The organism is Desulfamplus magnetovallimortis, assembly GCF_900170035.1.
GTDB classification, from domain to species: Bacteria; Desulfobacterota; Desulfobacteria; order Desulfobacterales; family Desulfobacteraceae; genus Desulfamplus; species Desulfamplus magnetovallimortis.
The window spans coordinates 18,256-75,926 of the sequence record NZ_LT828556.1 but is presented as its reverse complement, the minus strand read 5'-3'; the positions used below and the strand labels follow the sequence as shown (position 1 = coordinate 75,926).

The 57,671-nt window shown below is 39.7% G+C and carries 38 protein-coding genes and 1 riboswitch (1 of these 39 running past the window's edge); of the genes, 14 read left to right on the top strand and 24 right to left on the bottom strand.

Going from position 1 to position 57,671, the window contains the following annotated elements; translation table 11 throughout:
- The 4 genes from MTBBW1_RS21780 to MTBBW1_RS21765 form a co-directional block, all read left to right on the top strand.
- A protein-coding gene (locus tag MTBBW1_RS21780) for a glycosyltransferase (protein ID WP_139786860.1) crosses the window boundary here: on the top strand, window positions 1-820 show its end. The gene continues 2,465 nt to the left of window position 1, outside the view; 820 of the gene's 3,285 nt are visible here — the last part of the coding sequence; the start codon falls outside the window, past its left edge; it ends in the stop codon at window positions 818-820.
- 60 nt (window positions 821-880) lie between these two features.
- Window positions 881-5,323: an SUMF1/EgtB/PvdO family nonheme iron enzyme gene (locus tag MTBBW1_RS21775; protein WP_080807132.1), complete on the top strand. Its 4,443-nt coding sequence runs from the start codon at window positions 881-883 to the stop codon at window positions 5,321-5,323.
- 379 nt (window positions 5,324-5,702) lie between these two features.
- The gene (locus MTBBW1_RS21770) at window positions 5,703-6,749 is read left to right on the top strand and encodes a class I SAM-dependent methyltransferase (protein WP_139786859.1); all 1,047 of its coding nucleotides are present in this window, start codon (window positions 5,703-5,705) and stop codon (window positions 6,747-6,749) included.
- Between the two features lie 176 nt (window positions 6,750-6,925).
- Window positions 6,926-9,223: a glycosyltransferase gene (locus tag MTBBW1_RS21765; RefSeq protein WP_080807128.1), complete on the top strand. Its 2,298-nt coding sequence runs from the start codon at window positions 6,926-6,928 to the stop codon at window positions 9,221-9,223.
- A 130-nt stretch (window positions 9,224-9,353) separates the two neighbouring features.
- Here MTBBW1_RS21765 and MTBBW1_RS21760 read toward each other — a convergent pair whose 3' ends face one another.
- The 9 genes from MTBBW1_RS21760 to MTBBW1_RS21720 all read right to left on the bottom strand — a co-directional run bounded on the left by MTBBW1_RS21760 (window position 9,354) and on the right by MTBBW1_RS21720 (window position 19,743).
- On the bottom strand, window positions 9,354-10,160 hold the full coding sequence (locus MTBBW1_RS21760; protein WP_186441630.1) for a class I SAM-dependent methyltransferase: 807 nt from the start codon (window positions 10,158-10,160) through the stop codon (window positions 9,354-9,356).
- 229 nt (window positions 10,161-10,389) lie between these two features.
- Window positions 10,390-12,135 (bottom strand): DUF2142 domain-containing protein, encoded by a 1,746-nt coding sequence (locus tag MTBBW1_RS21755; protein WP_222424141.1) that lies wholly within the window; start codon window positions 12,133-12,135, stop codon window positions 10,390-10,392.
- Between the two features lie 284 nt (window positions 12,136-12,419).
- Entirely contained in the window at window positions 12,420-14,312 is a 1,893-nt protein-coding gene (locus MTBBW1_RS21750) for a hypothetical protein (protein ID WP_080807121.1), read from the bottom strand.
- Window positions 14,284-15,198: a lysophospholipid acyltransferase family protein gene (locus MTBBW1_RS21745; RefSeq protein WP_080807119.1), complete on the bottom strand. Its 915-nt coding sequence runs from the start codon at window positions 15,196-15,198 to the stop codon at window positions 14,284-14,286. The genes MTBBW1_RS21750 and MTBBW1_RS21745 overlap by 29 nt, the downstream gene beginning before the upstream one ends.
- Window positions 15,199-15,327: 129 nt before the next feature.
- Window positions 15,328-16,317 carry a glycosyltransferase gene (locus tag MTBBW1_RS21740; RefSeq protein ID WP_080807117.1) on the bottom strand — a complete coding sequence of 330 codons (990 nt, stop codon included), beginning with the start codon at window positions 16,315-16,317 and terminating at the stop codon, window positions 15,328-15,330.
- Window positions 16,318-16,339: 22 nt separating this feature from the next.
- Window positions 16,340-16,636 (bottom strand): hypothetical protein, encoded by a 297-nt coding sequence (locus MTBBW1_RS21735; protein ID WP_080807115.1) that lies wholly within the window; start codon window positions 16,634-16,636, stop codon window positions 16,340-16,342.
- Window positions 16,637-16,877: 241 nt separating this feature from the next.
- A complete protein-coding gene (locus MTBBW1_RS21730; protein WP_080807112.1) occupies window positions 16,878-17,732 on the bottom strand; it encodes a hypothetical protein in 855 nt (284 codons plus the stop codon).
- 95 nt (window positions 17,733-17,827) lie between these two features.
- A complete protein-coding gene (locus tag MTBBW1_RS21725; protein ID WP_080807110.1) occupies window positions 17,828-18,676 on the bottom strand; it encodes a hypothetical protein in 849 nt (282 codons plus the stop codon).
- A gap of 134 nt (window positions 18,677-18,810) precedes the next feature.
- Window positions 18,811-19,743, bottom strand: coding sequence for an RpnC/YadD family protein (locus tag MTBBW1_RS21720; protein ID WP_080807108.1), 933 nt, complete (start codon window positions 19,741-19,743; stop codon window positions 18,811-18,813).
- Between the two features lie 488 nt (window positions 19,744-20,231).
- Between MTBBW1_RS21720 and MTBBW1_RS28655 the strand changes: the two genes are divergently transcribed.
- The 3 genes from MTBBW1_RS28655 to MTBBW1_RS21705 are packed head-to-tail and all read left to right on the top strand — an operon-like array spanning window position 20,232 to window position 22,341.
- On the top strand, window positions 20,232-20,990 hold the full coding sequence (locus tag MTBBW1_RS28655) for a coiled-coil domain-containing protein (RefSeq protein WP_186441627.1): 759 nt from the start codon (window positions 20,232-20,234) through the stop codon (window positions 20,988-20,990).
- Between the two features lie 29 nt (window positions 20,991-21,019).
- On the top strand, window positions 21,020-21,223 hold the full coding sequence (locus tag MTBBW1_RS21710; protein WP_080807104.1) for a hypothetical protein: 204 nt from the start codon (window positions 21,020-21,022) through the stop codon (window positions 21,221-21,223).
- On the top strand, window positions 21,220-22,341 hold the full coding sequence (locus tag MTBBW1_RS21705; protein ID WP_080807102.1) for a hypothetical protein: 1,122 nt from the start codon (window positions 21,220-21,222) through the stop codon (window positions 22,339-22,341). Before MTBBW1_RS21710 ends, MTBBW1_RS21705 begins: the two co-directional genes overlap by 4 nt.
- A 146-nt stretch (window positions 22,342-22,487) precedes the next feature.
- On the opposite strand, the gene MTBBW1_RS21700 is transcribed toward MTBBW1_RS21705, so the two are convergent.
- The 10 genes from MTBBW1_RS21700 to MTBBW1_RS21655 form a co-directional block, all read right to left on the bottom strand.
- On the bottom strand, window positions 22,488-23,354 hold the full coding sequence (locus MTBBW1_RS21700) for a MotA/TolQ/ExbB proton channel family protein (RefSeq protein ID WP_222424140.1): 867 nt from the start codon (window positions 23,352-23,354) through the stop codon (window positions 22,488-22,490).
- A 110-nt stretch (window positions 23,355-23,464) separates the two neighbouring features.
- Entirely contained in the window at window positions 23,465-26,413 is a 2,949-nt protein-coding gene (locus MTBBW1_RS21695; protein ID WP_080807100.1) for a hypothetical protein, read from the bottom strand.
- Between the two features lie 72 nt (window positions 26,414-26,485).
- A complete protein-coding gene (locus MTBBW1_RS21690) occupies window positions 26,486-29,440 on the bottom strand; it encodes a GAP1-N2 domain-containing protein (protein ID WP_080807098.1) in 2,955 nt (984 codons plus the stop codon).
- A gap of 251 nt (window positions 29,441-29,691) precedes the next feature.
- Complete coding sequence (locus MTBBW1_RS21685; protein ID WP_080807096.1) at window positions 29,692-31,596, bottom strand: GYF domain-containing protein; 1,905 nt, start codon at window positions 31,594-31,596, stop codon at window positions 29,692-29,694.
- A 48-nt stretch (window positions 31,597-31,644) separates the two neighbouring features.
- The gene (locus MTBBW1_RS21680; RefSeq protein ID WP_080807094.1) at window positions 31,645-33,030 is read right to left on the bottom strand and encodes a tetratricopeptide repeat protein; all 1,386 of its coding nucleotides are present in this window, start codon (window positions 33,028-33,030) and stop codon (window positions 31,645-31,647) included.
- A gap of 399 nt (window positions 33,031-33,429) precedes the next feature.
- A complete protein-coding gene (locus MTBBW1_RS21675; RefSeq protein WP_080807092.1) occupies window positions 33,430-34,944 on the bottom strand; it encodes a glycine betaine uptake BCCT transporter in 1,515 nt (504 codons plus the stop codon).
- Between the two features lie 799 nt (window positions 34,945-35,743).
- Window positions 35,744-36,088, bottom strand: coding sequence for a flagellar basal body rod C-terminal domain-containing protein (locus MTBBW1_RS21670; RefSeq protein WP_080807090.1), 345 nt, complete (start codon window positions 36,086-36,088; stop codon window positions 35,744-35,746).
- A 280-nt stretch (window positions 36,089-36,368) separates the two neighbouring features.
- Window positions 36,369-36,448, bottom strand: a riboswitch (cyclic di-GMP riboswitch).
- A gap of 311 nt (window positions 36,449-36,759) precedes the next feature.
- Entirely contained in the window at window positions 36,760-39,621 is a 2,862-nt protein-coding gene (locus tag MTBBW1_RS21665) for a FapA family protein (protein ID WP_139786856.1), read from the bottom strand.
- A gap of 258 nt (window positions 39,622-39,879) precedes the next feature.
- Complete coding sequence (locus MTBBW1_RS21660; RefSeq protein ID WP_080807084.1) at window positions 39,880-41,895, bottom strand: oxidoreductase; 2,016 nt, start codon at window positions 41,893-41,895, stop codon at window positions 39,880-39,882.
- A 193-nt stretch (window positions 41,896-42,088) separates the two neighbouring features.
- Window positions 42,089-43,102, bottom strand: a complete 1,014-nt coding sequence (locus MTBBW1_RS21655) for a tRNA dihydrouridine synthase (RefSeq protein ID WP_087881819.1) — start codon at window positions 43,100-43,102, stop codon at window positions 42,089-42,091.
- A 149-nt stretch (window positions 43,103-43,251) separates the two neighbouring features.
- On the opposite strand from MTBBW1_RS21655, the gene MTBBW1_RS21650 reads away from it, so the two are divergent.
- The 5 genes from MTBBW1_RS21650 (at window position 43,252) to MTBBW1_RS21630 (ending at window position 49,143) form a co-directional block, all read left to right on the top strand.
- A complete protein-coding gene (locus MTBBW1_RS21650; protein ID WP_245809510.1) occupies window positions 43,252-44,004 on the top strand; it encodes a TetR/AcrR family transcriptional regulator in 753 nt (250 codons plus the stop codon).
- An 80-nt stretch (window positions 44,005-44,084) separates the two neighbouring features.
- On the top strand, window positions 44,085-45,896 hold the full coding sequence (locus MTBBW1_RS21645) for an acyl-CoA dehydrogenase (RefSeq protein WP_080807075.1): 1,812 nt from the start codon (window positions 44,085-44,087) through the stop codon (window positions 45,894-45,896).
- Between the two features lie 550 nt (window positions 45,897-46,446).
- Entirely contained in the window at window positions 46,447-48,222 is a 1,776-nt protein-coding gene (locus tag MTBBW1_RS21640; protein WP_080807073.1) for an acetate--CoA ligase, read from the top strand.
- A gap of 262 nt (window positions 48,223-48,484) precedes the next feature.
- Window positions 48,485-48,835: a type II toxin-antitoxin system RelE/ParE family toxin gene (locus tag MTBBW1_RS21635; RefSeq protein WP_080807071.1), complete on the top strand. Its 351-nt coding sequence runs from the start codon at window positions 48,485-48,487 to the stop codon at window positions 48,833-48,835.
- A gap of 5 nt (window positions 48,836-48,840) precedes the next feature.
- Window positions 48,841-49,143, top strand: a complete 303-nt coding sequence (locus MTBBW1_RS21630; RefSeq protein ID WP_080807069.1) for a helix-turn-helix domain-containing protein — start codon at window positions 48,841-48,843, stop codon at window positions 49,141-49,143.
- Between the two features lie 354 nt (window positions 49,144-49,497).
- Here MTBBW1_RS21630 and MTBBW1_RS21625 read toward each other — a convergent pair whose 3' ends face one another.
- The 3 genes from MTBBW1_RS21625 to mtgA form a co-directional block, all read right to left on the bottom strand.
- Window positions 49,498-51,366, bottom strand: a complete 1,869-nt coding sequence (locus tag MTBBW1_RS21625; protein ID WP_080807067.1) for a GNAT family N-acetyltransferase — start codon at window positions 51,364-51,366, stop codon at window positions 49,498-49,500.
- A gap of 245 nt (window positions 51,367-51,611) precedes the next feature.
- Window positions 51,612-52,985, bottom strand: a complete 1,374-nt coding sequence (locus MTBBW1_RS21620) for an NAD(P)/FAD-dependent oxidoreductase (RefSeq protein ID WP_080807065.1) — start codon at window positions 52,983-52,985, stop codon at window positions 51,612-51,614.
- Between the two features lie 279 nt (window positions 52,986-53,264).
- Window positions 53,265-53,993 (bottom strand): monofunctional biosynthetic peptidoglycan transglycosylase, encoded by a 729-nt coding sequence (gene mtgA, locus MTBBW1_RS21615; RefSeq protein ID WP_080807063.1) that lies wholly within the window; start codon window positions 53,991-53,993, stop codon window positions 53,265-53,267.
- Window positions 53,994-54,139: 146 nt separating this feature from the next.
- Here mtgA and MTBBW1_RS21610 point away from each other — a divergent pair, with 146 nt between their 5' ends.
- Both MTBBW1_RS21610 and MTBBW1_RS21605 read left to right on the top strand, forming a co-directional pair.
- Entirely contained in the window at window positions 54,140-54,577 is a 438-nt protein-coding gene (locus tag MTBBW1_RS21610; RefSeq protein WP_080807061.1) for a DUF3842 family protein, read from the top strand.
- 72 nt (window positions 54,578-54,649) lie between these two features.
- Window positions 54,650-54,841 (top strand): CooT family nickel-binding protein, encoded by a 192-nt coding sequence (locus tag MTBBW1_RS21605; protein WP_080807290.1) that lies wholly within the window; start codon window positions 54,650-54,652, stop codon window positions 54,839-54,841.
- Window positions 54,842-55,256: 415 nt separating this feature from the next.
- Here MTBBW1_RS21605 and gltA read toward each other — a convergent pair whose 3' ends face one another.
- Window positions 55,257-56,669 carry an NADPH-dependent glutamate synthase gene (gltA, locus tag MTBBW1_RS21595; RefSeq protein WP_080807057.1) on the bottom strand — a complete coding sequence of 471 codons (1,413 nt, stop codon included), beginning with the start codon at window positions 56,667-56,669 and terminating at the stop codon, window positions 55,257-55,259.
- A 48-nt stretch (window positions 56,670-56,717) separates the two neighbouring features.
- A complete protein-coding gene (locus MTBBW1_RS21590) occupies window positions 56,718-57,545 on the bottom strand; it encodes a sulfide/dihydroorotate dehydrogenase-like FAD/NAD-binding protein (RefSeq protein WP_080807056.1) in 828 nt (275 codons plus the stop codon).
- Window positions 57,546-57,671: the final 126 nt, after the last annotated feature.

Below are 57,671 nucleotides of genomic sequence, written 5' to 3'. Positions count from 1 at the left end.
TTTTTTAGTATCCTCAAATGGAAATAGGGATACTTCACTAAATATTATAATACCAACAAAAGACAATCTTACCTGCCTTGAAAAATGCTTGAACGCCCTTGATGAAGATAGCTATTTGAATAAAACAATCACTTTAGTCAACAACGGTTCTCTACACGAAGACCTGCAAGAGTTATGTAAAAAGTATTGTTCAAATAATATTTCCATTATTAACGATAATCGCCCTTTCAACTGGTCTTCTCTGAACAACCTGGCTGCAGCAAGAAGCGATGCAGATGCTTATCTGTTCATGAACGATGATGTTGTTCTATCCGGCAATGACAGCATCGAAAAAATGACCTATTACCTTAATTTTAAGGAAATTGGTATCGTGGGTGCTTTTTTGATTTTTCCGGAAGGTGGCATACAGCATAACGGAATCTGTCTCAGCCCTGAATGGATTGCAGATGAAATTCGTCAAACAGGAGGCTTAAATGTAATGTCAGCCCCCAGAAATGTGTCAGCGGTGACTGGTGCCTGCATGCTAGTACGCAAAAAAACCTTTGATGACTTAAATGGCTTTAATGAAGATTTGCCGGAAAATTACAATGATGTAGATTTTTGCCTATCGGCACGGTCAAAAAACTGGAGGATTATGATGGCTTCCGATGTTACTGCACAGCATTACCACATGAGTACAAGGGGAAAGTCATCACGACCAAAAGCGTGGGAAACGGCCTACATGAAGAAGAAATGGTCACATGTCATTAAAGAAGAACGTCTTTTTATAAGGTGGGAGAATCTTGATTCGCCTTTGATTTATTTGAATGTGGATGATTGAGAAATAGAGAGATTGCCAAAATCCAGAAACGACTAAAGCCCAACAAGGAGTATTTGAGTTATGAATAAAAAAAAATATATACCTTTTCTATTCATTATTATTGTTTTTCAATTTTCGCATCTCAAAGCCGCAATGCAAAATATCACCTGCATCAACCACACATTTAATGACAAACCAATCTTTAGGATATTTGGTGGCACCGAAGATAATGGGACTGGTTTTTTTATATCTCCAAATGGCCACTTATTAACAAACCAACATGTAATTGACGCAATAGATATGCCGGGAACAGGGGATTTGTGGAAACCAGAGATTGGTGAAATAATCACTTTAAATTATACCCATAAAACAGTAAATTGCGATGATATATCGTATTGTGAAGAAGGCAACCATACTTATGTGGAAAACTATGGAGATGCCTATGTCCAATTTAAAGTCATAGCGTTAGGTGATCCTAATTATACCTATTTAGACAATTGCGAATGCGGTGAACCTAATGAGTTTGAAACTTTCGAAAAATTTACCGAATGCATTAATACACATTGCAATGAATCAACCCACTCGAGAGACTATGCACTATTGCAAATAATTAATCCAAAGGATCTATTGGAACTTGATTCTTTTGGTTATTTATCATTGAGTCGATCAGCAAATGTTGATATTGGGGATACTCTTCATTGGGCAGGTGTTCCAGCGATTTGCGAAATTGATAACAATGATAATGTAATGCAAACAGATCAAGGCTACGTAACTGATATCAGCGTATTTAATAACACAGCAGTTATTTTTTCAGCTCATTCACAAGGCGGAGCATCAGGTTCTCCAATTTTTAAGGCTGATAATGTTGTCGCCTTACTTCATGCTGCCTCAACGGATAATACATCAAGAGGAATACTAATCAGCTCATTGATTGATTCTATTGAAGGCTATTTAAAACCGACTATACCCATTATTACTATTGATGGAAAAAAGGTCACTGAGGAGGACTTTAGCAATGGAATTGTGCTGAATGATGGTGTTGAAATCGAAGCATTTTCAAAAGATGACCATGGTATTAAATCTTTCCAGTTCTATTATAATGATCTTAACCAGATGGTTGGTGGGGCTGCAATAGAATTTGACGATGACGACATACAAACAAGCGCTGAAGCAACTGTAATCTGGGATATCGAAATAAAGCCAGACGTTTGTAAAGAAAGTGGAAACCTTGTCATTGCTGCAACAGATGATGATGGAAATTCAACGGATGTTAAAATTCCTGTTATTATTGAAAATTCACCTATCATAACTATTAATTCCGAACCATCTACAATTAATATCAATTCACCATTTTCTATAACAGGAGATTTAAAAGACTCAAATGGAGTTGGAATCAGTAATGCTGCTATTTCAGGGCACTTAACAGGGTATGAACTAAGGGACACCACAGACTCAAATGGTAGTTATACCTTAGAATTTGATACGGTCTCTTACCCTGTCTCTGAACCGGGTACATACGACATAGTCGTTCTTTATCAATCAGAAGATGATTGTTTAACAACGGCAAGAAAAAAAATAACGGCTGTCAACCCTGAAGAAGGCTATAATCTATCAATAACATCTTTTACCACCGATGCTTCTTCTGGTATTGCCCCAGGTGACACCTTCTCCTTAAATGCAAATTTTGAAAACAAAGGGAATGAAGAACAAAATCTAAATGTGAACTGGTATGTTTACCCGCCTAATAGTGGAACACCTTATGACTCATCTATCAATAACAATTATGGCACAATCTCACCAAACTTCTTTGATACAGAATCAAAAAACTTTACTCTGAGTAGTAATGCTCAGGAAGGGCAATGGTCAGCTTCCGTATTTATCAATACAGACAAAGATGAAGATGGATCGGATAATTATGCATCATTAAGATTTTATGTTGGTGAAAATATCGGTTCTGCCACAACTTATAATTATTCCAATGGAGCTCAATCAAAAGATTCAATACCAGTAGTACAGGATTATCATGGGCATGATATAGAAGTTGTAACTGTGGCAGACTCCACTTCAAACTGTAGTGCACAGTTCATAATTGATGGTTCAAACTACTTGTTAAAACCCGGAGACATTGTAGAAAAAGATAGCGGTCGGTTCCTGTTTCTTTTTGATTCATGCATTCCGGAATTTGAACAGCAAGGGGCGGATGTCGCTTATTTCAATGTTTTATCATATTCAAACAATGTCCCTTTTTCGGTCAGCCCTCAAAAAACCAAAGTTAGACCAGGAGATGAAGTTATTTTCAACATAAACAAAAATCCAAAAAATGTAAAAGTGGTAGAACAATACAAAGATGGCGACACAGTAAAAAACTGGGACTGGGATGATCGTAAAATTAATGACGACAACTATGAAATATATGCAAAATTACCTACAAATACAACACCAAAAAACTATACATGTTTCTTGAAATTTAAAATATATGATAGTAATACTGAAACGTATGTTTATTATGCTCAAAAGATTCAATTCACTGTCGTTGCTGCTGAAGAGCCACATGACATTGCTGTTGATAAAATTACCCCCTCTACAGGTCAAATCTACATATCAGGAAAAAATATTTCAATATCATCTCAAATAACCGCTGCAAACAATTATATAGAATTTCCAGACGCGACATTAATTATCAATGGACCTGACAACTATTCATACAAAGATACCCTTTTCCCAACTATTTCTGGTACTCAAACAATTTTGTTCCAAGACTGGAACACTACCACTTTAAAAGAGGGTGATTACACATTAACAGTTAATATCTCAATCACTGAAGATTCAAACTCAAATAACAATTCAAAATCATCCACAATTACTCTATCTGCCCCCGAAAACTTACTTCCAATTGCAGACAATAGAGATACTTACTTCGGTATTATAAATGACCCAATTATCTTTGATGCAAGTAACTCATTTGATTTTGACGGGAATATTGTTTTGTACGAGTGGGATTGGAATAATGATGGCAGATTTGATGACTCTACTTCCAATGACACAATTTCCCATACATGGACAGCCCCATATTCAGGGGTCGTTATATTAAAAATTACAGATAACAATGGTGGGACTAATACAGACCAAGCGTTAGTTGAAATAGTTCCTTGCTCTGATTCTGACAATGATACTATATGTGATGAGGTGGACAACTGTCTTCTTACTCCAAACACAGATCAATCAGACTCTAACAATAATGGCATTGGAAATGCCTGTGAAAAGTGTATTGATATTGATGCTGACACTGTCTGTGACGATATTGATAACTGCCCTAACACACCAAATCAAGACCAATTAGACTCTGATGCCAATGGTATTGGTGATGCTTGTGAAATAAGCTCAGACATTGTTTTAACCAATACATCCCCAGATACTACCATCACACAAGGACAATCTATTAAAGTATACGGAACTTCCGGCAGCAACCATATTTCCCTTGAAAGTGGAGCAGAAGCTCAATTATTAAATTTCCCTGGCAACAATAGAATTACCTTCGGAGCTGACTCAACTGCTTTCACAGTATCCCGCTCGGGGGCTACTGTGATTTTTGAAGGAAATGACGGCACTTACCTTAAAATGCCAGCAACCCGCACTGAGCAAACCATTGAATTTAGTGACAGTACCCTGGTCTTACGCATTGCTTATGACCAGGTAATGCTCGGCTGGCAAGTGATTCGTACAACCCCATCAGCAATTGACCTGACTGCCGAACCACCTGAAGATACATTCACCAACAAACTTGGTATGAATTTCATTCTCATACAACCCGGAACGTTCCAGATGGGATCACCAACAAATGAGCCCGGAAGAGAAACAAATGAAACGCAACATTCCGTCACACTTACAGAATTTTTCTATATACAAACAACAGAAATAACAGTAGGTCAATGGCAATCTGTGATGGGTTACAATCCACCATTTATAAACAATTGTGGTTCCGATTGCCCTGTTGAACGTGTTTCTTGGGATCAGGCACAAGAGTTCATCACCACTTTGAATGCGCTTGGTGAAGGTGCCTATTCTTTACCGACAGAAGCACAATGGGAATATTCAGCGCGTGCTGGCTCAACAACTGCATTTACCAATGGTACTATAATCAACTCTCAAAACAATTGTTTAAACGACGCAAATCTGGATACCATTGGATGGTATTGCGGAAATACTGGAGGTCTGCCCTCAATGACACTTATGGAGCATTACAGCACATCACAGCCTGTTGCCCGGAAAGAATCCAATGCTTGGGGATTGTATGACATGCACGGAAACGTTTGGGAGTGGTGTCAAGACTGGTACGGCAACTATTCTATAACCTCGGCTATTGACCCGGAAGGCCCCTCTTCTGGTTCATTTCATGTAATCAGGGGTGGGGGCTGGGACAGTAGCCCAAAATACTGCCGCTCTGCATATCGATACGATAATGCCATTGGACTTAAATTTCTGAACACTGGATTCCGACTTGTTTTAAATCCAATTGACCAGTAGCCTAAAAAAAATGAGCCTGTTATAGCACACATGGCGCTATAACAGGCTCAGCAACAAAAACTAAGTCTTCATAAAAACAGAAAATTTCATAAAAAACTACCAGGCAGGTATCCTTGAAAAAAATGGATACCTGCCCATTAACACCTTTAAGGTAACTCATGTGACTGAATATTTTTACGCAATAACAAATTCTTCTTTTCAAGACATCAAATTACAAAACCTATCATTAATAATTCTATGGCCTCAAAAAACTGCTCCTGAAATTGAAGAAAGTCAATTTTCTTATCAATTTTGCCGTGAAACAAGTTATAAATTGTGTTTGCACTCATTCCCAGACACCAAATGGATAGAATACTCTGAAGAAAACTTTCCCCTGGAAATGTTCACCGGAATCTCCCCTGAAACCAAAATACTTTACATAGGCGATCCTGAAATCATACTTGCTCCCAAAGCAATTTCAAAAATGATCAACAGTATGGAAAACAGACAATCTGCTTGTGGTCCTGTATTCAACACATCTCTCAATCAATTCCAGAAAGCAGATCTTCCCTGGACATATTTCAATATAGAGTCCTATCTTGAAACAGCAGACATTATGGCTGAAAAAAAATCGGAATTAATGATAGCAACCCATTCACTGGATCCATCATGCATATTATATAATGGCCTTTTTTTTAAGAAAACTTTGTCAACCATAAAATCTAACAATAGAAAACTTAAACAGGAAATTTCACACACCATACCCTTCTTTATTGAAAAAAATGCACTGATTCACCGGTTTGGAGATTACTATCATTTTAATGACAGAAAAGAACTGATTCAATTAATTCCTCAAAAAACAAAAGAGGTTCTTGATGTAGGATGTGCCATGGGCATGTATGGAAAAAGGCTCAAAAAAGTACGTCCTGATATTTACCTTGCCGGAGTAGAAAAAAATCCCGAAATGGCTGCATACGCACGTAAATATTATGATGATATTCATGTCGGTAATATTGAAACCGTATCTTTCAAGACAAAATTTGACCTCATAAATTGCGGTGAACTTCTGGAACATCTTGTAAATCCATGGAAAGTATTAAAACATTTTAACACAATACTTAAACCAGATGGATATCTGGTATTAAGCATTCCCAATGCTGGTCATTGGTCTATAGTCATGGAACTTGCTCAAGGTAATCACCAGTATCTACCATCTGGACTAAACTGCATAAGCCACCTTAGATGGTTCACAGAACCATCCATCTGTGATACACTTGGAGCAAACGGTTTCAAAATTGATGTTTTGACAAGGAGAACACTTCCCCCAACTTTAAAAGCAGAAACCTTCATTCGAACTATGGCAGGAAGCGGTTTTGGCAATGAGCGATCCCTTAGAACAAGCGAATTTATCATACGCGCTATCAAAATAAAAAATATCATACAATAATTCTAATTTGTTAGCTTATCTTAGCTTCCTATTTTTAGTGTCTGAATCAGGATGCCCAGGATGTTCAGGATTAACAAGATTTTGCATAATTACCTTTTATCCTGTGAATCCTGACTATCCTGATTCAGACAATTTAAGAAGATAACAAAGTAGAAATAAACGCCCGGATTATTTAATTGATTCAACATTACACGTATCAAGAAAAAGTATATACTCTATTAAAAAAAAGTAGCCTATTCAGCGAGTCATACTACCTCAATACATATTCTGATGTCGCGGCTGCAAGAGTTGATCCTCTGAAACATTACATTAAATATGGCGCGTCAGAAGGAAGGAATCCCAGCCTTTTATTTAATACAGCATTCTACCTGGAACAAAATCAGGATGTAAAACATTCCGGCATGAATCCTCTGCTTCACTATATTTTGTATGGTAAAGCAGAATCTCGTTTACCTTTGCCTGCGGAATCTCCGATTGTTGATGATGAGATTAAACAATTAACAAATTTTATCACAGCACCAGGAAATCTTTATGAAGAGGCAACGAAACTATCTTACAGTTGCCACCACAAACCTGACGCAACTATAATTATTCCGGTTTTTAACAATATCAGATATACATTGAACTGCCTTAAGGCTATTCACAACCAAAACACAACATTTACATTTGAAATTTTGATTATTGATGACAATTCTTCTGATGAAACAAAAGAGATTCTTAGCCTGATTAAAGGCATTAAAAATTTGAGCAACAAAAAAAACAAAGGCTTTCTTTTAAGCTGTAATAAGGCAAGCAAACATTCAAATGGTAAATACCTTGTTTTCCTTAACAATGACGCAGCCCCTGGATCTCAATGGCTACAAGAAATTCTGATTCCTTTTAAAAGCCATAAAAATGTTGGACTTGTAGGCACTATGTTGCTTTTTCCAGATGGTTCACTGCAGGAAGCAGGTGGCTTTGTATTTAAAGATGGGTCAATATTAAACTACGGTCGGAATGGCAATCCGATTCACTGCCGTTTCAATTTTGTCAGGGAAACTGACTACTGTTCAGGCTGCTCAATAGCTATTCCCAAACAACTTTGGAATAGAATTGGAGGCTTTGATGAACGCTACAAACCAGCCTACTATGAGGACACAGATCTTGCTTTTCGTGTAAGAGATATGGGTTACAAAACAATCTATACACCCTTCTCAAAAATTGTACATTTCGAAGGGATTAGCTGTGGCATTAGTTTAAAAGAGAACATAAAAAAGTATCAACTAATCAACAAACCCATATTTAAAAATCGCTGGCATCAAGAACTCGCTAAAATAGATAAAACAAAACCGTCCCAATTGTCTGTATGGAAACCCTATAAAAATAAAACCCTTCTATGGATTGACGAACGTACACCAACACCAGACAAAGATTCCGGCTCACTTGATGCGTTTAATTTTATGAAAACGGCCTGTGAAGATAACTGGGGTATTACATTTCTTCCACTCAAAAACCAGAATCATGCAGGCCAATATACAGAAAACCTTCAAAGGCTTGGAATTGAATGCTGGTATCAGCCATTCATAAAAAAAACAACTCAATATTTAAAACAGTATGGTTCCCAATTTGATTTGGTAATTCTTTCTCGTGTAACAGTTGCCGCCCCCCTCATTGACGATGTAAAAAAATATGCGCCACAGGCAAAAATTGTTTTTAATACTGTTGATCTGCATTTTATAAGGCATTCCAGAGAAATGGAATTAAATATTTCGAATTACAATCAAATACACATTGACAAATTAAAAGAAAGTGAACTTGCAGTTGTCAAAAAGTCAGATTTAACTATTCTTATAAGCGAAAATGAAGCAAAAATTGTCAAAAAGCACTGTCCAACAGCCAAACTTGCTGTCATTCCCATCATCAGGGATATTCCGGGTACAATTCATTCATTTAAAAACAGAAAAGATATCTGCTTTTTAGGTGGATTTTCCCATCCTCCTAATGTAGATGCTGTCATATATTTTACACACAATGTATGGCCTTTAGTTAAAGCAAAACTACCGGGCTGCAAATTTATAATTGCCGGATCAGACATGCCAGACAGCATAAAGAGATTAGCTTCTGAAGATATTGTGATTAAAGGATATGTCCCTGAACTCCACTCTCTGTTTGAGAAGGTAAAACTCTCTGTTGCTCCCTTGAGATATGGAGCTGGTATAAAAGGAAAAATTGTATCCAGTATGAGCCACGGAGTACCAGTTATTTGTACAACCATCGCTGCTGAAGGAATGGGTTTAAGTAATATAATAAATGTGTCTATTGCAGATTCCCCTACGGAATTATGCAAATCTATTTGTGAACTGTATAACTCTGAAAAACTTTGGGACTCAATATCCAAAGCCGGAATAAAAAAAACATATGAGTGTTTTTCAATTAATTCAGTATCTCCTATTATCACTGAAACTCTTAATTCAATTATTCATTCTCAAAAATAAAAATTGAAGATTAACTTATTATTCACAACAAGTACTTATACAAAAATTCGAATAAGATATAATTTTTAAAAAAGACTTCCAAAACTTCTATTGTCTCAGGTATCCACCATTTACGTTAAAAAAGAGATTATCAATTTCCAGCATACCTTGCAGTAACACTCCAGCTATATCCCATTCTGTGATGCATCCTGATATCTTCAAAACCACATTTTTCAAGAAGAGCCTTTAACTCATTTTTTCCATAATATCTTACATAAGAAGGGTTTAACTGATCATGTATAATCACTCTTCTGGTATAACGATCAACTTTCAAAAAATATTTTGAAAGATATTCTGAAAGAGGCAGTTTTAAAAATCGACCAGCAAGGGCATAGATTTCCGCAATTGGCAGAAGTGTTAAAGTAAGTGCTTTTAAGGCAGCATGTGGAAGACGGGTGGTAATTTTTCTCAAGGGAAGAACAAAGGATAGATACAGCCTGTTATTCTCCTGACCATACACCCATAAAAAAATCCTTCCTCTGTTGTTCAATGCTCGTCCCATGGCAACAAGGGCAGGAGCAGGGTCAGGAATAAACTGAAGCACTCCTATACAGAAAACATAGTCAAACCCTGCATAAGGTATCTCATCAGCTCTTTTTTTAAAGCACTCAATGGAGTTTATTTCTTCTGTGTTTTTTTGCAGCACAGAAAATGCGTCGGAAGGCTCAAGAGCAACAATTTTATCAGCTCCTGCCTGATGAAACATTAACGCATATCTACCAGTTCCTGCGCCAACATCAGCAATTTTACTGTTACTAATGTCAGAAATATTTAACAGTGGCTCAATAAGACTCTCCAAAGCAGAAAGAGAGCCATAAAAACCAGTATTTTCAGTATATTCCTGCCACTGTTTTCCAAAATCCTCTATTGTATCCAATACTTCATTATTATGTTCCATAATCTTCCTGTATATCATCTTATTCAAGTTCTATAGACATCATTACATATCTACTCAAAATTAGTTTACACTTTTTAAAAAATTCTGAACCATGATTAAAGGATTAACACGATTAAAAATCAAGGTAATCCCTTAATCATGAAAATCATGGTTCAAAAAAAAGTGTAAACCGACAAATGAAAGATGCCGTTCTATACGATCACAAACCTCCCTGACACTGATATCCATATCAAACATAATAATAGAGATACAAGGCTCGAAAGGATAATGCATTGCAAAACAATGCACCTGCAAAAAGCAAGTATTTGATTTTCAAAATAATATTTTTGTTGTCAATATCCATTATACAAGGTTTTAAAAAAGCCAGCGCTACAATAAAACATGCAGCCAACACATGGAAATAACGGCCTTGAAGCATTATTACTTCAGAATCCACAGGCATCCATACCATATATGCACTTAAAAGGAGAAGAAGCAAAGCTCCCATAATAGCAGCAATAGAGGCAATACCTGCAATTATGTGCATTTTTTTTAAGGAAATGTGACGTATAAGAGTAGCCTTGGATGAAGTAACCAGTGAATTGGACTTTGAAGTTGACCGGGTTTTGTGAACCCGGGAAAAAACAGATGAAAATGAGATTAAAATCGAAGAGCGAAGCAGGGATAAAGAAATAATCGTCAATAGAGTCCATGCAATTACCACGTAAAATGGAACAGGTATTTCAAGCCACCCGAAAACCCCTACGAATTGATGATAAAGTGTTTTTCCATGAATGGCAAAGGTGTCTAACACAACCTCCATAAAACGATACGGTGAGGCAAGTACATTAAGAATCTGCTGATCAGGATTGACAAGCAATTGTGTTGTCATTGATGCAAAGTCAACATACTGCTTAAGTATCCCTTTATATTTGATGATGTAATTCCACCACACAGAGCCAAGAAAAGCAATTGTATATCCAATCAACAAAAATATAAAAAACTTCTTATTAATATGAAAGTTTTCATAAATTAAAACATCTTTTTTTACTGATGAACCATAGGCCTTCTCTGGTGGAGTATTTGTTTTTTCTGACAAACACTCTATTTTTTCTGACAAATACTCAATTTTTTCTGACGAATACTCAATTTTTTCTGACGAATCATCATCCATTCTTTCTCTTGAATCATCTATTTTTTTCAATGAAGTTTTCATTTCCATAGAAATTTTTTCTGCATTTCCATAGCAAGATAAAATGTAAAATAATAGAGAAAGTCCAATCAATGGTAGATAGACCGGTTTACTCAACATCAGAAAAAAAGCTGCCAAAACCATAAAAACAAATTCTTTAATAGTTTGAATATCTTCAAAGGGTTTAAGCAGTATATAAAGCGATGCACCATATATCACCACATCAATATTTATGCTTGCCGATTGTGCAATTACCATGGGAGTAGCTAAAAGCCAGAGAAATGGCCATTTAAGAGAAGATGAAGAGCCTGCAATCCACAGGACAATAGCGGCATACAGCCCAATGGATGTCAACCTGGATAAATAGAATAGAATATAATAATATAAAAAAGTATTTCCATCCCCGCCAAAAAGGGCATTTTTGAGAGCAGGCGAGAAAAAAGAAAGAAAAGATAGAATAATTGCTCCACATTTTAAGGCAACAGCATGAAAAAAATATGGAACAGGCGAATATAACGCAGTATTAAGGGCAATATTGGGAACCTTTTCCACATCTTTTAAAAGTGAATCTCCCACAAACTCTGCAAACTCAGGATGACGAAACATTCTTTCATGGACAAAAACCACAACTTTTTTTTGATGGCTCTCGAGAATCCACTCTCCCTCTGTAATACCAAATGCCCTTAAAAAATGAAAAGGCTCATCAGGGGCTTCAAATGGCGGAATAACAACGGCATATATAAAAGCCATCAAAATGAGCATCACAGCAAATAAAAACGAAACGCGGCATTTTATCGGAAACATACATCGCCTGTAAATAAAAGGGAGGTCGGAAATCATTGCCGAAAGGTGAGCTTCAACTGAAGAATGACCTTCTTTTTGTGATATTTGGCCATCATGCAAAGATGTTTTTATCATTGGTTCCATACTTACCCTGGCCAAAAAGGATTATCTCATAACCTACAGAGAGCATTGGTTCCATTTATACTCAAAATCGACACCTATGATCTTGTAAGCCTTGTCAACATTGTCTGAATCAGGATTCCCAAGATTAACAGGATAAGGCAGGATTATCTATCCTGAGCATCCTATCCATCCTGGTTATCCTGGTTCAGACAACTGCAATAACTTCTAAAAAAGCAATAAGCTGTCGATTTTGAGTTTATATATGGACTTACCCTTAAACACCTTTCCAATAGAGTAATGCATAGAAATCCTGAAAGAGTTATCCATGCAATAAAAACCGGATAGACCGGAACCAGGTATCTTAACTGTGCATGGAAACTCATGGCATCAATGTAAGTCACAAGCAATACCCTGCTTATAACCAAAATTCCCGTAAAGCAAATCAAATATACAAAGGAAGAAATATTGCTGTTTATTTTATTTGAAGTGGTTTCGCCAGCCACGCTATTACTTTTTATGAATATGTTGAAGAGATAATGAAACAAAATATAAGAAACAACAATCAATGCAATAATAACGACAAAACAGCCTGCAATCTGAAACCACTTATATATCATCACCATAGTATGTGAATATGGCCCTCCGAAGTAACACCACCCAGGCCAATGGGACCCTGTTATACGACTGTATCTCTCCACTGATTCCTGTGGAAACGATATTAAAGGTGGGGATTTTTCATCCGCAAAATTTCCAAAAGTGACAAACATTTGAATGATTTTAACAGTGGATTTAAAAAATCGTGGCAAGTCAGATAACATCAAGGGTGGAGCAATTATGTTTCCTGTCATATTACTGCTACATGAAAAATTACCACTATTGCATGCGATTGAAAGCTCTTGAGCCATAGAATCAAAAAATTTGCGGCTTGAAACAGCGTCATTCATCAGGCCTTCTCTGAATGCTGCATCACGTATTGCCCATACAGCCCATCCACCGGCCAGTTCATCGCAGATATTCATATAGTTACAACCAAGAGATGACCAGCCTTTGCCGTTAAACTGCCAGGCAAGTCCGGGATAAATCAGATTAAAACTACTGCTCATTTTTGATGCCATCTCCATGGCTTTTCTGGTCACTGGTACATAGGGGCAACGTGAATCGGGCATTATTCGCGTCAGATGTTTAAATGCTGAGACAAATCCTGGATCAGTTAATTCGGTAACAATCTTTACTCCATAAACTTCTTTATTTTTTGAGCGTATTGAATAATCCAACCCTTTCCACATGCAAATACAAAGAAAAATAAGTAGAAGAATATATAAAATAGCCTTTATCACTGATAAACTTACAAATTTTTCACCAGTGGTATGATGAACATCATCAATATTATCTACCACGGAAAACATCTCTTTTTTTAAAAATGTTAGAAAAATAATACAAAAAAAAATGAAACCAAGAGCTGGCAAAATCCACACGCCCTCCGGCCTTGTAAAAAAAAATAAAGCCAAAACAGACGACAATATTATTGACCAGACAAAAAAACGCCAGAAATGAAATGGAAATGATCCGTAAATCCCGATACAGGCCGCGGCAATGGCTGTTGTCATTGGGCAATAAACCGCTTCGGTAGCAACATAATTAACAGGAAGCAGGGCCACAGGATGCAACATGGTCAAGGCAAAAACAATGAGTGTCCATGAACGTGGAAGGCTGTTTTGCCTCAACGCTGCAACCATTAACAGAGCTCCGGCCAAATACAAAGAATACTGAAAAAGATCAAGGGGCAAATGCAGGTAATAATTCAAGGCAATGAAAAGAGGATAAACCGGAGGACGAATCAAAGTCAAATAGTCGTATGCACCAAGCCACTCTCCATTGATAATGGATTCAGCAAGCCTTAAGTATAATCCAGAATCATATCCTTCAACCAGTGGAACAACCCTACATGGCCATACAAGAACGAAGGAGACAAATACGATAATAAAGCAGGCTGCAGCCCATAAAAAGTTCCGAGAACAAAGCATTTCATAAAGCCCGGCATTCACATCAATAGCCCTGCAACAGATCAGATGCAACCCACTTTTCCGGATGGGCTTTAATCAACTTTTCCATAAAAGAATATATGGGCATCAGGGATTTGACAGGGTCATGGGGATCAGGTTCATAGGGTGGAATGGATATGGTATGATACTTTCCTCCAGGAAATCCAAAGGTCATATAGGCCCCAAGAAGGCTGTTGGTTTTTCTGGCCATATGCCATGCTCCCAAAGGAAGCCTGAATTTTTTCCCAAGAAAGTCGATGAAAACAGAAGATCGGCTTCCTGGAATATCTCCCATAAGAACAACCATTTCACCATTGTTGAGCTTCTCATAAAAAATCTCCATACCATCTTCATGATAGGGCATTTTGCCGTTCATCAGAGATTCCATGTAACTGTATTTGATTTTGAAATATGATCGAATGGCAGGGTCAATAAGAGGGTTTTCAAGACCTGAAGTGTTAATGCAATGAACCTTCAGTCCCTTCATGCCAATAAGAACCATTCCCATGCAGAAACTGTCAAAATGGGCAGATACAAGAACTATCCCCCGTTTTTCTCTGGCATGGCGCTTATAATCATCAAGATGTTCGATATGACACTGTCCCGCAATCTTAACCATCTTGTCAGGATGTCTGAAAAGACATGACTGCCACTCTTCAATGGAATTATTGACAAAACGCTTCAATGTTCCCCAAAGTGGTTTGCGGGATGACAAGTTCCTCATGTTCTCCATGACCCTTGAACGGACATAACGGAAATTAAGGGCATTGGAGCGCCAGTCATAATCAAGAATAGCACACACTATCCCCCGCATAATGGCAATTTTGCGACCAACCGGAATAGGAAGAGAAGCTGTCAAAGGAACGACAAAGCTGTAGTCAATGGATTGTATAAGTCTGTTAATGCGTATTAAAGACATCTATAACTTTCCAGAAAAATATTTTATTTTTTGCTCAAATAAATTAGTATAGATAACAGATAGTTAGACTTTTACATTCTCAATTTACTTATCTGGAATACTATATCTTCTTCTGTTTATCGTCCATGTTCAATATTTGCCTTTTCCCGCATTTGCCTTTTCCCGCAGAAAAGCAAAAACTCCCTTTGCACTATTAGCCATTATCTTAAAGGGTTGTTCAGCGTATTTTAAAACAAGCAACATGTGGCCAAGCATCATTTTAATAAAGGATAGACCACCTTTTAAGCCAAAGAGTCTGAAATGTGCTTCAAGCATATTTCTAACCATGAAAAAATATCGAAAGGGGGAATGCTCCACCCAGATCCCGTTGGGGATTTTTTTCTGAAGATTCCCTATGTAGTGGACAATTTCACTGTTACGGTCACACCAGATCTGCCAACCCCTTTTTTTAAGCCTTATATGACATTCATGATCAACAAAATCAATGAAATAGGCATCATTAAATCCATTAATATCCTGTAATGCCTTGATATTATAAAGTGTTCCCGATGTAATCGTGGAGTCAATAAGAACAACTGATTCATGATAATCAAACAGGTTGACCATTCTTAGACCTCTGTTTCCCAAAACATATGGATGATAGATATGTTCAGGAAAAAAACCATTTACTGACACCGGAGCAACTCCTGCCACACGGTATCCCTTATGGTTAAGTCTTTCTGCTGCTGCCATTAAACCTGACACAACATCGCCGCTTATTTCTGTATCCTGATCCAGAATCATCATCCATTGAATACCCCTGACACTGGCCTCAAGGATACCTCTGTTATAGGCAGCAGCAACACCTCTGTTCTCAGGAAATTGAAGAAGAAGAGTTTGATTTCCCACACAGATAGCGTCACCGCTTGAAAAACTTAAGTTATCACCATTTTTAAGGCTTATATTACAGCTATTATCTTTGAGACACAGATGAGCAATATCAGCACTATTATCACTGGATGCATTATCAATGACCATGAAAAAAACACGCTCAAGCCATTGCATACCAAGGAGGTGTGTCAAATTTTTGTGCAGGGTAGCAGCACCATTAAAGGTGACAATCAAAATCAGCAAATCCATCTTGAAAGCGCTTTCTCAGCAATTAACAGGCAGAAGCCTTGGTCAAGGCAGTGAAATCATCCATTGTGTCACACTTCAAAAGTCCCTGGAACAGCGCCTTGACTTTATCCTGTGAATCAAGAGTCCTAATGTAACCGGCAGTTTCCTCCGGAACCTCACCACCAAAACGAATCTCCAGTGTAGCCATCAGATGCTCTTTTGAAGATGTAAGGGGATCTTGTTCAGCCGTTGCTTTTTTCTTCATCTCTCCGGCAGCTTTTGCAGCAGAGGCAAGGCCCTTCATAAAAGCGGGAGATTTGTTTTCATCTTTCAATATCATATTGCTCCTTTATTTAGCATGAAAATAGCTATTATTTTTATATTTGGGGGTGATTGATACGCAATCATGCCCGTTTAGCATGAAAAAGGCTATCATTTTTATATTTAGGGATGATTAATACGCAATCATGAGTGTTTAGATAAAACAGACATCATAAAATGCAGGGCATAATCTAATGACAGTAAGGCTTTTTTGCAAGAAAATATTGGGCTGAAAGATTATTAATGTGTGTATTATTGTGCTACTGGGCGTGATGGCTCTCTCCGCTTCCTCTTTTTACAATGGAGAGTTTATCATTGATAGGCAGCCAGTTATACTCAAATCCATGTTTTATAAAAAGAGATTTAATCTGATGAAACTCACCATAAGAGTCAGGATAGACAGCAAAGGAGATAAATTCACTCTTGGGTTCAAGATTTGTAAGAGCCGCCCTGAGCAAACCTCTTTTATCACTTCCATCTTCAATGTGCTGACCCATTGAGGGTATTGGCTCAACAATTGTGGCAAAAAGCTTTTCTGTCATACGAACATGCGAAAGATCATAACCACGGCTACCTCTAAAAGGGGTAGAAATATCAGTAATGGGGTAAAACTTTCCCGATTTTACAATAACAAACACAGGCAGCTTATTGACTGCGTGAAGACGAGGGAGCCTTACCATTCTCTTCTTCTGATTTTCAAGGGAGTCAATTTCCCTATTTATGGAATCCATCTCCTTTTCAAGGGTATCAACCTTTGACTTAATGGCTTTAATACGTTTCCTCTCTTCACCAAGGGCATTTGAAATATTGATCTGTTTTGCATTTAATCCCATGGATTGCTGCAACGTCTCCATATTATCAATGATAGGAATTAATCTGTTTTTTCTCTCACTTTCAGGCAAAAGAGCAACACGACTGGCCAGGGAAGTCTCAAAAGAAGATGCCGCAGGAGAAGGCTGTTGCTCTTCAGTATTATCAGGATGGGTTGCATCAACAGCCTGGGATAAAATTACAATCAGAAGCGCAATGAATACAATGCCGCCAAATGTATTACACATGGTATCAAGAAGCAGTTCAAAACTGTCAAGCTGTGTATCTCTACGGCTTTTCATCATTCAGGCACCTTTACCATTAAAATGGCTATCATTTTTATACTTAGGAGTAATTGATACGCAATCATGGGTGTTTAGACTGTTCGACCAAAGTCTTATCATGGCAAAGTTTTCTGACTGTCTGGAAGAGTTTGAAAAGATAGTCTCTGATCCTCCATCATAACATCGTATCCCACATCAAAATTTTTTTTTCTAATTTCATCCACAAGCTCCATGGCATAGTCAGATGCCGATGGTTTAATCATGAGCAACAGATATTGATCAGACTTTTTTAACATTGAAAGTGATTCAAGAAAACTCTCTATTCCACTTTGGGTTGCAGGAAATGATTCAGGCAAAGAATTTCTGCCAAAACCTGCACGCCTTATCTTCTCTCCGGAACATTCCACCATAAGGGGTTTCTCACTTTCACCTTTTTCAGGTATCAGGGTAAGGATATTATCCTTGGAGAGATTATCAAGAGTACTTTGTAATTCTGCAATGGTCTGCTTAAGAAAATTTTCCTTTTTTTCAAGATCCTGTCTTGTTTTTTCAGCGTCCTTTGCATCCTGATTTAGTTGTAACAGATCTTTTTGCACAACTTCTTTCTGTGCCAAGATGGAGCTTTCAGCATATTCCATCTCAACAATAAGCCTTGCCATATCCACAGAATCCGGCATAATACCCTTTTCCATCTTTTCAATAATTTGGATGGCCATACTTTGAAGAGTAGCTACTGCTGGCGAGTTATTATCGTGATTTTCCGGATAAGAAGGAATAGTATCTTCAGAAGAAGGAGAGTCCGGAAAAGACGATTTGCGGGAATTTGTATCTGAAAACTTAATGTTTACAAGATCCAGTGATATCAACAAAACAAGGAGAATCATTATGCCGGACAGACATGTGATAATATCCTGAAATGAAAAAAGTGATATTGATACTGATGCCCGTTCTCTTCTGCTTGGCATGATTTTCTCTCTATTGCCCGTTTTGTCAGCTCAATCTGACTGATTTTGCAGGTTCAATTTATTTACCGTGGAAATAGATACATTATTTCTATGATCGGGGGTGGCCGGACTCCGGCCATGACAGGTTACTGTGGTTATCCTTGAAATTCCAATTCAAATTGCTCAATTGACGGACTTAGAACTGCTTTTTTAAGCAACTGTTTTAAATAGTGACGATCTTCAATTGCGGAAATTCTTTGCATGATGTGATCTGGTACTGCTGAAAATTTTGTAGAAAGGACTTCTGCAACCATTTCACGTGCATCTTTCAACATTCCCTTTTCCATACAATACTCTTCAACGCTACTGACATATCTCATTTTTCTACCCTCCTCATATGAAAGTAATTTCTCCGAAAAACTCTTTTTAAGTTCATCAGGAAGAATCATAATCCAGTCTATAAAAAGGAACAGATGAATCACATACTGTTTTTCATAGCCCCGTTTATATAACTCAAGAGTTATATACCATTTCCATTGGTGTCGTTCATGACTATCATGACGTGTCTGGCGGGTCTTTAGGTAGGCCATTACCACAACAGCAAAAGGATTAGGATTTTTTTCAAGCATGACCATATCATCATAATCTAAAAGTTTAATCATGGGAAAAACCATGTCAAGCCTGAACCCCCAGCATTCTGAGGTAAAACAGGAAGGCCTCCAGGTATGACTATCGTCTGCCAGAAGTGCAACACTGACCACGGGATAACGGTACTTATCGTAAATTCTATAATTATAGACATACATCCTTTCAGCAAAGTCCAACTCGTAGTTTCCCTGTACCTCTACATGAATGAGTACCATCATCTGATTACCGTTAAGTGTATGAACCCTTACCAGTTTATCAGCAAGACGTCTTCCCAGTTCAGAATCTCTGACAAGCTCCTGAAACTCCTTGTCCAGAAAAGTATATTCCTGATTCCAGTCAATTCCACCATAAATCGACGGGAAAAAGAATTGAGTAAATTGTGAAAAAAATCGTTCAATAATATCTTTCCAGGGTGAATCATAATCAGGATAGTCAGGCATTGAGTAATCCTTTTGATGAATGTTTTGGCATGATTAATGATCAATTCCGATTAATCAATATATTTATATTTTTTTCCATGGAAATAGAGACAAATTTCCTAATATTCGAGGGTGGCTGACTTCCAGCCATGATCGTTTAGGCATGATTCATTTCCAGGTTTACACTTTACTGAGAGACAACTCTCATTAGCGGTAATATCTCATCAAAAAGAGTAAAGCACTTTTGGGGTCATATGAAGGATGCCTTTTTTACATCTTGAATTCATTAATGATGCAGGGTGAAGCCCAATAAATTGATATATTAGCTCCGAGAGTGTAAACTGGCAAATGAAAAATCCCCTTTTGGGGATATTTCTTGACAATGCACTTTAGAAAGTAATAAATACCTTTGAATGTAATTTTACCATAAAGGCACAATCCTTTTTCTATAATACTCATGATGCACATTGCATAATAATTGAAAAGTTTCACATTATTGGAATTCTACTATGTTCAAAAAAGCTATTTTAGTTACTCTACTTTTATCATTCATCGTCCCTTTCTTTTTATATGGAGCCGTGCGTTTAGATAAAGAATTCCTGATGTACCTTCCGTATTTAATTGAAAAATACGGAAAAGCTGTAGTATTAGAAAGCATCATAGGCAAATACACCATGAACTATACTATAGTTTATGATGGAAAATTTGCTTTTGCTGATCGTGGGTTACATGAAATGCCTATGAAGTTTATTAATAAATATTCAATTGCTTATGATATGGATAGATACGGTTTTACTATTTCAAAATTAATTAAAGAATTAGAGCCAACAAAATCAGGGCAAAATAAAACAATACAACAGCTCAAAACCTACATTGTTATACAAAAAAAAATAAAAGAAGCTGAAAGGTTATTGGAACCAATTTTATCTATTTACAGCATAAAGCGAGCATTAAACGCAATTATTAAAGATAATAATAACGGCATCACAATTTATTCAAAAAAAAATCTTGATTTTTATACAGTAGATAAGAATTTACAGGAAATTAATGATGATTACCTGAATGCTTTGTCAATTTCATATGATATGAAAAAAAATAATGTGAGTATCGAGGAGTTGGCAAAACGGCTTGAGCAAGAAGATATTGAAGCCCAAAAAGAAAAAGAAAGGCTCAGAAAAGAAAAAGAAAGGAAAGAAAAAATAAGACAAGCAGAACTTGAGAAAAAAAGAATAAAAAAACAAAACTTGAAAAATATTTTCGAGAAATAGCTGAGCAAGAAGTTTCAAATGAAATTGATATGTTGTTGGATGAGATAAATAAATTAGAAGAAGAGAAAAAAGTCATAGAGACTAAAGACAAAGAAATATCCGAAATACTTAAAAAAGAAATGTTATTAAAAACCGAATTATCAGAAAAAATGACTTCTTTAAAAAAGAAACAAGATGCCTTATTGGTTGAAGAAAAAAGACTTCAAGAATGCAGAAGAGGTTCATTGAAATGACAAAAATAATATTTTTAATAAGTGTAATCACTTTTTTATTTCTTTGTGAGCCTTTTGCAGATGAAAATATACATAATATACTATCAGATCTAAGCAGTCCTGAAAGATTAGAATGGAATGACTTTAAAACACGTGAAATAGAAAAACTGAAACTTAAAAATAAAATATCACTATTAAAAAAAATTCATTTTGACTTAAAAAATGAATTAATTAAATTGAAGCAAGAAGTGTATTTTAAAAATAGTGAACATGACAAAATTACTAAAGAAAATATTGAATTAAGAAAAGAAACAAACGTTTTTTTGACAGAATTATCAATCAAAGAATATGAAATTGATAATATTAGAAAAGAAATACTTGAAGAAGATATAAAATTTGGAAGAGTTAGATGTGACAAATTTGAAATACATGCTGAGTTAGACAATAATAATTCAACTATTAGCATTTCAATCAATACAGATCTACCAAAATCTACGCTGGTCAATATCACTATTAATAGAATGTTTGTTAATGCAGAAGATAACCAAAAATACGCTATAGACTATTTTGCAAAAAAGGTTACTGTTTCAGAATGGGAAAAGACGAGAAGCATCACATTAGATCAAAAAAAATGGGAGAATCAGTTTAAATCACAAATAATAAATTATAGACTTGAAGGTAAAAAAAAGGATATTGACAATCTGAAATTTTTCAACGTCACTGATATTGATAATTATGTGAATATTTATACAGAAGTTTCAATGGATCAAAGTGATGAGAGATTCGGGAACCGAAATAAAAACCTGGTAGGTCAATTAGTAACCACTTCAGAAGAATCAAAAACAGTAAGAAATATAACAAAAGCTTACCATACAATTGATGCTAACAAATTGATCAATACCCAACCACCGCTTTATAAACATAACGAACCCAAATCCCAACGAGAAGCTCCATTATTTGATTGTTACTATATTGGGTATAAATACGGCAGATGTGCAACTTTATTGACAAAAGGCAAAAATTGCGATCTCGAAAGTGATAAAATGCTTACAATTCCTGTTTCATGTCGTGGGCAGGAAAGCACAGAGAGAGGTATAAGCGCTGGAGTTTTTTCTGCATGGTATAGTTTTCCAGATTAATATCTTTATTTGAAACTGTAGTGGCAGAATCAATTTTCTGCCATATTTGGTGCGGATATGGCATCCGCTCCTACATTTCAATGTTCTTTGTGGCGGGTAACCGCCATGTACGTTTATTAGATTCTTATTTCTGATTTTAGTGAACTTCAAGGTAATATATCTTGGGAAAGCCTAAGTTTACTAATAATATTTGCGTGACAATAATCATTGCACTCATCAAGAAAACTCTCCTCCTTTTTTTTAAGGCCAACCATTATCAACTGAATGGAAAGAGCAAACACAAGTGCAAGAAGAGTTGTGTCAAATGCAACAGACAGCCCTGAAGTGATCTCCTGAAGAGAGGCTTTGAGATTATCAAGCCCATCACTCTGAATAAGAACAGTGCCAAAGCTTCCTATGGCCCGGGAAAGCCCTAATACTGTACCGATGAAACCAAGTACAGGGATTGCCCATAAGAATCCTCTTACAATACCGTAACTTGACTCCATGTGATCTTCATCATTTTGGGCCTGGGCACGAAGAACCTCAGAGACATCTGAAATCATGCCAATATTACGAAGATTGGCAAGTGCCCTTTCAATGCGATTGAGCAGTACAAAGTGTCCAGGGTCATCCACAAGGCCGTACATACGGGACAAAATATCTCTGGCTGTCTCCTGGGTAAGCTCAAATGCTGCTGTCTGGGGGACAACCATAAGGGTCAGTGCTTCTTTCTGCAACTTTAGCTTTCGCCACTTGATAAAAAGAATGGAGAGAGACCAGCATGAAAAAAATGCAATTGCATATGGTGTAAATCCCCTGTTAAAAAACATGTCAAAAACCGGAAATGCCTGAATATCAATAAATTCGTTCAAAGCAAAAATAAGACCATAAAAAAAAGCTGTAAAAGCTATACCAAGAAACAGTGTAACTCCTATATTAACATCTGTATATTTTCCGCCACTGACACCAAATTTTTCTTCAATGTCACTTTTTTCCCACTGTAAAACCTTTACAAATCCATTATTTTGCATTTTTATATTAACACCCCTATACAAGATACAAAACCCATCAGAAACAGGGAATTTTACATAGTTCAAAAAAGTATAAACCAATAAATGAAACATGCAAAAAAACAGATGAATCACTTTGAAGTACTTACACTCCTAACATTTACAGGCCAGGCAGATGGCCAGAAATCACTTTTAGACAAGTCAGCTTTTCTGATATCAATGTTCTCAACTCTTGAAGCAAGAACATCCCTTGTTCTGTTGCTGTCATATGGTTCAAAAAGAGGCTCTCCTGGCAGGTATGCTCCGTGTTCTGTAAAATTGACACTCTCTTTTGATTGTCTTTCCATTGTTAAAAAGACAACTGGAGTATTCTCGTTGCCCATTCTTGCGACCCACAGCTCATTTGGTGACATTCCGTTATTAATATTCAGTTTGTCCGGAAACTCCAGATCAACGTATCCAACCCATCTTGGCAAGCGCTTCATGGCAATCTTATGGATATTCAAACGGGCAAGAGATGTTGTCACTATCTCCTCTCCCTTAAAATATCTCTTGAGAATACTCTCTGCCTTCTTGCTCTCAATCTTGTGTTTCCTGTTTGCGGAACAGAGCCAGTTAACCTTTGAATTATCTATAAAATCCTTTATATCATCTGCCATCCCCTGGAAAGCACGGGCATTTTCACCTCCTGTCAAAAGCATAAACTCTTTTAACATAAAATCCATAATATAAATTTTTAACAACGAGGATATATCCTCTTCGTATAATTTCTGCATTTCTCCAAGTATGCTCTCTATTCCAGGCTCATAGATAATCTGGTCAATCATATTCTGAATAACAGTACAGTGGTACATCTTCTCAAGTTTACGGACATGGGCCGGAATCACATGGTTTGACTTGAAATCAGGCTCTGTATCATCACTTGACAACACATATGCAACGCCTTCATAGGATAAAATACTGTCAATATACTCCTTTGCAGGCTCTCCTTTAAAATACCACGTTTCCGGCTTCCTGTTTGGTCTTTCAACACTGCACTCCCAAAGATCCACAAAACGGGGGGTAAGCTCCATTTTTTTCAGGTCTTCCACAACCTTGTCCTTATGGAGCCTGAGATTGTTTTTAAGTGTATTTGCCTCTTCAGAAAGCGCTGCCCAGAAAAGATTGTCAGGGTCATAAATAACAGGATCTGTAATAAAATCAACATAGAGTTTGGAATTTTGATTTATCTTTTCAATAATCGGGGTAAGAGGATCGTTTGGAAATGCCGTTGAAAAAGTTTTTAAAGCTCTTAAATAATCATTAAGGCTTTTGGCACTGTTAATTGCAGCAATCTGGGATTTTCTTCCTTCCAGATTTGATTTCAGGCTGTTAAAACGACTGGCTGCATCTGAAAGGCGATCTTTCATGGATAAAGACATTAAATTCAAATCAAGGTCATTTGCATCTGCAAAAAGCTTTTCAATATTCTGCAATCGGCCGGCTATGGCATCATCAGCATCATCTTCATCTTCAAGCCCTCCAAAGGGATCAAGCAGAGCATCTTCAATCTGCTGCAACAGGTCTGCAAGCTGCTTCTCCTCAGAAGCTTTTATCAAACCCTTTTTCTCGTTCCAGCGATGCTCAATAACTGCAAGGCGACTTTTTTCAGCAAGCCCAATGAAACTTTCATTATCATGAACTTTCTGAAGCAACTCTTCAATGGTTTCAGAAGATTCCAGAAATCCAAGTGACTGAATCCTTTCAAGCTGCTCTATAAGCGCAACTGTATCCATTTTTTTCTGTTCAAGAATACTTTCAAGTTCATCTGCTCTATCCCTCTCCTTTTGGATATAACTTTCATTGAAAATTAAACCCCAGGAGTTCTCCATTTTGTCAATTACAGATGTAAAGCCTGCAAGATCCTTTGAATTAAAGGCGTGATCAAGTTCAGAAGCAATATCTGCCTTAATTGTTCTAATATAATAAAACGCCACAACTGAAACAACACAGATCAATGCAAAAGCCATTAAAAGTAAATTTCTGTTTCGCCTCCTCAACTGCTCCCTACGCCTTGCCCTGTCAGCCTCACCTATGACTCTTTGAATATTTTTCTGAAGTTCCTCAGGCAGGGATTGTCCTGTGCGTCTTGCAAGGTCATTAAGAGATCTCCAAAGTTCGTTAAGTCCCTCAGCATTGTCAGTGCTGAGCTGACGGTTTATCTGCAATAGAGTCTCTTCAAATGCCTTCCTGTCATTGAACTCTCCGACCTTCTGCCTGTACCATGTCATTGCCCTTTCATAAATATTCTTGAAAGAATCATCCGGCCTGAAATATCGGCTTTTTTCAAGATGCTGAAATGCTGTCACAGCTTCTCCAAGGGCATCAATATCTTCGGCCTCATGGGCAGATGCAATCTGTTTTATGGTGGCCACTGCCCTGTTGTACTGCTCCTCCTCAAGTGCATGGACCATAAAAGATTCAGCTTCGGCAATAAATCTTTCATCAACAGGAATACTCCATGGCTGCTTAAGCTCAACAATCAGCTTTGCCATATCATTGAGGTTTTTCTCTTTTTTTAAACGCTCAAGTTCCTTTGGAAGCTGCTGAAGGCGATGGTTTTCAAAAGAGGAGAGCTGATCTTTCCAGCGTACGTTTTCAGAATCAATCCTTACAATTTCTCTAAGTATAGCGGCACACTGACCTGCATTACCAAGATTATTGGCTCTTCTAAGGGATTGAATAAGGGGGGCAATTGCACGTTCTGTTACAAGACATTTTTTTACCCTCTCCATGGCATCCCGATTTAAAGGAACAGGTATCTGCCAGCCCCTTTCACGGCAAAGATCAGGCCACCCTGATGATTCCAGTCTTGCCATCTCCTCGCACAAAGATATCAAAGGCGGCTCCTGCTGTGCAATCTCTACAGCTTCGGCCATCATTCCTCTTTCAATAAGCTCTATAGAGTCCCGCAGGCGATCATTCAGGGTAAGGCACTGCCCTGAATAGATATTTGCCATCACTACAGGATCATGTGTTTCAATGTGGCCTCCGCCATCAAGTATCTTTTGAACAGTCTGGAATATATCTGTCATTTTCATAGAGATGCTATCTTTTTGACCTCCATACTCTGATGTTTAACTGGAATATAATTTCTGGCCTGATCATGGTTATCAAAAATGCTGCACAGAAAGAGGATATTTATTTTCCCAATGCAATATAGGCTTGACCGTTTTTTTACTGCTTCTATCTGAAGTGCCGTTTTCTATATCCTTGTCTCTGTCATCTGATTGATTCCCTGATGGTTCTCCCTCAGATATATCTTTATGAGAATCACTACCGAAAACCTCTTCATGAATATATCCAATATTCACATTCTGAAACGGTATAAGAGTCTCGGGATCAAAAGATGATGGTGCCGGTGTTCCTGTTGAGATAAAAGAATCAATATTTTTAAGCAGAGTTAAAAAATCTGAAAACTTCTGCTGTTCATAAGGCTTTGAGAAAAAAGCCAGCATCCTATTAACCCCTTTGTCATACTCAGCATTTTCTTCAGGCATCTTTTTCGATAACTCAACTATTTCAGAAAAATCCTTAATAACAGCAAGTAATGGCAATGATGATATCTTCTTTTTTAAGGAGTCCATTTTATTGTTAAGGGACTTTGTAATGTTTATTAGCAACTCAAACTCTTTTTCATTGCCACCATCTACATTGCCGCCCACCTCTTGCTCTCCAGCCATATTACCAGATTTATCAGAAGTATCAGCAGATTGATTCTGAACGGAATCAACACCTGCAACATCTTTCTTTTCAATGGCAGGGTCTTTTCTGCTGTTGTCGGAATTTGCCTTTTTCAGAAACGGCTCAGCATCTCTGACAAACTTCTCTATATAAGCAATCTCCCGATATATGGCATCCTTTATTTCATTTCTGACAGATTCAAGCTCATGAAAAAGCCCGAGATCAATAATAAAGGGAAGGCCATCTGCGTTAAGCTGCTTATTCACAGAGCAACTCATTGGAAGCTCAATGTTTTTTTTGCTGTCATCCTTTATACTCAATGCAAGTGTAGCTGTAAGTTGCTGTTCTAAATTATTTTGTGCTAAATAATAGAGAAAAACAGGAAGAAGCTCCATAAAACCTTTTTCAGATTTAATCTCCCACCCATTTTCAACAACCATGTCAGCTATTTGCATATTTGAAACTGCAACAGGTGATATCCACATAAGATCTGACGATTTTCCATCTGGGGTTTTCAGGTAAATGGCAGAAAAATCTTTTGGTGCATCAACATATATCTTTTCAGCCGATTTTTTGGAAACATCACCAAGAGGCTCATTGGTGTCATAATGTTTTATTTTCCATTTCTTTGAATCACTTATAAAAGGTTCTTCAAAATAGGCTGAAAATGTTTTCCCGTCAGATGCCATCATTCGGCATTCAATTTTCTTAAGTGAAGGTTCTGTATTAATTGTTGAAAAAGATTCTTTTGAAGGATAAAAATGAAGGTAGGTATTCAGGGAAGCCGGTACAGCTTTGCTTTCTTCATGTTTTTCTTCAGAAATATTGACATTTTTTTTAGAATTTTCAGAATTTTCTTCAGCCATATTACCCGAATGAACCTGGTTTGTATTTTGGGCAGAAGATTCTCCGGAATAAACTGAAGAATTATTATCGGAATCAACGGAAGAGTTATTCCCGTTTTTTTCTGACTTATCAGTTTGTTCTACCAGATTTGCAGATTCAGGGTTTTCCGGTAATGATTTGACATCAGAAGCTACAGGCTGCTCTTGATTTTTATCACCCAAGCCTATATTCAATGCACCGGATAGATATAAAACAAAAACAACAAACAAAACCCCTGCAATAAAAGCCATCAAAATTGAGGGAATGCCTGCACCAAATCCCCTTTTGATCTCTTTTTCGGTGCCATTGCCGGATTGAAAGTCCTGTTTTGAAGATAGCACATTTGAAGATGAAATTCCTTCAGGGTCATTAAAAGATGAAGATGAAGACGATATATTATAATCAGAAGCAGAAGCAGCATTAGAATCAAGAATATTTACTCCGTCAGATTTCTCAAAAGCCCCTGCATTTTCAGGTCTATCAAAGGAAGCCGAACTTTCAGGTCTCCCAAAAGAGTCGGAACTGTAAGGAGTATCAATCCCACTTACTGATGCCCCACGATTAACACCTGACTCATTTTTGATACCAGCATCTTTTTCCTTCCCGTAAGCATCTGTCTGCAAGGCATCATGCCTTTTCCAGAAAGGGTCTGTATTCTCCCATAAATCTTTGACATTCTGTTTTTCCGGTATGTCAAAAAGAGAAGCAGATGGATATTTTGCCAATGATCTGCATCCCTTGGACTCTTTTACACAGCATCTCCATATGCAGCCAGAATCCATGGGTTTTGTATTAAAATATGTATTGAAAGTTACTTCCCATCTCTTTTCAGCTCCCAAAATCTCCATGGATTCGGCAATAAGGGGAAGAGATGAATGCTCTACCCTGCCATCTGCAAAACGAATCATTGGGGCATTGCCAACATTAAACCTTATAAATGAGGGAGTCTGCATATTAGCTACATTAAAAGCAGAAGATGCAAATCGGTTCAGCATCTCATCTCCGACACTATTGCCAAAAAAGAAGCGCCAGCTCTTCCAGGCAGGCCGCAGGCTCTCTATTCCTGTTATCATTTTGGATTTCAAATCCATATATCCTGCAAGAAGAGATGGCTCGTCATCCCATTCATGTCTGAAAAGAGTGCCGGAAATCATTACCGATGCAGGGCCTGCCGGAATTTTTGCAATATCGTCCTGCTCCAGAACAAAGTGATGTGCTATCTTGTTTTCACGGCCACTGTAATCCCTGCCTGCCGGAGATATCCTTGATAAAACCGAAATATCCCTGCCTTCAATATTGAAGCGATAGTGACTGTAGGCAACAGGATTAAGAGCATAAAGCCCGTGGTCAACAGGATAAAAATAGTTATAACCACTAAGGGATTCGCATAGGGCTATATACTTTCGGGGCATTCCCTCTGTATAGGCAACAGGTGAAAAACCTGAAGTACCTGCTTTAAGTCCCCTGGGATACGATGTATATATAAGTTCATAGATCACGGAATCTCCTCATCATTAAATACAGTTCAAGTCCAACGATTTTGAGAATAATAATCTAATGTTCTTTCAAGGTTTGATTGTCGGGTAGAAAATGCCTTGAACCTTTGAAAAGACTTAAAAGTCACCCGACAGTTTAAACTTGAAGAAGCACTAAGGAATTGATTTTTAATAACTTGCCCATTCATCTCACCTCCAGCCACCTCTTACAGACTTACGATGGGGAGCTTGGTTAAGTTAATTAAACCCAATTACTAAGCAGCCTGAATATGCCCAAGCTGAGAAAGTATGTAAAGAAATGGTACCTCAACCCAAATAGGATTGACATTTTTTATTGCAACGCCTCTGTTATCCGGCTGATGTCCAATGGCGCTTACTGGAAGATATATGACTTCCTGGGCAAAGGATTCAACAGTATTGACATATTCAGGAGCTAAATCCTGGAAAAGAGCGCGTATATGAAGTGAGAATGCCCTTACCTTTTCAATGTCAAGAGCTGCGGACTCGCCTTTTTTCAGCCACTTCAACGGGGTACCTTTAAGTTTAACTCCCTTTGAAGAAAAATAGTCTGAAAGAAGATCCACCTTTGAAAGACCTACGACAATGGGCTTTTCAAAACGCTCCATTACAGTTAGTCCAGTATATTTTCTGATTCTGTCAATTGTTTCAATAAGAATCTTCTGCTGCTGGAAGTTTGTTCTGACAATCTTATCCCTTACATTTTCATTGATCCGTCCTGTAAACCTTGGATCTGATGTTGGATCAAAAAGAAAAAGAAATCCATGTGCATGGAGCATATGAAGTGTTCCCGGTCTCTGAATAACGTCCTGACCAGTCTGGAAATGCTCCCCTGCATTGTCATACACAGCAAGTGTCCTGCGGGAAAAAGGTTCATCAGGCTCACTTTTTTCCCCTCCGGAATTGTTCCACGGTATTGAAGTGTTTCCAGATGTTACTGTACTGCTGTTTCCAGACATCACTTTGCTGCTATTCCCAGACATTACTTTGCTGTTACTTCCAGATGTCACTCTGCTGTTTCTTGATAAAAGAGTAAATATCGCAGGCTGTGGAAGCAGCATTGTAATATCATTTATCTTAACCTGCCTTGAAAGCTCGGATGCCTCAATCTGGGTCTTTTCAATTGCATGGTAATCCACATCGTCAACAGGAAAAAAAAGTGCCTCCTCATAAGCATTCAACCACTGATTAGTTACATTATCGACATCTTCAAAAGTCAACCCAAAATATCGGGGCAACATCTTTCGCAACATCCATGTAGAACTTGCAAGATAATATGATTTACCTGATCCAGGAGTTCCTATAATTGAGAGAAAAAGTGGGACTGTATCAAGAAAAGGTACAGGTATTCTGAGATGGCAACGCGGACATGCCACATCTGTACAGATTTCGCCCCGCATATCAACAACTCTTCTTACCGGCATGAAATCCCTTGGTAGAAAACGGCTCTGCTCTTCACTGCCAAGAACAGGATCACCTGTTAAATCAGGATGACGGGCAATATAGAGCAATTCATCAATTGGATATTTATGCCAGCAGTATGGACAGAGGCGGGTGGTTTCATCATCTGCATCCATTTTGGGATCAAAAAGATCAGGAACTTCAAATGCCTTGATGCGCTTCTCTATCCCTGAATGCCACACATCATCAATGGGCAGAAGAGTCCCATCACAAACTGCTTTTCCAAGTGCTTCTCTGTTCACAGGACCATACTGCACTCCATCATGGTTATAAAACCAGAAAATTTCACGGCCCCTTGGAGCCATCTTTTTAGCTGATGAAGATGCGCTTCCAGAGGCACCATACATAATCCTCAGATGAACCTCTCCTGCCTTGAGGGTAAAAAACTTGTCCTTGTCAGCCTTGAGCCTGCTTCGATCAACAGGCTCACCGTTGAGAAAGGTTCGGCTTACGCCGCCGCTCCCTTCTCCTGCAAGATTGTAGATCTCAAGAAACTTTCCATCATTTATCAAAACAAACTGCACATGGGATTCAGCAACAGATGGATTATTGATCACAATATCACATTGACTTGAACATCCAAGCACAACAGGAGATGTTTTAATCATATATGGTTCAGTGGAGGTCTCTTCTGGAACCACGACTTTCCAGACATTTTTCATTCTATTGCGTTTACTCATATTCATCACACCTTGAAAGAACAGTAGTTAGAACTTACCACGCTTGAATTACTCAAGGGATTGAGCCATTTCCATAAATCTTCTGGACTCATCTTCATGCCCCTGGGCGTCATAGATATCGGCTGCTCTTCTGTAATAAAGACTCCTTTTATCCGGGTCTTCCTGGGCAAGTTTCAGGAAAATCTCCAGAAGTTGGGTTGTGCGAACCCCAAGGGCAAAAGAGGCCTCTGCAAATCCAAATCTTGTCGCAAAATCGGGCATTCTGCCGCAACTGCCGCATGAATTCATAAGAGCAGCATAAATATCTTTTGCCTTTTCATATTCCCCCAGAGCATGAAAGGTTCGCGCAAGGGAACGAAAAAGTGGTTCTTTAGCATCTCCAACAGGTTCATTTTCGATGATTTTCTGATAAAATTCAGCAGCATCCGTAAATTTGCCTTCCAGAAAAAAAGTCTCACCTTTCATCAATGCAAGGGCAACTGCTCCCTCATAATCACCATCTGACATAAGGCGATCAAGAAACTCATGCGCTCCTTCATACTCTCTTGCAGACCAGAAAGATTCACACATTAGATGCCATCCGCTTTCCGACCCTGGAAAATCACCAAGATAAATTTCTCCATATACCTTGCTTCTTGAATATTCTCCCATATTGAGATAACAAACTGCAATCTCAAGGGGAATATGGGTTTTACGATGGCTGTTTTTCTCAAGCGCCCTTAAAAGGTAATCCAAAGCCTCTTCAAACTCTCCTTCATTGAGGAGTACAAATCCTGAAACAAAATCCTGACCATAATCTGCGTAGGCTATCTGCCTTGTCTCATCAAGGGTGCTGCACAAAGCAAAAAAGGTCTCTTGAAGTTCATTGGGTTCTGCCTCTAAACCATCATACATATTGCCCTGACTATCTTCAGTAAACTCCTTTGAGGTGATCTCAGCTTGATTAAAGGAGTCCCCTGGCAAATTACCGGAACCTCCAGACAAACTACCGTCCCCACGTGGCAAACTACCAGAACCCCCTGGCAAATTACCAGAATTCCCTTGCAAACTACCGGAATCTCCTGGCAATAAACCTGTTTTTTCACACTCACTTAAAACTTCACCAAGGTGGAGAATCTCTGCTTTCAGGTCTGGATTATGAACAAGCTCAAGGGCAAGGGAGAGCAAATCACGGGCATCATTGAAACAGCCAAGTTCAATATACTCAAGGGCTTTTTCCTTATGGGTAATGGCAAGTCTTTCAGATGTATCAATAATTTTAAATGCAATACGTTCCCCAAATGAGACATCTTCCGATGGTTTTTCAAGATGATACTCCCTTGCCTTTTCGTACTCAATTTTAGCATAACCAAATGCCCCTTTGTCAAAAAAAGAATCCCCTTTTTTTTCAAAGCTTTCAGGTGTTTTTCGGGATAAAAAGCCAAATAACCCCATATGTTATAACCTCTCTGTCTTATCGTTACGACTCTTGAGTTACTCAAATAAGTGTTAATAAATGAAAGGAACGTTATCAAGTAGAAGATGATTTGTAAAGCAAAGATTGAGATTCAAAGTAGCCTGAAAACATCAGGAGAGAAAAAAGCAAAAAAAAACGTTCCCTGACCGGCGCCTGATGTTCAGGCACAGAAGAGGGAACGTTTAATACACAATAGTTTTTTTTACCGTGAACATGGATACATTGTTTCAATGTTCGGGGGTGGCGAAATCACAGCCATGTCCATTTACCGTGGAAATAGATACATTACTTGCTTTTAGGGGTCGGTTAATTGTAGAGACAAGGCATGCCTTGTCTCTACGTTGCAGATAACCCTAAAATTAAGTGTTGACAGTGCACTACACCCTTTCTGAAGCCAGAGAGCGTAGAAAAGCAACAATCATGAACACCATAAGAATCATGAAAGGAAATGACACCACAAAAGAGACTGTCTGGATGGCTTTCAAACCTCCGGTGAGAAGAAGCATGGCTGCAATTGTGCTGCACAGAAGGCCCCAGAATATTTTAAGGCTGTTTTTAGGATTGAGATCACCGCCGGAACTCATAACACCAACAACATAGGTCGCAGAATCAGCAGATGTGATAAAAAAGATACAAACAATTATCATTGACATGAGAGAGAGAAAGAAACCCATTGGAAAATGGTCAAACATCACAAAAATAGCAGTTGTAACATCTTTGAATGTTGCATCGGCAATACCCACTGACGGATCGGCAAGCTCCATATGGATAGCTGTTCCTCCCATGATACTGAACCATATAGCACACAAAAGTGTTGGTGCAAGAAGTGCTCCCATGACAAATTCTTTTATGGTGCGTCCTTTGGAAATTCTGGCGATAAATGCGCCAACAAAAGGAGCCCATGTCAGCCACCATGCCCAGTAAAATACAGTCCAGGCACCTATCCACTCATAACCTGCATGCTTGGCAACTCCGCCTGTTGTATCCATGAAAAAACTTAGCCAGATAATGTTCTGGGCATAATTTCCAAGGGATTCGATCAGGAACTTCAATATATAAACTGTCGGGCCGTTAAACAGCATGAGAACCAGAAGGCCAAAAGCCATAATCATGTTGGTATTACTTAAAAGCTTTATCCCTTTGTCAACACCACTTACCGCAGAAATAATATACAGAACCGTCACCACAACAATAACTAAAATGGAAACAGTCACTGTATTAGGTATGCCAAAAAGCTTGCTCAATCCTGTACAAACCTGCATTGCACCAAGCCCGAGGGATGTTGCAACTCCAAAAAGCGTTACAACAATAGCCAGTGTATCAATGGATCTTCCCATTAGTCCCTTCACTCTTTCCTTCCCGATAAGGGGCTCAAGTATCCAACTCAACTGACATGGATTTCCCTTACGAAAATGAGAGTATGCAAGCAGCATGGCAACAACAGCATAACATGCCCACGGATGAAGACCCCAGTGGAAAAAGGTTGTTCTCATGGCATCAGCTCCTGCCTGTGCTGTTTTAGCTTCAGCAAAAGGAGGACCTGCAAAGTGGTAAACAGGCTCGGCAACCCCCCAGAACACAAGACCTATGCCCATACCGGCAGCAAATAACATTGAAAACCATGCAGGAAGAGAGAACTCAGGCTCATCCTCGTCTTTTCCCAGCTTTACAGAGCCAAATTTGCTGAATGCAATACCAAAACAGAACACCACAAAAGATGCCACAACCAGCAGATATGACCACCCGAAGTTGTCGATAAAAAATTTAAAAAGTTTGTCAAACAGCCCTTTGACAGCATCTGGTGAAATCAATGTGGCCACGATAAAAACGGCACAACAGAGAACGGAAGCAATGGTTACTCCCTTATCAATGGAACTTGCATTTTCCTTCATTTGATACTCCTGAAAATTTGGAATTAACGGTTGTTTCCCTGGCGCAGGAAAGTTTCTCTAAACAGTAACACCCCTGTGCGCTTATTAATGCAAAGGCATCAAATTGTCAAGGCATTTTTGATGATTATCAATAATTATCCAATGTTTTTTTCTATTTTCATTATTCCAAGTGGTCATTTTTTATTTTTTATTTAAAAAGAACTCAAGTGTCATAAGTGGTTTTCCCTGACACCATTCTCTCTTGTAGCTGACACCATTCTCTAAAAAACATGTAAAGTATTTTATAGGGATATGAAATATGCCGGAAGTTTTATATAACCAACATGGCGATTCTCGCCACAATCGAAGAGATGAAAGTCGTTTTAAAAACAGGATGTTACCGAGACTTTCATATAAAATACGAAGAAGAGCTAAATCCTCAAAATCGACATCTTATTGCTTTTTCAGAAGTTATTGCATTTGTCTGAATCAGGATAACCATAATGGATAGGATGTTCAGGATAGATAATCCTGACTTATCTTTGTTAATCTTGGGAATCCTTATTCAGACAGTGTTGACAAGGCTTACAAGATCATGGATCACGACTTTGAGTAAATCCGGCAATGAAGCATGAGCTCCTCACCCAAAAAAAAGGGGTAATTTAACAGCTCGTTAAAGAGCCATCAAATTACCCTTTTATAATCTTGATTTCAGTGTGTTAGAAAAACAGGTCAGGAAAAAGCAGCAAGCTGCAAAGTCTCCAATATACCCCTTGGTATTGATTTTTAATAACGTACATGGCTGATGACCGCCACAATCTCAGGCAATCATATTTATCACTGTGCCTTTCATGTCATCCGCTGCCTGAACAGCCTTGATATTTGCATCATAACCGGACTGAAAATTAATCATTCCGGTAAATTCTTTGGCAAGATCGGTGTTGGAAAGCTCCTTTGTCATGCCATCACTACCTGTAACAAGAGGTCCCTGAGATGCGTCCTGGCTCAAAGTAACCCTGACACTGCCATTATCGCCTTCATTCATCACTGCCCTGCTGCTTTTAAAATCATCTGATTCCACATTGGCAACATTGTTTGCAGTGACAGCCATACCTGTACCAAAGGCCTGGATAGCCTGGGCACTGTTATTTATTGAAGATACCATAACACCCTCCCTTTAGCTGTCTTGTGGCAATTAAAAAGCCAATTAATGTTTAAAAGCTGATAAATCAAGACGAAAAAAGTCACTCTCAAATATTTTTTATCAGCAACCCCGCTACCTTTTCATATTCATATGTAAGTAGTTCTTCTTCAAGTTTAAACTGTCGGGTGACTTTTAAGACCTTTCAAAGGTTCAAGGCATTTTCTATCCGACAATCAAACTTTGAAAGAACAGTAGATACAAAGAAACAATTAGTTAAAACTTAAAAAAATATAACATTCTAACTTGTATCGCTACTTACATATATGGGTCAGGCCGGAAGCTTTGCGTCCTCTCCTTTCGAAGAGTTTGCCTTTATGGCATCTGTTTCATTTACCGTGGAAAGGGATAGAAATTTCCATCCTTGGAGATGACTGCATCTCAGCCATGTCCAGTTTAGCTTGATATAGTTTAGCTTGATATGAATGATGCCGCCTTTTGTAAATTTAATGGTAATAAATAATTATGTCAACCTAAATACTCAAAGTATAGGCTTCCAGAAAAATATTTCTTAATCTTAACCTTGAAGGGTAACCACATGGGGTTGCCCCTACATTGTGCTTGCCAATTTAATTATCTGGAATACTATAGTCACAGTAATATTTTCAACCCTTGCCAATCTTGTCTAAAATATATCATTTTTTATGCACAGAGAACTCCCACTCCTCAGGCTCTCCATCCTTTTGGGGGAGCCTTGTCTCCTTAAGAACAACGCCTCCAAGTCTGCTCTCCACAACCTTTCTGGTATGATTCCCTGTTATTACGGTTCCGGGCAATATTGCCTTTCGAGCTTTGATAATTGCAGCACCTTTATTTTTTCTGAATGTTTTTAAGATCATCTTTTTTTTGTATTTCAAAACCTCAATGTTCTCTTTAGCATCATTATAACTTCTATCGGCAGCTTCAAGCTCTTCCTGAATTGCTTCTTCTCTTTTAAACAATATTTCCAGATCATGACTGGCTTTTTGGATTTTTTCATTTAATTTTTGAATTTCATAAACAATCTGGGACTCTGCACTTCCATGCTTGGCATTATCAGCTTCTACATTCTCAGCAGATTTCATATTTTCAGAAACAGCATCCATTGAATTTAATATGTTACGTTTATCAAGACTCTCTTTTCCCTTAGCTGTCTGCCCTGAAAATGCCAAGAGATCAAGCTTTCGTTTAAGTTCAGATATTTCAAGCTGTCCTCTGTCCTGAACATGGGCAAAGGCAACAATTTTCTCGGCCAGCTCACGATTCTCTTTTTTTAACTGATTGGCATTTTTTACACTCTCTTCCATGCGTTCCCTGCATGCCTCTGTCTCATCCCTTATAGATGCCAGTTCCTTCTCAAGATGATCATCTCCTCCAACACGCAAAATGCATGGTGAAGATGTTTCAGTACCAATTTCTCTTGATTCAATACCCTGTTTGGATGCAATTTCAGAAGATATCATGCTTCCGTTTTTTGTGATACAAGAACCACTGGTCTGGATGGTAGAGTCAAGAATCTCCTTTTCAGCAACAACATCACCATATGCAGAGATATCTGATTTTATGATATATTTTGCTACAACACGCCCCTGGGAACGAATAGTTGCCCCTGTTATACCTCCTGTTACAAGAACATCTCCTGTGGTTTCAATATCAGCGGACTCAATGGTTGCAGCTTTCAATGTAGCACACTTAACACGAAAACCGCTTCTAACTGTATCACTTACGATTATATTGCCCTCAAAGTCAACATGACCGGTCTTCAAGCCGATATTACCTGCAATTTTGTGCTCCATCAGAACCGAAATCATACCATCGTAGGTAACTCTTGGTTCTCCTGCTGCCTTTGCCACAACCTTAAGTTTATCCTCGGAAAATGCAGCGCCCTTACCGCATCTTATAGGAATATCCGAAACGGCCTGGGCTTCAATGGGCAATCCATGGACATCCACCCCCTGGGTTGGCCACTCAACAGGTGTTTTTTCCGCAAGCAAATCTCCTGCTGACACAAAAGGTATCTCCCCCCTGTCCATGAAATCAATACTGCCATCCTTCTTTTTTGCGCCAATTTTCAGATAATCTGTATCAAAAAAATAATCTACAACAGCATCTTTTCCGGATTTAGCAGGAAGGCCCCTTGCTATTACAAGTTCAAAAAATGGATCTTCCTCTTTTTTTATCCCTGCATCGTCATTTTTGGAAGCACCATTATCCTTTGGATGCTCACTATTTAATGCGGCTCTTTTATTTAACAGTATTTTTTTTGATACTTTTCGTAAAAACAATTCAATAACACCATCATCAACCACTCCATACGCAATTTTAGCAGCATTCATTTCAGACCTTACCATATCAAGCGTAACTATCTTATCTGTAATCCTGTTAATCTGGAGTAGAGCTTTTAACCCGTCACCTGCAACCTGAATCCTGAATGCTGGCAATATTTTCCCGCTATCTCCGGTGTTGTCAAACCTTGATTTGTCACAATCCTTATTCTCTTTGGATGCTGAAGAAAATGGTGGCTCAGAAGGAGATGGTGGAACTGGAGCAGATGGTGGCTTGGATGGAGATGATGACTCAGGTGAAGATGGCGGCTTGGATGGAGGTGATGGCTCAGGTGAAGATGGCGGCTTGGATGGAGGTGATGGCTCAGGTGAAGATGGCGGCTTGGATGGAGATGATGACTCAGGTGAAGATGGCGGCTTGGATGGAGATGATGACTCAGGTGAAGATGGCGGCTTTGATGGAGATGATGACTCAGGAGAAGATGGCGGCTTTGGTGGAGATGATGGCTCAGGAGAAGATGGTGGATTTGATGGAGATGATGGCTCAGGATAACATGATGAGTCAAAATTGGTGTTTCCTTCACAATCTACTGCCGGAGCTGAATCTGGTGATTCATCCTGGGATTCGTCTTGGGATTCATCTCGGGATTCGTCTTGGGATTCGTCCTGTGAAACAAAAACAGCGGACATGCGTTTTTGACTTGCAAGTACCCTCTCCTGCTGTTCCTGGGTCATTGCACCGTCATTGACGAGTATATCTCCGATAAGTTCCATTGTCTGGTGATCCTTGAACTGTCTTGCCTGTTTTTCAAGGGCATCATCCGCTTCTTCCTGTGTAATAAATCGATTTTTTATGGCAATGGTACAAAAACGGTTATCAAGCTGGCGAACTTTCAGTGATTCAATCCTCTCATTCAAGATTCCCATCTGTTCATCGGAAACAAGGCCACACATAACAAAAAAATCATCAAAAGAAATTGATGAACCAGCCTTGCCAAGCAGTTGAAAGGAGCACATTGCATATTCTACCTGCTCCTTTGTTACCATTTTCTCAAACATTGCAACCCTGCAGATATCAGGAATCTGGGGAGAGCTTTTTCTTGATTTTATTTCAAAAACATCTGAACATGACTTGCAGGTGAGTTTTTTACCAATAAGGGCAGCGAGAACCTTGTATTTTTTCTGGCAACTGGGGCAAACTGTGAGGATCATGGTTTTATTTTTTTCAGTCATGCTCTCCCTCTCTGTAAGATTCTCAAGAGTAGTAATATTCCCCAAAAACGGGAATGTTGTTCCTGAAAGTATAAACCGGCAAATGAAGGATATTGTTTATTGTTAATGTATTATTAGTCTGTCGTCAATATATTCCTTTTTCGAAAAATTCTGAACCATGATTAAAGGATTAACACGATTAAAAATCAAGATAATCCCTTAATCATGAAAATCATGGTTCAAAAAAAGTGTAAACCGACAAATGAAAATGCTGGATTATCACAACGCCATTGCAGCAAGATAGCCCTGATGAACAGCATCAAAGGCCATACCAATGTTTTTGGCATCCCCTATAACATCAAAGGGAATGTTCAAATCCTTGATATCATCTACAAGATTGTTTTCAGATTTTGAACCTGTGGCAATAACAACAGTATCGGCAAGAATTGTCTCAACGCCGTTTTCAGATTGTATGCGGATACCTTCGCTGTTGATCTCAAGGGCTCGGCTTCCAACCCTTGATTCAATGCCAAAACGTCCAAGATCCTGAAGCATACCCCATCTTGTGCTCTTGCCAAACTCTTTTCCAACCTTGTCAAGCATCTCCACAATGGTGATCTTCTTTGTCCCTTTTGTGGCCATCTCATACAAAAGATGTTTATCCTCTGCCCTGTTTACCAGCAAAAATTTAAGGGCTTCACCAGAAAGGGTTCCTTTTTCTGCAAGAAAAAGAGCTGTCTCAACCCCCACTGCACCACCGCCAACAACAACCACCCTGTCTCCTGTATAAACCCTGTTCATAAGCACATCCCACGCTTGAACAACATGGCTCATCTCAATTCCTGGTATGGGAGGTGTCATGGGTGATGCTCCGGTTGCAAGAATAATATGATCAGGATTTTCCCGCTCAATCAAAGCTCTATCCACATTGCTGTTCAGATGGATTTTAATTCTGTCATTTCTGATCTCTGTCTGTGTTGCAAGATTTCTTGCAAATTCAGCAAACTCCCCTCTTCCGGGAGGAGCTGCTGCAAGAAAAAGCTGGCCACCAAGGCAGTTGCCTTTTTCATATAGTGAGACGTTATATCCCCTGTCTGCAACTGCTGTTGCAGCACTCATACCACCTGCTCCACCACCTATGACCATAACTTTTTTAGATGCATTGTCATCAGATATTTCAACAATTTTGCGACTATTTTCATGGCCTGCCCTTGGATTGCAGAGGCACTCAACATGTTTGAGCTTGAAGAGATTATCAAAGCAGCCCTGGGCACAGGCAATGCAGTGGATGATTTCCTTCTCCCGTCCCTCCTTTGCCTTTACAGGCAAAAAAGGATCTGCAATAAGACTTCTGCCCATTGCAACCATATCGCACATACTATCTCCTATAAGCTGCCTTGCAACTTCAGGATCATTTATTCTGTGACTTGCAATAACAGGAACATCAACAACCTCCCTGATTCCCCTGGAAAGATATGCAAATGCTCCCCTTGGCACAGAGGATGTTATCTGGGGAATCCTTGCTTCATGCCACCCTACATTGATGCATAAGGCATCCACCCCTGCCTGTTCAACAAGGGCTTTTGCGTAACCTTTAAGCTCCTTTCTCCCCTGACCATCTGGCATGAAATCATTTCCATTCATCCTTACAATTACAGGGTAGTCATAACCGACAGCAGCCCTTATTGCCTGCATAACCTCAATGCCAAACCTTATGCGGTTTTCAAAGGTTCCACCATACTCATCTTCTCTTTTATTGGTAAGAGGAGAGAGAAATTCGCTTATGAGATAACCTGTTCCACTAAGGATCTCAACAGCGTCAAAGCCAGCTTTTTTTACCCTTACGGCAGCATCTGCAAACCGCTGGATAATGTTTTTTATTCCATCAATATCAAGCTCCCTTGGAACTTCGCGGGTAAGGTTTGATGCAATGGGAGAGGGAGCAACCGGTTTTTCGCCATTGAGGAAAAAGGACATGTTATAACGCCCCGCATGGTTGATCTGCACACACGAAGCAGCTCCGTTTTCCTTTATGGCAGATGCAAGACGACTTAATCCAGGAATGTGATCATCAATGTGAGCACCAATATTTAGGGTGTTGCCGGAAAGTTCATCAACTGTGGCATATCCCACAGATATCATGCCGGCCCCTCCTTTGGCTCTTTCAGCATAAAAATCAATTATCTGGTCTGTGACATTAAAATTTTCCGCCATTCCAAGATGCATGGCAGGCATGAAAATACGGTTTTTGACAACAAGTTTGTTGATATGAATTGGCTGAAACAGAGGTTCCATCTGTATTAATCTCCTTTAATGTTTATTATTTACTGATAATGTTTATTTTCAAAATCGACACCTATGATCTTGTAAGCCTTGTCAACAGTGTCTGAAACAGAAGGATAGACAAAATGTCAACTTTGAGATTTCAGGTTTGAAAAAAAGCTATTGCTTCTTCAAGTTTAAACTGTCGGGTGACTTTTAAGGCTTTTCAAAGGTTCAAGACATTTTCTACCCGACAATCAAACCTTGAAAGAACACTATTCAGGCGGCAGAAAAACAGGCTTTGTTGAAAAAAAAGCTCTGCTGCCGAACGATAATCTTCCCTGCCCTTTGCCTTGAGCATCCTCTTTATGAACTTGCGGCTCTCCGGAAAAGATGGTCCCATATATCCCCAAAATCCCTTCATTCGTCCGGTAACATGCACCGGACCATAAAATTTTTGTGAATAAGCATCAAAAAGCTCATCATGAAACATTTTTATTTTATCAAGATCATCTTCCTTTTTGCGGACATTGCCTTTTATCTCTGAAGGGAGAAAGGGATTTGCAAGAACTCCTCTGCCAATCATGAATCTTTTTATTGAGGAAAAACGACATGCAACATCCTCAAAAAATCTCAAGGAGACAATATCTCCGTTATAGACAAGATTATGAGAAGTGTTGTCTGAAACTACCCTGAAATAATCAAGATCAGCTTTTCCTGTGTACATCTGAACTCCTGTTCTGGGATGAACAATCAGCTCTTCAATGGGATATTTTTCAAAAACAGGCAGAAGACGCAGAATTTCTTCCCTGTCATGACGCCCAAGGCGAAGTTTTATGGATAATCTGCATGGAAGCTCTTCAAAAACAGAAGCCAGAAGCTCGTCCACCATGCCCGGCCATGGCAGCATTCCGGAACCCCGCTTTTTTTTTGCCACCTTGGAGTGGGGACATCCCATGTTCCAGTTGACAATATCATATCCAAGGGCTTCAATCTCCTTTGCAAGAAAAAGAAAGTCCCCTGCAACATTGCCAAGTATCTGGGGTATAAGCTCCCTGGCGTGAGAATTGTTTTCCGGCAAAATATCCTTTAAACGGGATAAATTGAGACGATGCTCTCCCATTGTTGATATAAAAGGAGCCATCGCACTCTCTATACCATCAAAATGGCGAAAATAGATATCCCTGAAAACCGCATCAGTATATCCCTGCAATGGTGCCAGTATGATCTCATGGGTCACTCTCCCCTCCTTCAAAACCGCTTTGTATTCTGTTGTCGATTGACTGTCATGTCACTCTTTTTTTTGAGGTTCTAAAAAATTACTTGACATCTTACCCCATTTCATTAGAATGTCAATTCTAAAATTGAAATTATCATGGAGACTTTATAATGACCATATCACGCAAGGAAAGGGATGACCAGAGAAGACGCGAAGAGATACTTAAGTCAGCTCTATCCATATTTGCCACCCAGGGATTCCATGGTACCACCATGGCACAGATAAGTCAGGAGTCCCAGTATCCCCTTGGAACAATATACAAGTATTTCTCCAGCAAAAAGCAGATTTACCATGATCTTGTAATGGAGAGGGTTCACAGGCTGGGACAGATTTTTTTTGAAATAAGCACCCGAAAAGAGCTGTCAGCAAGAGAAAAGCTAAGGGAGTGTTTTTTTGCAAAGGCATCTTTTTACAGACTAAACAGTGATTTCATTCGTATATATATCTCAGAAAGAAGCACCATTGATGCTGTGGTTGTTCCGAAGTTAAACGAGAAGGTCAACCGTATGCACGAAAAAGAGATCGCCTTGTTTCAAAAAATATTTGAGCAGGGCGGAGAGAGTGAATTCAAACCATATCCTGCAAGGGAGATGGCCATGCTTTTTTCAGAAATGACACATGCTGTTGCATGGGCTGCAATATTTGGAAATGACAAGGAGTCAGGGGAAAACATTGAAAGCAGAGACGATAATCACATAGCAAATAGCGACATCAGAGACATCAATAATATAACAAACAATACAACCAGAGACCACGGCACAAACAAAGACGATATTGATAAAGCAGGCAGTCACGAAGATGCCCTGAAAAACAGGCTTGATATGATTTTTGAAATGTTGATGAGCGGTATTGCAACAAGATAGACTCCCGCACATCTTAAATAGTACTTTTTATTCAGGTATTTTTGATTAATATAACTAATAAAATCACAGGAGAATGAAAAATGGCTCAATCAATCGCAGACAGACGGGATCAGGATTTTTTGCTTCACGAAGTTCTTAATGTGGCAGAGCTTTCAAAACATGAAGCTTTTGAGGATTTCAATAAAAAAACCATTGATATGGTGGTAACAGAAGCAAGGAACCTTGCAATCAAGGAGATACTTCCTACCCAGGAAGATGGTGACCATAATGGATGCGTTCTGGAAAACGGCCAGGTCTCTCCTCCTGAAACATATCGTCGTGCATACAAGCTTTTCTGTGAAGGTGAGTGGGTGGCTGTGTGTGATGATCCTGAATATGGCGGACAGGGAATGCCCAAGGTTCTCTCCATGGCAGCAGCAGAGATGTTCACCGGAGCAAACTGCTCATTTCTGATGTATCCTGGTCTTACACATGGTGCCGGCAAACTTGTTGAAGAGTTTGGAACCGAAGAGCAGAAGAAAAAATATCTTAAAAACCTCTACACCGGCAAATGGGCAGGAACCATGTGTCTCACAGAGCCTGAAGCTGGCTCTGATGTAGGAGCACTTACCACATCTGCAAAGAAAAACGAAGACGGCACATACTCAATCACCGGCAACAAGATATTCATCTCCGGCGGTGATCACGACCTGACCGAAAATATAATTCACCCTGTACTTGCCAGAATTGAAGGCGCTCCTGCCGGAACAAAAGGAATATCTCTTTTCCTGGTTCCCAAATATAGAATAAATGAAGATGGAAGTCCTGGAGAGAGAAACGATGTTGAGTGTACAGGTATTGAAGAGAAAATGGGACTTCACGGAAACAGCACGGCATCTTTGTCCTTTGGCTCTAAAGGAAACTGCATAGGAGAGCTTCTTGGAGAAGAGAACAAAGGCATGAAAGCCATGTTTGTAATGATGAATGAAGCCCGCCTTGGCACAGGACTTCAGGGATTTGGATTTGCCACAGCTTCCTATATCAATGCCGTAAACTACGCAAGGCAAAGGGTACAGGGTACTGATCTCATGAAGATGTTTGACAAGAATCCTGAATCTGTTACCATTATCAAACACCCTGATGTAAAGCGCCAGCTCATCTCCATGAAGGCATATGTTGATGGCATGAGAACACTTATCTACTATGTGGGATACCTTTTTGATAAGGCAAAGGTCACAGAGGATGAGAAGAAAAAGGCAAAATACCAAGGTCTTATTGAACTTATGACACCAATCCTGAAAGCATACTGCACAGACAGATCCTTTGATGTCTGCACACAGGGTATTCAGGTATATGGCGGATATGGATATATACAGGAGTATCCACAGGAAAGACTTCTGCGTGACTGCAAGATCACAAGCATCTATGAAGGAACCAACGGTATTCAGGCAATGGATCTTCTGGGAAGAAAACTTGGAATGAACAAAGGCAAACATTTCATGGATCTGCTTGGTGAGATGAACCGCACAATTGCTGCTGCAAAAGAGATCGAAATACTTGCAGATATGGCAGCAAAAGTTGAAAAGGCTGTCAACCGTCTTGGTGAAGTTGCAATGCACATGGGCATGAATGCAATGTCTGAAAAGGTTCTGGATGCCTTTGCAACTGCACACCCGTTCCTTGATATCTGCGGCGATGTCTGCATGGCATGGTTTGAGCTTTGGAGAGCTGTGGTTGCTGCCCCCAAAATCGAAAAAGCAAAGAAAAAGGATCTTGCCTTCTACCAGGGTCAGGTTAAAACTGCCCAGTACTTCATCACATATGTGCTGCCTTCAACCCTTGGCAAAATGGATGCCATACAGTCAAATATCACAGCAATCATGGAATTTCCAGAAGATGCCTTTGCAATGTAACTTTTTACCGTGAAAACAAATATCATTTTTATATTTGGGGATAATTGATATACAATAATGCTCGATTACCTTCAGCTTGACGCTGATAAAAAGGCAGATGTAAAATCAATTCCTTCTTTTTTAAAACCCCCTTTGTTTATCAGATATGGATAGACAAAGGGGGTTTTTGTTTTGCGTGTCACATATTATCAGACCCAAAAATCATAGCGCGGCCGGCTTATTTTCAAATCACCGTATCTTTTTCATGAAAAAAAAGAAATTTACAAAAAAAGTCTTTGACAAAAAGAACATGATTAATCTATATCCATTGCAGAAAGTTTAGACTGAGCGCTCGTTAGGCAAGATCACTGCATGCAAAGTATAATGTAAAACTGCATCAATTAGTATTCCCGAATCGCCTGTGTACATCTAAACCATTTTCTTTACCGTGAAAATGACTATCATTTTTATATTTGGGGATGATTGATACGTAATCAATCATGCCTGTTTACCGTGAAAATGGATTACCCAAAAAACATATCTAACTAAATTTCCACTTTTAACAGGAGCAATGACCATGAAAAAGTTATACCGCGACGTAATGGAACTTAACATGATGGAGGACAATGAGAAAAAGGAAGCTGCTGCCAAAGCATTCTTTGAGACACTGAACTTCATGGAACTGCCGGAGTACTTTAACTGGGCTGAAGAAGTTTTCGAGGAGTTGCACGTCAAGGAGCGGGGGGATAACACCGCACTGATATGGACTGACATTGCCACCAAGGATGTAAGAAAATTTACATACAGCGAATTTGCGGCCAATGGAAACCAATGCCTCAATGCCCTCAGAAACGCTGGAGTTGCTAAAGGTGACAACCTTTACATGATGGTTCCCATTGTTCCTGAAACATGGTTTGCAAGCTATGCTGGTGTAAAAGGGGGACTTGTCACCGTACCCACAGCAACAACAATGACCATGCGGGAGCTTCAGTTCCGTTTTGAGTCATATGCTCCTGATTCAATCATATGTGCAGATATCTACACAGACCTTATGGATGAAGCAATAAACGCCACAGGAGTAAAACCAAAAATCAAGATTCTCCTTGGTGATAAAACAGCAGAAGGGTGGACAAACTATAGCGCACTTGAAAAAGAAGCCAAAGAGGCAGATGCTGCAAAGACAAAGTCAGATGACCTTCTTTTCTGCTTCTTTACATCAGGAACAACAGGGCTTCCCAAAAAAGTTGGACACACAGCAGCCTCATACCCCATAGGACATCTTTCAACATCTGTCATGACCGGCATACGGCCAGATGATGTTCATCACAACCTGAGCGCACCTGGATGGGCAAAGTGGGCATGGAGCAGCTTTTTTGCTCCCCTTAATGTAGGAGCAACAGCTACAGGCTTTAACTTTACAGTACTTGACGGCGCACTATACTTGGAAGCTGTGGCAACCCACAAGGTAAGTGTATTCTGCGCTCCTCCAACCGCATGGAGAATGTTCATCAACCAGGATATGTCAGTACTTGACCTTTCAGCCCTTCGCCAGTCAATAGGGGCCGGAGAACCTCTCAACCCTGAAGTAATAAGCCAGTGGAAAAAACTTACCGGTACAGAGATCAGGGATTTTTATGGCCAGACAGAATCCACTGCAATGATAGGCAACCCACCCTGGATGGCCGGTAAAATGCGAAGCGGCTCCTTTGGCTATCCATCATTTATGTATGATGTGGCTCTTGTTGACGATGAAGGTAACGAGATAACTGTTCCTGACGAGCCAGGCCACATTGTTGTAAAACTTGATAAATGGAGACCAATCGGACTTTTTACCGAGTACATTGGCAATCCTGAAAAAATGGCAAGTGTCTTTGTGGGTAACTACTATTACACAGGTGATAGAGCATCCATGGACGCAAACGGATACTGGTGGTTTGTGGGAAGAGCAGATGACGTTATTAAATCCTCTGATTACAGGGTTGGGCCCTTTGAGGTTGAAAGTGCTCTTGTGGAACATGCATCTGTAAATGAGGCTGCTGTAATTGGAACACCTGACCCAAAACGCCATCAGCTTGTCAAGGCATATGTTATCCTTAATAAGGGATACACCCCTTCAAAAGAGCTTGCACTTGAGCTTTTCCAGCACTCCATAAGCATACTTGCAAAATTCAAGATTCCAAGGATCATTGAATTTGTCACAGAAGTACCTAAGACCATAAGTGGCAAAATACGCAGAATTGAATTGAGGGAGAATGAAGTGGCTCGCCAGGATAAAGGGGGAGGAGCCAAGGATAATGAATTCTTCTACTGGGATTTTCCAGAACTCAGTTCAAAATCCAAAGAGTAACATCAAGCAGTCCCTTACATCATACTGTTGAGTTAAGGGATTTTATGGCCTGAAAAACAGCGGGGACAGATGTCAAATCTGTCCCCGTTCTTTAAAAGAGATAATTATTATGTGCTCACTCCTTAAGGAATAGATTTTCAATAACTTTCAATAACTTGTCCAATGAAGGCCCAGTCATAAATAGCTACTTGACTGTATAGATTAAAGCCTATATAGTATTTAAGCTATAGTGCAGATAAAAAATATAAGGCGTGGGTTCGTGATGTGGGTAATCGAAACGACAGATACTTTTGATGAGTGGTACGATACCTTGGGTGACACTGATAGAGCAAATGTGCTGGCATCGCTTTTAGTGCTTCGAGAAAGAGGTCCCATGTTGTCCAGACCTTACGCTGACACTGTGAAAAAATCATGTCACAGCAACATGAAAGAGCTGCGGATCCAGAGCAGGGGCGAGCCAATCAGAGTCTTCTATGCGTTTGACCCTGAACGAAGAGGCGTTCTGCTTTGCGCCAGCAATAAGACCGGAAACGAAAAACGATTTTACATGGTAATGATCCCGATTGCTGATCGTGAGTTCACAGCGCACCTTGAAAAATTGAAAAAGGAGTGACGATTATGGCAAAAACTCTTGATCAAATGCTGGCGGCAGAAAAACCTGAGGTTGTTGCCGATGCTCGAGAAAAAGCGGCAAAGATACTGTTGGGCATACATTTGGCTGATCTGCGGGAACATGCAAACAAAACCCAGGGTGAGATCGCCCTGGCTCTTGGTGTGAAACAACCGACGGTTGCGGGCATGGAAAAGTTTGGTCGTGATCTCAAGCTCTCCTCCCTTAAACGCTATGTCGAGGCGACCGGCGGTAAGCTGCGTATTGATGTAGAGTTTTCCGATGGCACCTATTACGGATTTTCAGTTTAATGACGACCCAATTTTAGTTGTGTCAGGCCTGCATAATGCTGTTGCCTTAAAAATTTTCCGGCCATGATATGACCCTTCGGCAATTGTCTGAATCAGGATAGCCAGGATAAAAAAGATACCCATGATAGTCACGTTTTTGAAAAACAAAGCATATCCTGTTAATCTTGTCTATTGCACTGTCAAGACTTAATTTTAGGGTTATCTGCAACGTAGAGACAAGGCATGCCTTGTCTCTACAATTAAACGAACCTTGATTTTTAGCTTTGACGATTCACTATCCTGATTCAGACAACTCACAAAGAAAAAAAGGAATGCTGATGCGCAAAAGCTTAAGTCAAAAGCATTGCCCCGGATTCAGGATTCAGACGGTTCAAAATCCATCTCAACCTCAACCTCACCGCCACCTGCACGGATAAGCTTTGCATGGGGATAACGCTTCTGAAAGACCCTTATCATCTTCCTGTTCTCAGCAAGGACTGTGGCAACAAATCGGATATAACCATTTTTTCGGGCAATGCCTTCCAGAATCTCAAGCAGATAAGAGCCAATTCCCAGTCCGTGCATATCCTCCCTTACCAGAAATGCAACTTCAGCAGAATTGTCATCTGCTTCGGCATATGAACCAATGGCAATAATCTGTTTTCTTCTGCCGATCTGGCGCCATCCTATGATGCTCATATTCCTGCGGTAATCAACACTTGCCCACTGTCGCTGTAGCATCTCCCGCGAAAACACCTTGCGCTTGTTGAAAAATCTGTAATAAATGGTATCATCTTGAAGGGAGTAGAAAAAATTTCTGGATTCAAACTCGTCAGAGGGCAGAAGCGGCCTGAAATCAATATGCTTGCCCATGGGCAGAGCAATTGTATATTGATAGTCATCCAGAAAAATAAGATCCTGGCTTGATGGAGTCATCTGGTCAGGGAAAATATATCGCCGTTTTTTAGCCTCATCAATCAACTGCTGGCGAAATTTTGGATGTGCAATCTGTGCAAGCTCAATTACCCGTTGATATATGCTTTTTCTCCGAAGCTCTGCAATTCCGTACTCGGTTACCACAATATCAATATCACCGCGGGTAGTTGCAACACCTGCGCCTTCACTTAAATGGGGAACAATACGGGAGACACTGCCATCCTCTGCTGTGGAAGGAATGACAATAATGGAAAAGCCACCCTTTGACATGCTGCTTCCCCTGATGAAGTCAACCTGATCGCCTATGCCGCTGTAAAAAAGATAGCCCTGTGAATCAGTACAGATCTGCCCTGTCAAATCCACCTCAAGTGCGGAGCTTATGGAAATAAAATGGTCATTTTTAGCAATAACATTTGGATCATTTACAAATTCAGAGGATCTGAAATAGAACATAGGGTTATTGTCAACATAATCATAAAGCTTCTTTGAACCCATGCAGAGGGATGCCACAACCCGGCCAGGCAGATATGACTTATTACGGTTGGTGACAACTTTTTTCTCAAAAAGGGGCAGAAGACCGTCTGTTATCACCTGCGTATGTATGCCAAGATCCTTTTTGCCGGAAAGATATGGAACAACAGAATCAGGAAGATGGCCAAAACCCACCTGAATTGTGCATCCATCATCCACAAGCTGGTTTATATAGTGGCCTATTCTCTCCACGATCTGCTGATTTTTGATATCAGGTATAGCTTCAACAAGGGGTTCATCATGCATTACAAGATAGTCTATCTCGTCCACATGAACAAGGGAATCTCCTGATGTCCTTGGCATCTGGGGATTAACCTGTGCTATGACTATATCTGCGGCCTGCATACCGGACTGAGTTATATCAACTGAAATACCAAGGCTGCAAAAACCAAACCGATCAGGAGGGCTTACCTGTATCAGAGCAACATCAAGACCTATTTCATGGCTTTTAAAAAGCTCAGGAATCTGGGAGAGATAGACAGGAATGTAATCAATCTTTCCTTCAAATGCAGCCTGACGCATGGCAACACTTATAAAAAAGAGCTTCAGTGTAAATCGGTTCAGAAAATCCCTTTGATTAACATATTTTGACAAGGTTGAAGAGAGCATCTGATAGACAACAATATCCTGAATGGTCTGGTCTGCCACCATTGCCTCAATAAGGCGCTGTGGTTCACCGCACCCTGTACCGATAAAAACACGGCTGCCATTGGATATTTTCTTCACCCCTTTTTCCGGTGTCAACAGTTTTTCAGGACAATATGTATGAAGATCCATTATTAATTCCCTCTAACGAGTGAGTTGTTATAAGCTTTTATGGAATTGATTTTTAATAACTTGCCCATTCATCTCACCTCCAGCCACCTCTTACAGGCTTACGATGGGGAGCTTGGGTAAGTTAATTAAACCCAATTACTATCTGAAACTGTATGGGCAAAATCAATTTTCTGCCCCATTTGGGGCGGATATGGAATCCGTCCCTACATTTCAATGTTCGTTGTGGCTGACATCCACCATTTACGTCAGACTTTCAAAATTTTTTTAGCAGGAATAAGACCGGTTGCAGCGGCAGAGACAATATTTCCGGCAACCCCGGGGCCATCACCTGCAACAAACATCCCTTTAATTGATGTTTCCAGATCATTGTCCGTCTCTATCTGGGTTGCGAAAAACTTGATTTCAGGAGCATAAAGAAGGGTTTCATCATTGGCAACACCCGGCACAACAAGGTTGAGGGTTTCAAGCCCCTCAATAAGATTGGACAAAATCCTCTCTGGCAGTGCCATTGCAATGTCACCGCAAACAACATTTGTCATTGTAGGTTCTATGTAGCTTTTCTGCACTCTGTTCCAGGTGGAGCGCCTTCCCCGTTTCAAATCCCCGAATCTTTGTAAAATAGGCTTTCCGCCTCCTATAATGGTGGCAAGCCTTCCTATGGACTCCCCATAAGCCTGATTGTCTGTAACAGGTTCAGTGAGCACAACCTTGGAGAGAAAGGCAAAATTGGTATTAGAAGATTTACGCCCCGCATAGGCATGACCATTTACACAGACAAAATCCTTGTAGTTTTCCAGGGAGATGAAGCCACCCTGATTTGTACAGAAGGTACGGGTAATATCGTCGTATGTTGTGGTACGTATAAAAAATGTGGGATCATATATCACATTGCATAGATCATCCATGATATCATTATGCACTTCTACCCTCACTCCGACCTCTATACCGCGCTGGGAAACAGGAATGCCATGCCTCTGGGCAAGTGCCCCCACCCAGTTTGCTCCTATCCTGCCGGGAGCAAGAATTACATTGGGAGCAAAGTACGACCCTTTATTTGTAACAACTCCCTTTACCCTACCCTTTTCGGCAATGATATCAATCACCTCTTCAGATGTTTGTATGGTCATACCCTTTGACTTTATATAGTCTGCCATGCCGGCAATGTATCCGGGCAGATTATCGCTGCCAAGGTGTTTCTGTTTTATCAGAAGCAGATCAATTCCAAATCTTTTTGCATCCTTGCGGATCTCCTTTGCCTCATCCATATTTGTAGGATATACGGGGCCATCCATGCCGAAACGGGTAAAAATCTCTTCAGTTTCATCAATCAGAGCCTGAGCTGATGAGAGGGGCATAAACTGGGTAAGATCGGTCTTTCCAAGCCGCGGGATAAAATTGAGTTTACCATCAGAGTATAAGCCTGCTCCGCCTATACCGGAAAGAATATTGCAAGGCTCGCAGCCAACGCATTTCTGAAGATTGTGGTTTGGGCACTTTCTCGCAAGAGGAGCCTTGCCCTTTTCAATCATCAGAACCTTAAGGTCACCGTGCTCCATCAAATGAAATGCAGAAAAAAGCCCTGCCGGCCCTCCGCCTACAATAATGACATCATAATCCATAATTTCGTTCCCAGGTTATTTAAAACTATTATTAATGCATTGTCGGCTCTTTACATCTAAGGGCAACTATTAATTAATTTCCCCGTTGTTTACCGTAAAAATAACTATCATTTTTATATTTGGGGGTGATTGATACGTAATCAATCATGCCCGTTTAATCTATGACAAAGCACTAATTTTTTTCAAGTAATAAGATTGCTTATAAACTTTTGACGTAAAGCACAATATTGGGTAAAATGTCAATTCTTAATTTCCCATTGTAATCTCACTATTACAATTTTAATATTCCGGCATCAATTTCATATCCTTAAGGATACGCTTCTGCCGTGATAGAAGATAACTGTCAGGTTTTTTGGGAGATAAACGATGTGGTGCCGGCAATATGCCAGCCATCATTGCAGCCTGAGAAGGGTTCAATTTACCTGAGCTTACTCCATAGTATCTTTGCGAAGCAGCTTCAGCTCCAATAACTGCATCTCCCCAGTCAACACAGTTAAGATAGAGTTCAAAAATTCTTTTTTTATCCCAGAAAAACTCCATCAATATTGTGTACCACGCTTCAAATGCTTTTCTGACAATATTTCTGCATGGTATCAGATAGATTGATCGTGCTGCCTGCATTGTAATTGTACTTCCACCACGGATACGCCCCTCTTTAATGAACTCATCAAAGATACGCCTTAACTCAATAAAATCAAATCCGTTATGGGAAAGAAACCGCTGATCTTCCGCTGCCATCACAGCCTTTTTAAGATGGGAAGATATCTGATCAAAATCACGCCACTCATAAATAAAAGGAGTATATGGTCGTCCTGTACTTTTTTTAATCACCCACTCCCATACCATGGGAAAGGTAACAGGAGGATTGATATATCTTACCAGAACCACCTGAAGTGTGCTTACACAGCCAAAAAGAACAAAAAGAACAATAAGGATTTTCAGGATCTTTTTCCCGACAATCCGGCTCATGTTCTTTAGTGCTGTTTTAAAACCTGACAACCTTTTCATTTATTGACAAACCATATACTCAAAATTGAGATCTTTACGGACATAATTAATTTTACATGATGGTTCTATAACATCCACGCCCAATGAACACAACATGCAATGTTAAACTTGACATATAAGGCCTTTACAGTTAATGAAGAGCCATTATGAATACACATACATTAAAAACTATATGCGTCATTGACGGGCAGGGTGGCGGTATTGGCTCTACCATTATAAGAAAACTCAAAGATCGGTTTGGGGAAGATGTCGAAATAGTGGCGCTGGGTACCAATGCCATTGCAACTGCCCAGATGTTGAAGGCCCGTGCCAACAGGGGAGCTTCAGGAATAAATGCCATTGTCCAGACAGTGAGGAATGCAGATTTTATAATAGGAACAATAGGGATTATAATGCCCCATGCCATGATGGGAGAGTTGACTTTGGAGATGGCAGAAGCAATTGCCCTCTCTCCTGCCCGTAAAATCCTTCTGCCCCTGACCCAGGAGAAACTGGATATTGTAGGTCTTGCATCAACCCCGCTTCCCCAGCTTGTTGATGAACTGATTGAACGGCATGGCAGGGAATTTGTTTCATTTAAATGAGACAACTCCAAAACCTGTGACCGGAATTTTCAGATGGTAATTTTTAAATGGCCATCAGACAAGGAGAAAAAAATGTGTGAAGCAAATGCGTACATTATAGAAGAAAGCAGTGAGGAGCGCCTCATAATGGAGGCTGTTGACCAGGTCATACCTGAAGAGGAGGGAATTCGCCTGGTAAGTATTTTCGGGGATCAGAAGTTCATCCGGGGGTATATCCACTCTCTGTCACTTGTTGATCATAAAGTTTATATCAGGGAGTCCTGAAAAACAGGATGTACTCAAAAAAGAGGAAGCCCTGAAATAAAGAGAGCCCTAAAAACAAGTAACCCATAAAATAAAAAAGCAGAAAGGGAATAGAGCCAGACGGCAAGTCTTACAAAAAATAATTTTGCAGCTCTAATTCCCTTTCAAAAAAATCGCAGTTTTTTCTATATATATTACAGCATCTCTGAAACTGCAATGATTTACTTTTAACTAATTACCATGAACCTCTCTTTTTTTATATGAAAGTCCCCGTAGTTTTGGGATTTTCATCCCTTCGATTGTGGCGGTCATCAGCCATGTATGTTTATATGAAAGTCTCAGTAAGTGGCTGTTTTTAAAACGACTTTCATCTCTTCGATTGTGGCGGCTATCCGCCATGTACGTTATAAGAAACTTCCCAAGCCATGGCTGTTTCTTACCATCCCAAAGTAAGATAGTCATGTATTGAGTCAGCAGCTTCCCTTCCTGCACCCATAGCAAGGATAACTGTTGCCATGCCTGTTACAATGTCCCCGCCTGCCCATACACCTTTTTTGGTTGTCTTGCCTGTGGCAGGGTCTGCTTCAATGTTGCCCCATCTGTTAAGTGTAATGTCAGGGGTTGCATTGGTCAAAAGTGGGTTTGGTTGTGCTCCCACAGAGACAACAACAAGATCGCATTCAATTGTATATTCAGAGCCAGCCACTGCAACAGGGCGCCTTCTTCCTGAAGCATCAGGTTCTCCAAGCTCCATCTTCAGGCACTCCATGCCAGTCAGTCTGCCGTTCTCATCTCCAAAAAAGCGTGTGGGGTTGGTGAGAAGAATAAATTCAATTCCCTCTTCCTCTGCATGATGAAGCTCCTCTGCCCTTGCAGGCATCTCAGCCCTTGACCGCCTGTAAACAACCTTTACAGATTCCGCACCAAGACGCATGGCAGTTCTTGCGGCATCCATTGCAACATTGCCAGCTCCAAGAACAACCACATTTTTACCCCTTGCAACCGGAGTATCATACTCAGGAAAACGATACGCCTTCATTAGATTGGTGCGGGTAAGATACTCATTTGCTGAAAATACACCTATGAAATTTTCTCCAGGAAGATTCATGAAACGGGGAAGACCTGCACCAACACCTACATAGACCGCATCATAGCCTTCCTCAAAAAGCTCGTCAATGGTGACTGTGGCTCCCACAACACTGTTGGTTTCAATATTTACGCCAAGTTTTTCCAGGGTTGCAACTTCAGAGGCAACAATTGACTTTGGAAGCCTGAACTCAGGAATTCCATAGACAAGAACCCCCCCTGTCTGGTGAAATGCTTCAAAAATGGTTACATCATGCCCTTTGACGATCAAATCTCCTGCAACGGTCAACCCTGAAGGCCCTGATCCTATGACTGCAACCTTTTTACCTGTTTTTTCAGCAACTTTGGGCAGCTCGGCAGTTCCATTTTCCCGTGCAAAATCTGCTGCAAACCGTTCAAGATAACCAATTGCCACAGAATCCCCTTTTTTACCAAGAATACAGAGGCCTTCACACTGAATCTCCTGGGGGCAAACACGGCCGCATACAGCAGGAAGGGCATTTCTCTCCCATAATTTTACAGCAGCACCGTTAAAATCTCCGTCGGCAATTCTTGCAATAAACCCTGGAATATCCACTGAAACCGGACATCCTTCCACACATGCTGGCTTTTTGCATTGCAGACATCGTGACGCCTCGGTCATTGCCATCTCCGGAGTCAGCCCCAGAGGTACTTCCAGAAAGTTTTTATTTCTGACCTCGGGGGCCTGTTCAGGCATTTTGCTCCTCGGGGTCTGCTCTTTTTTTGCTTTTTTCTCCACCATCACTTCCTCCATATATCACAATGCCTGACAGCATGTTTTTTTGGGAAACTAAATATTCTGCTTACACTCTTCAAGACTTATCTTTTCATCTGCCTGATAGGCTGTAAGTCGTTTTGACAGCTCATCGTAGTCCACGGCATGGCCATCAAACTCCGGGCCATCCACACATGCAAATTTTGTTGTTCCACCAACAGAAACCCTGCAACCTCCGCACATGCCTGTACCATCCACCATTATGGGGTTGAGGCTTACAAGGGTTTCAACCCCTTTCTCTTTTGTAATCATGGAGACAAACTTCATCATGGGAACAGGGCCTATGGCAACAACAAGATCGATCTTTTCCTTTGCAAGAATATCCTTTAAAACATCAGTTACAAAACCGTGGTGACCCCTTGAGCCGTCATCTGTACAGATATGGAGATGGTGGGAGGCACTGGTCATTTTATCCTCAAGAATCAGTAGATCCTTATTTCTTGACCCAAGGATAGTTGTAACCTCATTTCCTGCCTCTTTAAGTGCCCGTGTAATGGGATGTAGAACAGCAATACCTGTTCCGCCGCCAACGCAGACAACTTTTCCCCTTTTCTCAATATGGGTTGCCTTGCCAAGGGGGCCTATCACTGCATAATAGTTTTCTCCCACCTGCATACTGCCAAAAACCTTGGTGGATTTTCCGACAATCATGTATATTATTGTGATGGTGCCCTTTTCAGGGTCAACATCTGCCATGGTCAGGGGAATCCTTTCGCCTTTTTCATTGGCCTGAAGAATCACAAACTGACCAGGCTTTGCCTTTCGGGCAATACGCGGCGCATCAATCTCATTGAGGACAATGGTTCCCTGGGCCATCTCTTCCCGATTGACAATTTCAAACATTTTAAAATCTCCTCATAATAAAGAACTGCAAAATATCGCTAAAAAAAGATTCCGATGACATTCAAAAAAAACTGTGAAATCACAAGTTCACAATCTGTGTACCAAAATCTTTTAAGTTGCACAAGA

Excerpts from the sequence above, each read along its gene's own strand:
- mtgA (WP_080807063.1), bottom strand. The coding sequence starts at position 53,993 with ATGAAAAGGTTGTCAGGTTTTAAAACAGCACTAAAGAACATGAGCCGG.
- MTBBW1_RS21760 (WP_186441630.1), bottom strand. The coding sequence starts at position 10,160 with ATGGAACATAATAATGAAGTATTGGATACAATAGAGGATTTTGGAAAA.
- MTBBW1_RS28655 (WP_186441627.1), top strand. The coding sequence starts at position 20,232 with ATGTTCAAAAAAGCTATTTTAGTTACTCTACTTTTATCATTCATCGTC.
- MTBBW1_RS21680 (WP_080807094.1), bottom strand. The coding sequence starts at position 33,030 with ATGGGGTTATTTGGCTTTTTATCCCGAAAAACACCTGAAAGCTTTGAA.
- MTBBW1_RS21660 (WP_080807084.1), bottom strand. The coding sequence starts at position 41,895 with ATGGAACCTCTGTTTCAGCCAATTCATATCAACAAACTTGTTGTCAAA.
- MTBBW1_RS21705 (WP_080807102.1), top strand. The coding sequence starts at position 21,220 with ATGACAAAAATAATATTTTTAATAAGTGTAATCACTTTTTTATTTCTT.
- MTBBW1_RS21710 (WP_080807104.1), top strand. The coding sequence starts at position 21,020 with ATGTTGTTGGATGAGATAAATAAATTAGAAGAAGAGAAAAAAGTCATA.
- MTBBW1_RS21630 (WP_080807069.1), top strand. The coding sequence starts at position 48,841 with ATGGCAAAAACTCTTGATCAAATGCTGGCGGCAGAAAAACCTGAGGTT.
- MTBBW1_RS21590 (WP_080807056.1), bottom strand. The coding sequence starts at position 57,545 with ATGTTTGAAATTGTCAATCGGGAAGAGATGGCCCAGGGAACCATTGTC.
- MTBBW1_RS21755 (WP_222424141.1), bottom strand. The coding sequence starts at position 12,135 with ATGTTTCCGATAAAATGCCGCGTTTCGTTTTTATTTGCTGTGATGCTC.
- MTBBW1_RS21720 (WP_080807108.1), bottom strand. The coding sequence starts at position 19,743 with ATGCCTGACTATCCTGATTATGATTCACCCTGGAAAGATATTATTGAA.
- MTBBW1_RS21695 (WP_080807100.1), bottom strand. The coding sequence starts at position 26,413 with ATGAAAATGACAGATATATTCCAGACTGTTCAAAAGATACTTGATGGC.
- MTBBW1_RS21670 (WP_080807090.1), bottom strand. The coding sequence starts at position 36,088 with ATGGTATCTTCAATAAATAACAGTGCCCAGGCTATCCAGGCCTTTGGT.
- MTBBW1_RS21685 (WP_080807096.1), bottom strand. The coding sequence starts at position 31,596 with ATGAGTAAACGCAATAGAATGAAAAATGTCTGGAAAGTCGTGGTTCCA.
- MTBBW1_RS21740 (WP_080807117.1), bottom strand. The coding sequence starts at position 16,317 with ATGGATTTGCTGATTTTGATTGTCACCTTTAATGGTGCTGCTACCCTG.
- MTBBW1_RS21775 (WP_080807132.1), top strand. The coding sequence starts at position 881 with ATGAATAAAAAAAAATATATACCTTTTCTATTCATTATTATTGTTTTT.
- MTBBW1_RS21650 (WP_245809510.1), top strand. The coding sequence starts at position 43,252 with ATGACCATATCACGCAAGGAAAGGGATGACCAGAGAAGACGCGAAGAG.
- MTBBW1_RS21645 (WP_080807075.1), top strand. The coding sequence starts at position 44,085 with ATGGCTCAATCAATCGCAGACAGACGGGATCAGGATTTTTTGCTTCAC.
- MTBBW1_RS21640 (WP_080807073.1), top strand. The coding sequence starts at position 46,447 with ATGACCATGAAAAAGTTATACCGCGACGTAATGGAACTTAACATGATG.
- MTBBW1_RS21730 (WP_080807112.1), bottom strand. The coding sequence starts at position 17,732 with ATGATGAAAAGCCGTAGAGATACACAGCTTGACAGTTTTGAACTGCTT.
- MTBBW1_RS21770 (WP_139786859.1), top strand. The coding sequence starts at position 5,703 with ATGTTCACCGGAATCTCCCCTGAAACCAAAATACTTTACATAGGCGAT.
- MTBBW1_RS21700 (WP_222424140.1), bottom strand. The coding sequence starts at position 23,354 with ATGCAAAATAATGGATTTGTAAAGGTTTTACAGTGGGAAAAAAGTGAC.
- MTBBW1_RS21620 (WP_080807065.1), bottom strand. The coding sequence starts at position 52,985 with ATGGATTATGATGTCATTATTGTAGGCGGAGGGCCGGCAGGGCTTTTT.
- gltA (WP_080807057.1), bottom strand. The coding sequence starts at position 56,669 with ATGGTGGAGAAAAAAGCAAAAAAAGAGCAGACCCCGAGGAGCAAAATG.
- MTBBW1_RS21625 (WP_080807067.1), bottom strand. The coding sequence starts at position 51,366 with ATGGATCTTCATACATATTGTCCTGAAAAACTGTTGACACCGGAAAAA.
- MTBBW1_RS21665 (WP_139786856.1), bottom strand. The coding sequence starts at position 39,621 with ATGACTGAAAAAAATAAAACCATGATCCTCACAGTTTGCCCCAGTTGC.
- MTBBW1_RS21635 (WP_080807071.1), top strand. The coding sequence starts at position 48,485 with ATGTGGGTAATCGAAACGACAGATACTTTTGATGAGTGGTACGATACC.
- MTBBW1_RS21675 (WP_080807092.1), bottom strand. The coding sequence starts at position 34,944 with ATGAAGGAAAATGCAAGTTCCATTGATAAGGGAGTAACCATTGCTTCC.
- MTBBW1_RS21735 (WP_080807115.1), bottom strand. The coding sequence starts at position 16,636 with ATGATATTGAAAGATGAAAACAAATCTCCCGCTTTTATGAAGGGCCTT.
- MTBBW1_RS21610 (WP_080807061.1), top strand. The coding sequence starts at position 54,140 with ATGAATACACATACATTAAAAACTATATGCGTCATTGACGGGCAGGGT.
- MTBBW1_RS21725 (WP_080807110.1), bottom strand. The coding sequence starts at position 18,676 with ATGCCAAGCAGAAGAGAACGGGCATCAGTATCAATATCACTTTTTTCA.
- MTBBW1_RS21605 (WP_080807290.1), top strand. The coding sequence starts at position 54,650 with ATGTGTGAAGCAAATGCGTACATTATAGAAGAAAGCAGTGAGGAGCGC.
- MTBBW1_RS21745 (WP_080807119.1), bottom strand. The coding sequence starts at position 15,198 with ATGTCTTTAATACGCATTAACAGACTTATACAATCCATTGACTACAGC.